At 62.8% G+C, this 53,734-nt stretch carries 50 protein-coding genes and 1 pseudogene (1 of these 51 running past the window's edge); 28 read left to right on the top strand and 23 right to left on the bottom strand.

Annotation, left to right across the window (positions count from 1 at the left end):
* Positions 1-789: 789 nt before the first annotated feature.
* Together AC57B6_RS06665 and AC57B6_RS06660 are read right to left on the bottom strand one after the other, a co-directional pair.
* Entirely contained in the window at positions 790-1,104 is a 315-nt protein-coding gene (locus AC57B6_RS06665; protein ID WP_028194943.1) for a DUF4148 domain-containing protein, read from the bottom strand.
* A gap of 224 nt (positions 1,105-1,328) precedes the next feature.
* Positions 1,329-2,333, bottom strand: a complete 1,005-nt coding sequence (locus AC57B6_RS06660) for a LysR family transcriptional regulator (protein WP_028194942.1) — start codon at positions 2,331-2,333, stop codon at positions 1,329-1,331.
* A gap of 174 nt (positions 2,334-2,507) precedes the next feature.
* Here AC57B6_RS06660 and AC57B6_RS06655 point away from each other — a divergent pair, with 174 nt between their 5' ends.
* From AC57B6_RS06655 to AC57B6_RS06610, 10 genes are all read left to right on the top strand, one after another.
* Positions 2,508-3,362: an alpha/beta hydrolase gene (locus AC57B6_RS06655; RefSeq protein ID WP_106352455.1), complete on the top strand. Its 855-nt coding sequence runs from the start codon at positions 2,508-2,510 to the stop codon at positions 3,360-3,362.
* A gap of 45 nt (positions 3,363-3,407) precedes the next feature.
* Positions 3,408-4,619, top strand: coding sequence for an efflux RND transporter periplasmic adaptor subunit (locus tag AC57B6_RS06650; protein WP_106352392.1), 1,212 nt, complete (start codon positions 3,408-3,410; stop codon positions 4,617-4,619).
* Positions 4,620-4,707: 88 nt separating this feature from the next.
* Positions 4,708-7,893, top strand: a complete 3,186-nt coding sequence (locus AC57B6_RS06645; RefSeq protein WP_028194939.1) for an efflux RND transporter permease subunit — start codon at positions 4,708-4,710, stop codon at positions 7,891-7,893.
* A 13-nt stretch (positions 7,894-7,906) separates the two neighbouring features.
* The gene (locus AC57B6_RS06640; protein WP_046572712.1) at positions 7,907-9,523 is read left to right on the top strand and encodes an efflux transporter outer membrane subunit; all 1,617 of its coding nucleotides are present in this window, start codon (positions 7,907-7,909) and stop codon (positions 9,521-9,523) included.
* 397 nt (positions 9,524-9,920) lie between these two features.
* Positions 9,921-10,769, top strand: coding sequence for a MetQ/NlpA family ABC transporter substrate-binding protein (locus AC57B6_RS06635; RefSeq protein ID WP_496420883.1), 849 nt, complete (start codon positions 9,921-9,923; stop codon positions 10,767-10,769).
* A gap of 83 nt (positions 10,770-10,852) precedes the next feature.
* A complete protein-coding gene (locus AC57B6_RS06630) occupies positions 10,853-12,259 on the top strand; it encodes an LLM class flavin-dependent oxidoreductase (protein ID WP_028194936.1) in 1,407 nt (468 codons plus the stop codon).
* Between the two features lie 13 nt (positions 12,260-12,272).
* Complete coding sequence (locus AC57B6_RS06625; protein ID WP_178371016.1) at positions 12,273-13,430, top strand: methionine ABC transporter ATP-binding protein; 1,158 nt, start codon at positions 12,273-12,275, stop codon at positions 13,428-13,430.
* Positions 13,423-14,079 carry a methionine ABC transporter permease gene (locus tag AC57B6_RS06620; RefSeq protein ID WP_030100242.1) on the top strand — a complete coding sequence of 219 codons (657 nt, stop codon included), beginning with the start codon at positions 13,423-13,425 and terminating at the stop codon, positions 14,077-14,079. The genes AC57B6_RS06625 and AC57B6_RS06620 overlap by 8 nt, the downstream gene beginning before the upstream one ends.
* A 96-nt stretch (positions 14,080-14,175) precedes the next feature.
* Complete coding sequence (locus tag AC57B6_RS06615; RefSeq protein WP_030100243.1) at positions 14,176-15,378, top strand: acyl-CoA dehydrogenase family protein; 1,203 nt, start codon at positions 14,176-14,178, stop codon at positions 15,376-15,378.
* Between the two features lie 61 nt (positions 15,379-15,439).
* The gene (locus AC57B6_RS06610; protein ID WP_028194932.1) at positions 15,440-16,768 is read left to right on the top strand and encodes an Nramp family divalent metal transporter; all 1,329 of its coding nucleotides are present in this window, start codon (positions 15,440-15,442) and stop codon (positions 16,766-16,768) included.
* A 209-nt stretch (positions 16,769-16,977) separates the two neighbouring features.
* Here AC57B6_RS06610 and flhC read toward each other — a convergent pair whose 3' ends face one another.
* The 7 genes from flhC to AC57B6_RS06575 all read right to left on the bottom strand — a co-directional run bounded on the left by flhC (position 16,978) and on the right by AC57B6_RS06575 (position 22,070).
* On the bottom strand, positions 16,978-17,547 hold the full coding sequence (gene flhC / locus AC57B6_RS06605; RefSeq protein ID WP_028194931.1) for a flagellar transcriptional regulator FlhC: 570 nt from the start codon (positions 17,545-17,547) through the stop codon (positions 16,978-16,980).
* A 14-nt stretch (positions 17,548-17,561) separates the two neighbouring features.
* Positions 17,562-17,882 carry a flagellar transcriptional regulator FlhD gene (gene flhD / locus AC57B6_RS06600; RefSeq protein WP_028194930.1) on the bottom strand — a complete coding sequence of 107 codons (321 nt, stop codon included), beginning with the start codon at positions 17,880-17,882 and terminating at the stop codon, positions 17,562-17,564.
* Between the two features lie 523 nt (positions 17,883-18,405).
* Positions 18,406-19,629: a YeeE/YedE family protein gene (locus AC57B6_RS06595; protein ID WP_496420882.1), complete on the bottom strand. Its 1,224-nt coding sequence runs from the start codon at positions 19,627-19,629 to the stop codon at positions 18,406-18,408.
* Positions 19,630-19,659: 30 nt separating this feature from the next.
* On the bottom strand, positions 19,660-20,235 hold the full coding sequence (locus tag AC57B6_RS06590; RefSeq protein ID WP_496420881.1) for a GNAT family N-acetyltransferase: 576 nt from the start codon (positions 20,233-20,235) through the stop codon (positions 19,660-19,662).
* Positions 20,236-20,321: 86 nt separating this feature from the next.
* Positions 20,322-21,200: a helix-turn-helix domain-containing protein gene (locus AC57B6_RS06585; RefSeq protein ID WP_030100247.1), complete on the bottom strand. Its 879-nt coding sequence runs from the start codon at positions 21,198-21,200 to the stop codon at positions 20,322-20,324.
* Positions 21,201-21,399: 199 nt separating this feature from the next.
* Entirely contained in the window at positions 21,400-21,702 is a 303-nt protein-coding gene (locus tag AC57B6_RS06580; RefSeq protein ID WP_028194927.1) for an addiction module antidote protein, read from the bottom strand.
* On the bottom strand, positions 21,699-22,070 hold the full coding sequence (locus AC57B6_RS06575) for a type II toxin-antitoxin system RelE/ParE family toxin (RefSeq protein ID WP_106352399.1): 372 nt from the start codon (positions 22,068-22,070) through the stop codon (positions 21,699-21,701). The genes AC57B6_RS06580 and AC57B6_RS06575 overlap by 4 nt, the downstream gene beginning before the upstream one ends.
* A 292-nt stretch (positions 22,071-22,362) precedes the next feature.
* On the opposite strand from AC57B6_RS06575, the gene AC57B6_RS06570 reads away from it, so the two are divergent.
* The 6 genes from AC57B6_RS06570 (at position 22,363) to AC57B6_RS06545 (ending at position 25,053) form a co-directional block, all read left to right on the top strand.
* Positions 22,363-22,731 (top strand): nuclear transport factor 2 family protein, encoded by a 369-nt coding sequence (locus AC57B6_RS06570; RefSeq protein ID WP_030100249.1) that lies wholly within the window; start codon positions 22,363-22,365, stop codon positions 22,729-22,731.
* 28 nt (positions 22,732-22,759) lie between these two features.
* The gene (locus AC57B6_RS06565; RefSeq protein WP_496420880.1) at positions 22,760-23,122 is read left to right on the top strand and encodes a hypothetical protein; all 363 of its coding nucleotides are present in this window, start codon (positions 22,760-22,762) and stop codon (positions 23,120-23,122) included.
* A 27-nt stretch (positions 23,123-23,149) separates the two neighbouring features.
* Positions 23,150-23,614, top strand: a complete 465-nt coding sequence (locus tag AC57B6_RS06560; RefSeq protein ID WP_030100251.1) for an RbsD/FucU family protein — start codon at positions 23,150-23,152, stop codon at positions 23,612-23,614.
* 24 nt (positions 23,615-23,638) lie between these two features.
* Positions 23,639-24,046 carry a VOC family protein gene (locus AC57B6_RS06555; protein ID WP_028194923.1) on the top strand — a complete coding sequence of 136 codons (408 nt, stop codon included), beginning with the start codon at positions 23,639-23,641 and terminating at the stop codon, positions 24,044-24,046.
* Between the two features lie 236 nt (positions 24,047-24,282).
* Positions 24,283-24,714, top strand: a complete 432-nt coding sequence (locus AC57B6_RS06550) for a DoxX family protein (protein ID WP_496420879.1) — start codon at positions 24,283-24,285, stop codon at positions 24,712-24,714.
* Positions 24,715-24,780: 66 nt separating this feature from the next.
* A complete protein-coding gene (locus AC57B6_RS06545; protein WP_028194921.1) occupies positions 24,781-25,053 on the top strand; it encodes a hypothetical protein in 273 nt (90 codons plus the stop codon).
* A gap of 33 nt (positions 25,054-25,086) precedes the next feature.
* Here the strand turns inward: AC57B6_RS06545 and AC57B6_RS06540 are convergent, their stop codons facing one another.
* Both AC57B6_RS06540 and AC57B6_RS06535 read right to left on the bottom strand, forming a co-directional pair.
* Positions 25,087-26,607 carry an MFS transporter gene (locus tag AC57B6_RS06540; RefSeq protein WP_496420878.1) on the bottom strand — a complete coding sequence of 507 codons (1,521 nt, stop codon included), beginning with the start codon at positions 26,605-26,607 and terminating at the stop codon, positions 25,087-25,089.
* A gap of 158 nt (positions 26,608-26,765) precedes the next feature.
* The gene (locus AC57B6_RS06535) at positions 26,766-28,067 is read right to left on the bottom strand and encodes an MFS transporter (RefSeq protein WP_046572722.1); all 1,302 of its coding nucleotides are present in this window, start codon (positions 28,065-28,067) and stop codon (positions 26,766-26,768) included.
* A 408-nt stretch (positions 28,068-28,475) separates the two neighbouring features.
* Between AC57B6_RS06535 and AC57B6_RS06530 the strand changes: the two genes are divergently transcribed.
* Complete coding sequence (locus AC57B6_RS06530; RefSeq protein WP_028194918.1) at positions 28,476-29,195, top strand: response regulator transcription factor; 720 nt, start codon at positions 28,476-28,478, stop codon at positions 29,193-29,195.
* Between the two features lie 12 nt (positions 29,196-29,207).
* Here AC57B6_RS06530 and AC57B6_RS06525 read toward each other — a convergent pair whose 3' ends face one another.
* The gene (locus AC57B6_RS06525) at positions 29,208-30,113 is read right to left on the bottom strand and encodes a dihydrodipicolinate synthase family protein (protein WP_046572723.1); all 906 of its coding nucleotides are present in this window, start codon (positions 30,111-30,113) and stop codon (positions 29,208-29,210) included.
* A 346-nt stretch (positions 30,114-30,459) separates the two neighbouring features.
* Here AC57B6_RS06525 and AC57B6_RS06520 point away from each other — a divergent pair, with 346 nt between their 5' ends.
* The 6 genes and pseudogenes from AC57B6_RS06520 to AC57B6_RS06495 all read left to right on the top strand — a co-directional run bounded on the left by AC57B6_RS06520 (position 30,460) and on the right by AC57B6_RS06495 (position 35,507).
* Positions 30,460-31,416 (top strand): 4-hydroxyproline epimerase, encoded by a 957-nt coding sequence (locus tag AC57B6_RS06520; RefSeq protein ID WP_474632243.1) that lies wholly within the window; start codon positions 30,460-30,462, stop codon positions 31,414-31,416.
* Positions 31,413-32,543, top strand: a complete 1,131-nt coding sequence (locus AC57B6_RS06515) for an NAD(P)/FAD-dependent oxidoreductase (protein WP_496420884.1) — start codon at positions 31,413-31,415, stop codon at positions 32,541-32,543. The genes AC57B6_RS06520 and AC57B6_RS06515 overlap by 4 nt, the downstream gene beginning before the upstream one ends.
* Positions 32,536-32,790 (top strand): annotated as a pseudogene (locus AC57B6_RS06510) ((2Fe-2S)-binding protein); the annotation flags it as partial. The gene AC57B6_RS06515 and the pseudogene AC57B6_RS06510, both read left to right, overlap by 8 nt.
* A gap of 167 nt (positions 32,791-32,957) precedes the next feature.
* Positions 32,958-34,277, top strand: coding sequence for an FAD-dependent oxidoreductase (locus AC57B6_RS06505; protein ID WP_496420877.1), 1,320 nt, complete (start codon positions 32,958-32,960; stop codon positions 34,275-34,277).
* A 120-nt stretch (positions 34,278-34,397) separates the two neighbouring features.
* Positions 34,398-35,165 carry an AraC family transcriptional regulator gene (locus AC57B6_RS06500; protein ID WP_028194913.1) on the top strand — a complete coding sequence of 256 codons (768 nt, stop codon included), beginning with the start codon at positions 34,398-34,400 and terminating at the stop codon, positions 35,163-35,165.
* Between the two features lie 12 nt (positions 35,166-35,177).
* The gene (locus AC57B6_RS06495) at positions 35,178-35,507 is read left to right on the top strand and encodes a hypothetical protein (protein ID WP_028194912.1); all 330 of its coding nucleotides are present in this window, start codon (positions 35,178-35,180) and stop codon (positions 35,505-35,507) included.
* Positions 35,508-35,525: 18 nt separating this feature from the next.
* Here the strand turns inward: AC57B6_RS06495 and AC57B6_RS06490 are convergent, their stop codons facing one another.
* The 3 genes from AC57B6_RS06490 to AC57B6_RS06480 all read right to left on the bottom strand — a co-directional run bounded on the left by AC57B6_RS06490 (position 35,526) and on the right by AC57B6_RS06480 (position 38,541).
* Positions 35,526-35,786, bottom strand: coding sequence for a hypothetical protein (locus AC57B6_RS06490; RefSeq protein WP_028194911.1), 261 nt, complete (start codon positions 35,784-35,786; stop codon positions 35,526-35,528).
* 157 nt (positions 35,787-35,943) lie between these two features.
* Positions 35,944-36,276 (bottom strand): hypothetical protein, encoded by a 333-nt coding sequence (locus AC57B6_RS06485; protein ID WP_028194910.1) that lies wholly within the window; start codon positions 36,274-36,276, stop codon positions 35,944-35,946.
* 381 nt (positions 36,277-36,657) lie between these two features.
* Positions 36,658-38,541 (bottom strand): bifunctional sugar phosphate isomerase/epimerase/4-hydroxyphenylpyruvate dioxygenase family protein, encoded by a 1,884-nt coding sequence (locus tag AC57B6_RS06480; protein WP_496420876.1) that lies wholly within the window; start codon positions 38,539-38,541, stop codon positions 36,658-36,660.
* 319 nt (positions 38,542-38,860) lie between these two features.
* Between AC57B6_RS06480 and aroQ the strand changes: the two genes are divergently transcribed.
* From aroQ to AC57B6_RS06465, 3 genes are read left to right on the top strand one after another with little or no spacing between them, the layout of a single operon-like run.
* On the top strand, positions 38,861-39,316 hold the full coding sequence (gene aroQ, locus AC57B6_RS06475) for a type II 3-dehydroquinate dehydratase (RefSeq protein ID WP_028194908.1): 456 nt from the start codon (positions 38,861-38,863) through the stop codon (positions 39,314-39,316).
* Positions 39,313-40,260: a shikimate dehydrogenase gene (locus AC57B6_RS06470; RefSeq protein ID WP_496420875.1), complete on the top strand. Its 948-nt coding sequence runs from the start codon at positions 39,313-39,315 to the stop codon at positions 40,258-40,260. The genes aroQ and AC57B6_RS06470 overlap by 4 nt, the downstream gene beginning before the upstream one ends.
* A gap of 50 nt (positions 40,261-40,310) precedes the next feature.
* Positions 40,311-41,684, top strand: coding sequence for an MFS transporter (locus AC57B6_RS06465; RefSeq protein ID WP_496420874.1), 1,374 nt, complete (start codon positions 40,311-40,313; stop codon positions 41,682-41,684).
* A gap of 86 nt (positions 41,685-41,770) precedes the next feature.
* On the opposite strand, the gene AC57B6_RS06460 is transcribed toward AC57B6_RS06465, so the two are convergent.
* The 5 genes from AC57B6_RS06460 to AC57B6_RS06440 form a co-directional block, all read right to left on the bottom strand.
* Positions 41,771-42,466: a TetR/AcrR family transcriptional regulator gene (locus AC57B6_RS06460; protein ID WP_028194905.1), complete on the bottom strand. Its 696-nt coding sequence runs from the start codon at positions 42,464-42,466 to the stop codon at positions 41,771-41,773.
* A gap of 130 nt (positions 42,467-42,596) precedes the next feature.
* Positions 42,597-43,931, bottom strand: coding sequence for an NAD(P)/FAD-dependent oxidoreductase (locus AC57B6_RS06455; protein ID WP_496420873.1), 1,335 nt, complete (start codon positions 43,929-43,931; stop codon positions 42,597-42,599).
* Between the two features lie 16 nt (positions 43,932-43,947).
* Positions 43,948-44,730 (bottom strand): anti-sigma factor, encoded by a 783-nt coding sequence (locus tag AC57B6_RS06450; protein WP_028194903.1) that lies wholly within the window; start codon positions 44,728-44,730, stop codon positions 43,948-43,950.
* Complete coding sequence (locus AC57B6_RS06445) at positions 44,730-45,299, bottom strand: RNA polymerase sigma factor (RefSeq protein WP_028194902.1); 570 nt, start codon at positions 45,297-45,299, stop codon at positions 44,730-44,732. Before AC57B6_RS06445 ends, AC57B6_RS06450 begins: the two co-directional genes overlap by 1 nt.
* 133 nt (positions 45,300-45,432) lie before the next feature.
* On the bottom strand, positions 45,433-46,365 hold the full coding sequence (locus tag AC57B6_RS06440; protein ID WP_046572733.1) for a dihydrodipicolinate synthase family protein: 933 nt from the start codon (positions 46,363-46,365) through the stop codon (positions 45,433-45,435).
* A 157-nt stretch (positions 46,366-46,522) separates the two neighbouring features.
* Between AC57B6_RS06440 and AC57B6_RS06435 the strand changes: the two genes are divergently transcribed.
* Both AC57B6_RS06435 and AC57B6_RS06430 read left to right on the top strand, forming a co-directional pair.
* On the top strand, positions 46,523-47,503 hold the full coding sequence (locus tag AC57B6_RS06435; protein WP_496420872.1) for a LysR family transcriptional regulator: 981 nt from the start codon (positions 46,523-46,525) through the stop codon (positions 47,501-47,503).
* A gap of 195 nt (positions 47,504-47,698) precedes the next feature.
* Entirely contained in the window at positions 47,699-50,791 is a 3,093-nt protein-coding gene (locus AC57B6_RS06430; protein WP_496420871.1) for a transglycosylase domain-containing protein, read from the top strand.
* Between the two features lie 10 nt (positions 50,792-50,801).
* Here the strand turns inward: AC57B6_RS06430 and AC57B6_RS06425 are convergent, their stop codons facing one another.
* The 3 genes in view from AC57B6_RS06425 to AC57B6_RS06415 are tightly spaced (at most 30 nt apart) and all read right to left on the bottom strand, a layout consistent with a single transcriptional unit that may run on beyond the window.
* A complete protein-coding gene (locus tag AC57B6_RS06425; protein WP_496420870.1) occupies positions 50,802-52,028 on the bottom strand; it encodes an ROK family transcriptional regulator in 1,227 nt (408 codons plus the stop codon).
* 30 nt (positions 52,029-52,058) lie between these two features.
* Positions 52,059-52,856 carry an ATP-binding cassette domain-containing protein gene (locus AC57B6_RS06420; RefSeq protein WP_028194897.1) on the bottom strand — a complete coding sequence of 266 codons (798 nt, stop codon included), beginning with the start codon at positions 52,854-52,856 and terminating at the stop codon, positions 52,059-52,061.
* Positions 52,857-52,873: 17 nt separating this feature from the next.
* A protein-coding gene (locus AC57B6_RS06415) for an ABC transporter permease (protein WP_028194896.1) crosses the window boundary here: on the bottom strand, positions 52,874-53,734 show its 3' portion. It continues 126 nt past the right edge of the window; only the last 861 of its 987 coding nucleotides appear in the window; its start codon lies beyond the right edge, outside the window; its stop codon occupies positions 52,874-52,876.

Below are 53,734 nucleotides of genomic sequence, written 5' to 3'. Positions count from 1 at the left end.
CAGGCAGCGGCCCTCGGGCCGCTGCCTGCGAGGCGACGGTACGTTTCTTCTTCATGATCGGCATATCCATGATTTCCATCCTTCATGATATGCCCCGCCCACGAAATTACGGATAGGTCCCAAAGAAAAGTAGGCAAAAGAAAGCGGCTCACACCGCCAGCTCATAAGTGGGTCCCCCGCGCAGCCACGGTAGTGGTGCATCTGGAATCTGTGTCCTCGCACACTCCGCGCCGTTGACAAAGCACTCATCAGCTCCCACTCCGCACTGCGTGCGTCGCGGACGGGTCTACCAGGGAAACCGGCGGAGCGCCTGGCATACCTGATGGTTTTTGGGGAATGGGTATCGGCGCGCGCAGCGCCGCCGGAGGTATGACTGCCTTGTCACTAGGGCTGAAGGTGCGAGGCGACAGATTCCAGATGCACCACTACCGTGGCTGTGCGGGGGACCCGCTTATGAGCTGGCGGTGTAAAGCCGCTTTCTTTTGCCTACTTTTCTTTGCGGCAGGCAAAGAAAAGTAGGTGCCGCCCCGCACAGGGGCAACGCTAATAGACCACAAACAAATCAAGGAAAGGCCAAAAGACCCAGATCAACAACAATACCGCCGAAACAGGCAAAAAAACCGCTATTGCTATGGCGCCCGATAAGGCGTCCAAACAGGCGCATCCACACCCCAATCATCGAGTTCAGACGGCGTCATAACGTACTCCTTGATAAAGAGCGAAACAAAAAAACGAAAAAACCGCAATGAAAATTTCTTATGGAAACCGAATCATCGCGGCGTAGCCGCTTTACTGCCCATCAGCAACACGCGTCACATTGCCATTTCTGCCTTCCTGCAAGGCAATGCGCGCAGCCTGCGTCTGCCCAATCAAACCTTTATTCGGGTACGACGTGCGATTCAACGCGGGCAGCGACCCATCCCGATACGCCGCAACCAGTTCAGCCTGAACCTCAGCGCGAGTCTTCCCACCCGTAGTCGGAGCAGGCTGCGTTTCATAGGTGCCCGCACGACCAATACCCCCGCCACCAGCACTGCCTTGCGCAAACACCGGCGCGCTGGCCAGCAGCGAAAGAGCGAGACCTGCCAAAAGATTGCGTTTCATGATTCACTCCTGTCGATTCATTTGCAGCGCAAGCAGCGCCGCGACAGGGTGAAATGTAGACTTCGAGCCAGTGCGGATAAATCGCACTTTCGCGAAATGAATTGTCGCGATTCCAGAACAATCGCGATAACGTGCTCGCCCCGCCGGTTACTGCAGGGCAACCGCGGCATTAGAGCCGCAGTTGGAATTCACTGTTCCAGATTCTGTACTTCAACTAGTGCGAATCAGGCAACCCATTCCGTCATCACCGGCGTATCGAGCGTCGGCGCGGATTCGCGTTCTTCAAAAGTACGCTTCGTACACATCGCGTCCAGACTGCCACGCCCGCTCAGCAACGGGCAACGATCGAACAGCTCGGCAATCCAGTCTACGAAAACACGGACTTTAGGCGACAGATGCCGACTGTGCGGATAGACTGCGGAAATCGGCATCGGTAAAGGCTTCAGCTCCGGCAGTACTTCAACCAGCTGGCCCGAACGCAGATGCGGCAGCACCATGAAGAGCGCCGGCTGAATCAGACCGAAACCCTCCAGTCCGCAAGTTACGTAGGCATCGGCGTCGTTCACCGACACAATGCCCTTCATTTTCACTTCGACTTCTTTGCCATCAACCATGAAGGCCCAATCGATCGTGCGCCCCGTGCGGCTCGAAAAATAATTGACTGCTTTGTGATTCTCGAGGTCCTCGAGCGACGTCGGCATGCCCGCGCGTTCGATGTAGTCGGGGGCAGCGCAGGTCACGCCCTCGAACAAACCGATACGCCGCGCCACCAGCGACGAATCCTGTAACGCACCCACACGTACAACGCAATCCACGCCTTCCTGCAACAGGTCGACGGGCCGGTCCGTCAATCCCAGCTGCAGGTCGATGTCCGGGTAGCGCGTGTGGAATTCACACAAAGAAGGGATCACCAGCAAGCGCCCGATCGATCCCGGCATGTCGATGCGCAGCTTGCCGTGCGGCTTCTTGTTGCCGCTCTGGAAGCTGGCTTCGGTCTCTTCGACGTCCGCCAGGATGCGCACGCAGCGTTCGTAATACGCAGCGCCGTCCGGCGTGAGCGACAAACGCCGTGTGGTCCGGTGCATCAGGCGCGTGCCGAGGAACGCTTCGAGATTCTGAATGATGGTGGTAACCGATGCGCGCGGCAGGTCGAGCGTTTCCGCCGCACGGGTAAAGCTGTTGGTGTCGACGACGCGCGTGAACACTTGCATGGCCTGAAGCCGGTCCATTGCAAACCTCCAGAAAGGGGCGGGCGCACTGAGCAGGAATCGAATCCGCAGAGCAATCGCATTCGATTGTTCAGGGGCGCCGAATTGTGTTGCCGGATTATAGGCATTTATTTACGAGTCTGCCGAACCCACAATTCGCACCATTGAAGTTCTATGCGCATTGCGCGGCTCGACATGGATGCATTTAAACCGCCGTACTCCTTTGTGCCCGCCGGCAGCGGCCCGGCACAAGCTGACAGCACGGCACTTGAGGTCACTGACGTGCAGATCGAAGGGCACGCCCAGGACATAACGTTGCGTTTGTACCGGCATTTACAGAAAACCGCACTGCCAGTACTGCTTTATTTTCACGGCGGCGGTTTCACCAAGGGATCGATCGATCAGGCCGACTACGCCGCACGTTATTTCGCAGAACACTTACCGGCACTGGTGGTTTCGGTCGGTTATTCGCTGGCGCCGCAGTTTCCGTTTCCGGCGGCGCCTGAAGATGCCCATCGCGCGGCGCTGTGGGTGCAGACAAGAGCGCGCGCGTTTGGCGGGAATAGCAAGAAGGTTGGCGTGGCGGGCCACGACGCGGGCGGGCAACTGGCCAACTGCCTTGCTTTTATCGCTCGCGATCGCGGCGACGTGCGCATTGCCGCGCAGGCGCTGTTCGGACCGATGCTAGACCCGAGCCTCACGCGTCTCGGCGACGAGAAGCGTCTGGGTTCGGACATCACGGCGAAGGAATGCGCGGCGTGTTATCGCGCGTACTTGCCGCAAGCGTCGCAACGCATGCATCCGTATGCCGCGCCGCTCGAGTCGTCACGTCTCGCGGGCCTGCCGGCCACGCTGATCGCGACGGCGCAAAACGATGTGCTGCATGTGGAGGCGGAGAAATACGCGAGCAGTCTGATCGACGCGGGTGTGCTGACCCAGGTGGTCCGCTATCCCAGCATCTCGCACGCCGCGTTGGCCGACCATCCGCCCGCCTTGCAGGAAGCGGTCAGGTTTTTTCAGTGGCGCTTCGATGCGCGCGCCCATCGCTGAGACAGAAATAAGCAGAACTTTAACCAACGATACCGGGAGCTTCACATGACTATCCTTCCTCTTTCCCGTCGCCGTGTGGCGATTGCAGCACTAGCCGTCATCGTGGTGGCCGGGCTGGGCACGTTTGGCGCGATACGCGTCGATGCAAGCTCGCCTGCCGCGCCGACCATCGTGCCGGAAGTCGATGTTGCCACCGTGGTGCAAAAGACCATCACCGACTGGCAAAGCTATTCGGGCCGCCTCGAAGCGGTCGAAAAAGTCGAGGTCCGTTCGCAGGTGCCGGGCACGATCGTGTCCGTCAACTTCAAGGATGGCGCGCTCGTGAAGAAGGGCGACACGTTGTTCGTGATCGATCCGCGTCCGTACGCAGCCGAAGTCGACCGCGCCGAAGCACAGCTCGCGGCCGCGCAGGCGCGCACGGGCTACACGCAAAGCGACTGGGAGCGTGCGCAACGCCTGATCGCCGACAACGCGATCGCCAAACGCGATTACGACGAGAAGCAGAACGCCGCGCGCGAAGCGAGTGCCAACCTGAAGGCCGCGCAGGCGGCCGTGGAAACGGCTCGCATCAATCTCGGCTACACGAAGATCGTCGCGCCGGTGTCGGGCCGCGTGTCGCGCGCGGAAATCACGGTGGGCAACGTGGTAGCGGCGGGGGCAGGCTCGGTGCCGCTCACCACGCTGGTGTCGGTTTCGCCGATCTACGCATCGTTCGACGTCGACGAACAAACCTACCTGCAGTACCTGAGCCGCGCGAAAGATGGCCGCAAGGTGCCGGTGGACCTGGGTCTGGCGGATGAAAGCGGCTACTCGCGCAGCGGCACGATCGAATCCGTCGACAACCGGCTGGACACGTCGTCCGGCACCATCCGGGTGCGCGCGCGTTTCGATAACCAGGATGGTGCATTGATTCCGGGTCTGTATGCACGCGTGAAGGTCGGCGGCAGCGAGCCGCATCCGGCACTGCTGATCGACGACGCCGCGGTGGGCACCGATCAGGACAAGAAGTTCGTGCTGGTGGTCGACCAGAACAATCACGTCGTCTACCGGGAAATCGCGGTCGGCAGCATGCAGGGCAATCTGCGCGTGGTCAAGAGCGGTCTGCAGCCGACCGACCGGATCGTCGTGAACGGTATCCAGCGCGTGCGTCCGGGCGATGCAGTGCGCGCCCATATGGTGCCGATGACGGCCGATCAGGATCCGAATAGCGCACCGCTTGCGCAGACGCGAGCGAAAAGCGCGGACAAGAACTCGTGAGCTTCATGCGCCGCGTTTATCCAGCTCGTCTGATCCAGCCGTATTTTCCGGCGATAGCGGGCGCGTGCTCCAACGTTAAGAGCTTCCAATGAACATATCCAAATTCTTCATCGATCGACCGATCTTTGCCGGTGTGCTATCGGTATTGATCCTGCTGGGGGGCATTATTTCGCTCTTCAAGCTGCCGATTTCGGAGTACCCGGAAGTGGTGCCGCCTTCGGTGGTGGTGCACGCGCAATATCCGGGCGCCAATCCGAAGGTGATCGCCGAGGCGGTCGCCGCGCCGCTCGAGGAGCAGATCAACGGCGTCGAGAACATGCTGTACATGCAGTCGCAAGCCAATAGCGACGGCAATCTCACGCTGACGGTGACCTTCAAGCTCGGCACCAATCCGGACCTTGCGACGCAACTGGTGCAGAACCGCGTCAACCAGGCGCTGCCGCGCCTGCCGGAAGACGTGCAACGGCTTGGCATCACGACCATCAAGAGTTCGCCTACGCTAACGATGGTGGTCCACCTGATCTCGCCGAACAATCGCTACGACATGACGTATCTGCGCAACTACGCGCTGCTCAACGTCAAGGACCGCCTGGCGCGAATTCAGGGCGTCGGCGAAGTGCAGTTGTGGGGTTCGGGCGACTACGCGATGCGTGTCTGGCTCGATCCGCAGAAAGTCGCACAGCGCGGTTTGACGGCGACCGAAGTGGTCAACGCGATCCGTGAGCAGAACATTCAGGTGGCAGCCGGTGTGATCGGCGCATCGCCTTCGGTACCGGGCACGCAATTGCAGTTGTCGGTGAATGCGCGTGGCCGTTTGAAGACTGAGGGCGAATTTGGCGACATCATCGTCAAAACCGCGCCGGATGGCGGCGTGACGTACCTGCGCGATATTGCGCGTATCGAACTGGCGGCGTCGGAATATGGCCTGCGTTCGCTGCTGGATAACAAACCGGCGGTGGCGCTCGCTATCAATCAGGCACCGGGTGCGAACTCGCTGGCGATTTCCGACCAGGTCCGCTCCGCGATGAAAGAGCTGGCGGAAGATATGCCGGCCGGCGTCGAGTACAAGATCGTCTATGACCCGACGCAATTCGTGCGTTCGAGTATCGAGGCGGTGATCCACACGCTGCTCGAAGCGATCGCGCTGGTGGTGATCGTGGTGATCGTGTTCCTGCAAACGTGGCGTGCGTCGATCATTCCGTTGATTGCGGTGCCGGTGTCGATCGTCGGTACGTTCTCGTTGCTGCTTGCATTCGGCTTCTCGATCAATGCCTTGTCATTGTTCGGGATGGTGCTGGCCATCGGGATCGTGGTGGACGATGCGATCGTGGTGGTGGAGAACGTCGAGCGGAACATCGAAAACGGGCTCAGTGCGCGTGATGCGACCTATAAGGCGATGCAGGAGGTGAGCGGGCCGATTATCGCTATCGCGCTGACGCTGGTCGCCGTGTTCGTGCCGCTCGCTTTCATGACCGGCTTGACCGGGCAGTTCTACAAGCAGTTCGCGATGACCATCGCGATCTCGACGGTGATCTCGGCGTTCAACTCGCTGACGTTGTCGCCGGCTTTGTCCGCGATGCTGTTGCGCGGTCACGGCGCCAAGGAAGACTTCCTGACGCGCCTGATGAATCGCGTGCTGGGCCGCTTCTTCAAGGGCTTCAACAAGGTCTTCCATCGCGGCTCGACGGAGTATGGCCGTGGCGTGAAGGGCGTGTTGCGCCGTAAGGGCGCGATGCTCGCGGTGTACGCGATCCTGCTGGGCGCAACGGTGCTGATCTCGCGCGTCGTGCCGGGCGGTTTCGTACCGGCGCAGGACAAGGAATACCTGATTGCCTTCGCGCAATTGCCGAACGGTGCGTCGCTGGATCGTACCGAAAAGGTGATCCGCGATATGAGCTCGATCGCCTTGAAGCAGCCGGGCGTGGAAAGCGCAGTGGCATTCCCGGGTCTGTCGGTGAACGGCTTTACCAATAGTTCGAGCGCGGGCATCGTGTTCGTCACGCTGAAGCCTTTCAAGGAGCGCGGCAACAAGAAGCTCTCGGCCGGTGCGATTGCCGGTGCATTGAATCAGCAGTACGGCGCGATCAAGGACTCGTTCGTGGCGGTGTTCCCGCCGCCTCCGGTGCTGGGTCTCGGTACGCTCGGCGGCTTCAAGATGCAACTGGAAGACCATGGTGCGGTGGGTTACGCGGAGCTGAACAAGGCCGCGGAGGCATTCGTGAAGAAGGCGGCGCAAACGCCCGAACTCGGACCGACCTTCTCCAGCTATCAGATCAACGTGCCGCAACTGAACGTCGACCTGGATCGCGTGAAGGCCAAGCAGCTCGGCGTGCCGGTGACAGACGTGTTCAATACGATGCAGATCTATCTGGGCTCGCTGTATGTGAACGACTTCAACCGCTTTGGCCGCGTGTATCAGGTGCGGGTCCAGGCCGATGCGCCGTTCCGTCAACGTGCCGACGACATCCTGCAACTGAAGACGCGTAATGCGGCTGGCGACATGGTGCCGTTGTCGTCGCTGGTGACGGTCACGCCTACGTACGGTCCGGAAATGGTGGTGCGTTACAACGGTTATACGGCTGCCGACATCAACGGCGGTCCCGCGCCAGGTTACTCGTCGGGCCAGGCGCAAGCCGCGGCGGAACGCGTGGCGGCGGAAACCTTGCCGCACGGTGTCAAGCTCGAATGGACCGATTTGACGTATCAGCAGATCATCGCCGGCAATGCGGGTTTGTGGGTGTTCCCGATCAGCGTGCTGCTCGTGTTCCTCGTGCTGGCCGCGTTGTACGAAAGCCTGACGCTGCCGCTCGCGGTGATCCTGATCGTGCCGATGAGCGTGCTGTCGGCGCTCACCGGAGTGTGGCTCACGGGTGGCGACAACAACATCTTCACGCAGATTGGCTTGATGGTGCTGGTGGGGCTGTCGGCGAAGAACGCGATTCTGATTGTGGAGTTTGCGCGCGAGCTGGAGCATGACGGGCGCACGCCGCTGGCGGCGGCGATCGAGGCGAGCCGGTTGCGTCTGCGGCCGATTCTGATGACGTCGATCGCTTTCATCATGGGTGTGGTGCCGCTGGTGCTTTCGAGTGGAGCGGGTTCGGAGATGCGTCACGCGATGGGTATCGCGGTGTTCTTCGGCATGCTCGGCGTGACGCTGTTCGGCCTGATGCTGACCCCTGTGTTCTATGTGGTGCTGCGTACGTTGGCGGGCGGGACGATTCACGTCGCGCAGAAAGACGCACCGCATCTTGGGGCGCCGTTGACGGACGCCTGAGGAGAAAATAAAAATGAATCGCTTTGAATCTTTAGGCGGGTGGGGCCGGGCGGCTGCCAGCGGTTTGCTGGTGGCGTTGCTCGCGGCCTGCTCCGTGGAGCCCACGTACAAGCGGCCGGAGGTGGATACGCCGGCTGCGTTCAAGGAAGCGCCGGTGGCTGCTTCGGGTACATCGGCTACGTCAGCCGCATCGCCGCAGGACACGGGTACCTGGAAACAGGCGCAGCCCGCCGACGACGCGCATCGCGGTGACTGGTGGACGATTTTCGGCGACCCGCAGCTCAACGCGCTGGAAGAGCAGGCGGCTGCCGCGAATCAGGATCTGAAGGCGGCTGCGGCCCGCGTGCAGCAGGCGCGCGCGGTGACCCAGGCGGCGAAATCGGACTGGTTCCCGAAGCTCGACGCGGGCTTTGGCCCGACGCGTGAACGAGCATCGGCTGCCTCGCAGTTCCAGCCGGATAGCGCGGGCGGCACGACCGGCACGATCTGGCGTGCCCAGGTGGGCGCGTCGTATGAGACCGATCTGTTCGGGCGGGTCGGTTCGAACGTGAATGCGTCGCGTGCCGACGAGCAGCAAACTGAAGCGCTATTCCGCTCAGTGCAGTTGTCGTTGCAGGCCGACGTCGCGCAGAACTACTTTCAGTTGCGCGAACTCGACACGGATCAGGATCTGTACCGCCGCACTGTGGCGTTGCGCGAAGACACACTGAAACTGATCGAGCGCCGTTTCAAGGAAGGCGATATCGGCGAACTGGATGTTTCGCGCGCTCGCAACGAACTGGCAAGTGCGCGTGCGGACGCCGTGGGCGTGGCGCGTCAGCGCGCGGCCTCCGAGCACAGTCTGGCGATTCTGCTCGGCAAGCCGCCGGCGGATTTCTCGTTCCCGGAAGCGCCGCTCGTGCCGGTGACGGCGCGCGTGCCGGCAGGTTTGCCTTCGGCACTGCTTGAGCGTCGGCCGGATATTTCGGCAGCGGAGCGGGCAATGATGGCGGCCAATGCGCGGGTCGGCCTCGCGAAATCGGCATTCTTCCCGAAGCTCGATATCACGGGTGGGGCTGGCTTTGAATCGGCGACGCTGGGCGATCTGTTCATGTGGTCGAGCCGTGCGTTCATTCTCGGGCCGTTCGCCGGTACCGCGCTCACGCTGCCTTTGTTCGACGGTGGCCGCCGCAAGGCAAACCTGGCGCAAGCGCGTTCGAAGTACGACGAGGATGTCGCGCAATATCGTCAGCAGGTGCTGGTGGCGTTCCGTGAGGTCGAAGACAATCTGGCCGATCTGCGCTTGCTCGACGATCAGATACGCGAGCAGAACAACGCGGTCGAGGCCTCGCAGCGTGCGGCACATCTGTCGCGCACGCAGTACACGGAAGGCGCGGTCAGCTATCTGGATGTGATTGACGGCGAGCGGCAGGTGCTGCTTACGCAATTGCAGGCGAGTCATTTGTCGGGTACGCAGGCGGTGGCGACCGTCAATCTGATTCGCGCGCTAGGCGGTGGCTGGGGCGATGCGAAGCCGGTGGGCGATACGGCGGTGGGCGCGGTTGCGCCGGCGTCGGGTGCGATTGCCGCATCGGGCAACTCGGTTTCTGGTTCTGCTTCGGCGCCGGTGGATCAGGTGGCGAAGCGCTAGGGTCGGCTTCCGGTTTGCTGGTCGATGAGGAACGCCGGGTCGCGCTTGCCAAAGCGCGGCCCGGCGTTTTTTGCTTACGGAGTGTGTCGATGTACGCGCGGGGTGCGCCGCTCCAAATCATTTTTCCCGCTTTCCTTCCCAAAATCCGTTCGTAGACCGCCGGTTTCGCGCCGTCTATCATGATTCGCACCTCATCTGGAGAGAGGCGATGACCTGTCCAACCTGCCGCTGTCCGCGCTGATCCACTCGCGCGCTCTATTGCCGCTGCGCGCCGGTTAAACCGCGCGTTGCGGATTTCCGTTATCCGTTTGCCTGGCCGATTCCGGCGCGCCTGCCCGCGTGCTGTGGGATCGGCTCGTCCCGAAACACGCCACGCCACAACGCTAAAGAGCTCACCATGCCCATTTCCCTCTCCGCCGTGCAGCGTTTTTTCCGCGCGCCCGCGCTGACGCTGAGCGGTGTATTCAGTGTATTCGGCGTCGCGCTGGCCTTGTTTGCCGCGCCGGCTTCCGCGGCAGATACCCCGACGCTGAAAATCGGCATCGCCACCAGCCCGCAAATCGAAGCGCTCAAAGTGGCCGCGCGCGAAGCGAAGGAACAGGGACTGGACGTGAAGATCATCGAGTTCACCGACTGGAATACGCCGAACGCGGCACTCGCCAACAAGGATATCGACGTCAACTATTTCCAGCACATCCCGTTTCTCGAGAACGCAAAGAAGCAGGGCGGCTATAACTTCGTCGCGATTGCGCCAGGCACGATCATGAAGATCGGTCTGTACTCGAAGAAGATCAAAAGCTTCGATCAACTGAAGGACGGCGCCACCGTCGCCATTGCCAACGATCCGGTCAACGGCGGCCGCGGTCTGTTGCTGCTGCAACGCGCCGGTCTTATCAAACTGACGCCGGGCATCGACTATCGCGCTACGACGCTTAACATCATCGACAACCCGAAGCACCTGAAAATCGTCCAGCTCGAAGCATCGCAGCTGGCGCGCTCGCTCGACGATGTCGATCTCGCCCAGGGCTATCCGAGCTTCATCAAGCTCGCGGGCACCACCGATCCGAATAGCGCGTTGCTGTTCGACGGCGTGGAAAACAAGAACTATGCGATTCAGTGGGTTGTGCGCCCGGAAAGCGCAAACGACCCGCGCATCCGCAAGTTCATCTCGATCTATCAGCATTCGCCCGCAGTGCGCGCGGCGCTCGATAAAGCCTTCGGCAATCTTTACGCCGTTGCCTGGTAAGGTGCGCGATTCAGTTGCGTAACAAGGCTGCGAAGGCTGCGGAGACCGCGCGGCCAGCGTCAAATAGAGCAAGGAGCCACCCGATGGCGAAGAAAAAGATTCTGCTGAACGCGTTCAACATGAATGCGGTCGGCCATATCAACCATGGTTTGTGGACGCACCCGCGAGACCGTTCCGCACAGTACACCGACCTCGATTACTGGACGAGCCTTGCGCAAACGCTCGAGCGCGGCAAGTTCGACGGAATCTTTCTGGCGGATATCGTTGGCGTATACGACGTTTATCAGGGCGGTCCGGACACGCCGCTGCGTGAATCGGTGCAGATTCCGATCAACGATCCCTCGCTGATCGTGCCGGCCATGGCGCATGTGACCCAACATATCGGCTTCGGCGTCACGTCGAATCTGACTTATGAGCCGCCGTACCTGTTCGCTCGCCGTATGTCGACGCTGGATCATCTGACCAAAGGGCGGGTGGGCTGGAACATCGTTACCGGCTATCTGGACAGCGCCGCGCGGGGCATGGGCCTCGCGCAGCAGATCGGTCACGACGATCGCTACGACCGCGCGGACGATTACATGGAGGTGGTCTACAAGCTGTGGGAACAAAGCTGGGAAGACGACGCCGTGGTGCGCGATCGCGCGGCGCGTATCTTTTCGCATCCCGGCAAGGTGCATCGGGTGAAACACGACGGTCCGTACTATTCGATCGACGCCATCCATCTGAGCGAGCCGTCGCCGCAACGCACGCCTGTTCTCTATCAGGCGGGTTCGTCGAGCCGGGGCGTCGATTTCGCGGCGCGTCACGCGGAATGTGTGTTTGTCGGCGGGCAGAACAAGCAGCTTACGCGCTCCATTGTCGACGACATCCGGGCGCGGGCGGTGCGCTTCGGCCGTGCGCCTGACGATATCAAGATCTTTGCCGGCATTACCGTTGTAGTCGGCGAAACAGAACGCGCCGCACAGGAGAAGTTCGAGGAGTACCGGCGCTATGCGAGTGCCGAAGGTGGCATCGCGCACTTCTCCAGCTCGACCGGCATCGACTTCTCGCAATACGCGCTGGATGAACCGATTTCATATGTGAAGACCGAATCGATGCAATCGGCCGTTGAAGCAATTTCGAAGAAGAGCGTGAGCGGCGTGTGGACCAAACGCAAGGTGCTCGAACAGATGACGCTCGGCGGCCGCGCGAAGCCCGTGGTCGGTTCGCCTCAGCAGATCGCGGATGAGTTGATCTCGTGGATAGAAGAGGCAGGCGTGGACGGATTCAATCTGACGCGTACTGTCATGCCCGAATCGTTTGAAGACTTCGTGGATCTGGTGGTGCCGGAGTTGCAGAATCGCGGCGTGTACAAGGAAGACTACGACCCGGCGCCCACGCTGCGCGAAAAGCTGTTCGGCGGCGGCCGCGCGCGCTTGCCCGACGTGCATGCCGGCGCGCAGCATCGGCGTCGTGCGCAAACCGATGCACCGTCCACCGTGGACGCCTGAGAGGAACGCAGTCATGGCTAATCTTTTCGACGTGCCGCAGTTCATTGAAGACGCCCCGTCCCGCGATTTGAATCGTGTTGCGCCCGAAACCGCGCAGCACGCTGTCGTTTTCGACAATGTGGGCAAGCTGTTCGCCAACACGCGCGGTGTGTCGACCGCGGCGCTTTCGAACGTCACGCTGAAGGTGGCGCGCGGCGAGGTGTTCGGCATTATCGGGCGCAGCGGCGCAGGCAAATCGACGCTGCTGCGGCTCGTCAACGGTCTGGAAAAACCGAGTTCCGGCGCGGTTCGCGTGAATGGCGTGAGTGTCGGCGAGCTCGACGAACGCGGGCTGGTTACGTTGCGCCGGCGCATCGGCATGGTGTTCCAGCATTTCAATCTGCTCTCCGCGAAAACGGTGCGCGAGAACATTGCGTTGCCGCTAAAGATCGCCGGCGCGCCGAAAGCCGCGATCGACAAAAAGGTCGATGGGTTGCTCGATCTGGTCGGTCTTTCCAGCAAGCGCGACGCTTATCCGGCGAGTTTGTCCGGTGGGCAGAAACAGCGCGTTGGAATCGCGCGCGCGCTCGTGACCGACCCGGACATCCTGCTATGCGACGAAGCGACGTCCGCACTCGATCCCGAAACGACACAGGCCATTCTCGCGTTGCTGCGCGATATCAATCAGCGGCTCAAACTGACCATTGTGCTGATCACGCACGAAATGCAGGTGATTCGCGAGGTCTGCGATACGGTGGCGGTGATCGAGCGCGGCGAAGTGGTGGAGACCGGTTCCGTGTGGCGCGTGTTTGGCGACCCGCAGCATGACGCAACGCGCGCGTTGCTGCGTACGCTGGTGCACGATCTGCCTGCGGATCTGGCCGCGCGCGTCAAACCGTTGCACGAAATTGCGCAAGCGGATGCACGGATTCTGCTGGACGTGCGTTTCACCGGCAGCGATGCAAGCGAGCCCGACCTCGGCGGATTGACCTCCGCATTGAGCCTGGAAGGAGGGCGGGTGAGCTTCGTGCATGGTGGCATCGACCGGATTCAGGGCCATGCGCAAGGACGTCTGGTGGTGTCGGCGCAAGTGCGCGCGAATGCGGACGGCACGGTGCAAACGCAGATTGCGAACTTGCTGGAACGCGCACGTCGCTATGCCAATCATGTCGAGGTGCTCGGCTATGTCTGATCTCTGGCTTTCGGAGCTCGCCGATGCGATCCGCGACACCATCGTCATGGTTGGTGTATCTGCCTTCGTCGCGGCACTGGTCGGCATTCCACTCGCCCTGGTGCTGGTCACCACGACACGAGGCGGGATCTTTGAAAAACGCGTAGTGAACAGCACGCTCGGCGCGCTCGTCAATGCGTTTCGCTCCACGCCGTTTATCATTTTGCTGGTTGCGCTGCTACCGCTCACGCGTTTGCTGATCGGCACGACGATCGGCGTGTGGGCCGCGATTGTGCCGCTCAGTATCGCGGCCATTCCATTTTTTGCACGTGTGGCCGAAGTGAGCCTGCGTGAAGTGGACCGCGGCCTGATCGAAGCCGCGCAGGCAATGGGCGCGCAGCGCCGGCATATCATCTGGCATGTACTGTTGCCTGAGGCGCTGCCAGGCATTCTCGGCGGCTTCACGATTACGGTGGTGGCGATGATCGGCTCCTCCGCAATGGCGGGCGCGGTGGGCGCCGGAGGTCTCGGCGACCTGGCGATCCGCTACGGTTATCAGCGTTTCGATACCACGGTGATGGTGACCGTAATCGTGTTGCTGATCGCGATCGTGACCGCGGTGCAATTTCTGGGCGACCGCTTTGTCCGGCGGCTTGCGCAGCGCGCATGATGGCGGCGTGAAGATTCTCGCGAATCCGATCGAGCTCGAGTTGGTCGCACGGATAAGCCATGCGCTGCTCGCCAAACTTTTTCACGTGGACATTCAATGAACGAACCTCGTTATCCCGAGGCGCCGCAAAAGCCGCCCACCGACGCTGCGCCCGTGCTGCGCGATCTCGCCGGCTTGCTCAAGGCGTTGCGCGCCAGTGCGGCCCAGCGCGACCGCGACGGCGGCCACGCCGCGCAGGAAAAACAATGGATCGCCGACGCCGGTCTGCTGACGCTCGCCGTGCCGCGTGAATTCGGCGGCCTCGGTGCGCGCTGGCCGGAGATCTACGAGACGATCCGGCAGATCGCGCGAGTCGACAGCGCGCTCGCGCATCTGCTGGGCTTCACGTGCCTGCAGGTGGTCAGCGTCAATGTCTGGGGCAACGCGGAACAACGTGCCCGCTACCTGAGCGGCACGGTGGAGGGGCGCTGGTGGTGGGGCAATGCGGTCAACCCGCTCGACACGCGACTCGTTGCTGGCGCGACCCGCGACGGCGGCTATCGCCTCGACGGGCAGAAAGGATTCTGCTCGGGCACACGCGGCTCGCACATGATGACGGTTTCCGCGCTCGATCCGACTACCGGCAAAGCAGTATTCGCCGTGGTGCCGACCACCCGCGAGGGCATTACGGTTCACGAAGACTGGAATCCGATCGGCCAGCGGCAAACGGATAGCGGCAGCGTCTCCTTTGCATCCGTGCGGGTCGAGCCGCATGAGGTGCTGGCGCGGGCCGACACGCCCTACGCGAGTTTGCGCACGCTGATCTCGCAGCAGGTGCTGACCAATCTGTTCGTCGGCATCGCGCAGGGTGCGCTCGAGGAAGCTCGCGAGTACGTCGCGCAATACGGCAAGCCGTGGATCTCTTCCGGCGTCGACCAGGCCACCGACGATCCTTACCTGATACAACGTTTCGGCGAGATGCGTCTGCAGGCGGTAAGCGCAGAAGCGCTGGCAACGCGCGCGGCCTACGCACTCGAAGACGCATGGCAACAGGGTCCGGCTTTGGATGCCGAAACGCGCGCCCGCGTGGCGCTCGCCACCTCGGAGGCAAAAATCGTCGCGCATCGCGCCGCGCTCGACGTCAGCGAGAAACTGTTCGACGCCTGTGGCGCGCGCGCCACGCACGCACCGCTCGCACTCGACCGTTTCTGGCGCAACGCCCGGGTGCATACGCTGCATGATCCGCTCGACTACCGCGTGCGCGACGTCGGCCGCTACGCATTGAGCGGGACATTGCCGGAGGTTTCTTTGTACACTTGAAGCGGTTCGCGGCGGCCGGTATGAGGCGTCGCGTTTTATTCCTCTTCAAGAGACCACCGGATTGCAGTTCAAATTACCGACTACCGCCACGGCGCCGTTCTGCCCGTCTGAAGTACAAGGCACGGTTGCCGTTTCGCAAGGCGCGCCGTTCTGGAAAAAAATCCTGCAATTCGCCGGCCCCGGTCTGCTGATTTCGATCGGCTACATGGACCCGGGCAATTGGGCCACGGATATCGAAGCGGGTTCGCGCTACGGCTACAGCCTGCTGTTCGTCGTAATGCTGTCGAGTCTTGCGGCGATGGCGCTGCAATGCCTGAGCATGCGTCTGGGCATCGCCACCGGGCGCGACCTCGCCGAGTTGTCGAGACTGCGCTATTCGCCTGGCGTCGCCCGTTTTCAGTGGCTGCTCGCGGAACTCTCGATCGTGGCCTGCGATCTGGCCGAAGTGCTCGGTGGCGCATTGGCCTTTCACTTGCTCTTTAAATGCTCGCTGACCACCGGCGTGTTGCTGACCGCGTTCGACACGCTGATCGTGCTCGGCCTGAAGGGCAAGAATTTTCGTGACCTCGAAGCGATCATGCTCGGCTTGATCGCGACGATCGGCGTGGGCTATATCATCGAACTGGCGCTGGTGCAGCCGCATTGGCCGTCGGTTGCGCAAGGGTTGATTCCTTCGTGGCAAGCGCTCAGCAACCGCGAGCCGATGTATCTGGCGATCGGCATTCTCGGTGCGACTGTGATGCCGCACAACCTGTACCTGCATTCGTCGATCGTGCAGACCCGTGCGGTCAAGCGCGATCCGGCCAGCATCAGGTCGGCGATCGGCATGTCGCGCATCGACACGATCGTCTCGCTGGTGATCGCGCTGCTGATCAACATGGCGATCCTGATTCTCGCGGCCGCTGCGTTCCACGCGACCGGCCACAATCAGGTTACCGAAATCGAAGACGCTTACAAGCTGCTGGCGCCGATCGTCGGTACCGGCTTTGCCGCGGTATTGTTCGCGATCACGCTGCTGGCGTCGGGTCAAAGTTCGACCTTTACCGGCACGGTGGCGGGGCAGGTCATCATGGAAGGCTTCCTGAAGCTGAAAATTCCGTGCTGGCAACGGCGCTTCATCACGCGGGCGCTGGCCTTGATTCCGGCGCTGATCGGCGTGCAGATGATGGGCAACGGCGCTGTCGGCAAACTGCTGGTCGCAAGCCAGGTGGTGTTGAGTCTGCAACTGCCGTTCGCACTTTATCCGTTGATTCGCATGACCAACGATCGCTCTCTGATGGGCGAATTCGCCAACAGACTGCCGACGCGGCTGCTCGCCTGGTCGCTGTTCGTAGTGATCAGTGCGGCGAACCTGTGGCTGGTGGTGCAGACGGTCGGTCTGGTGGGTTGAGGCGGCCGCCAAGAAGGCGGCTGCGGCGAAACCTGAGGCTGCGACTTGATGCGGCAAATCAGGAGGCAATAAGTGGCGGCCGGGCGGAGCCTGGCGGCCGCCGTCGGGCGAAAGCCAAATAAAAAAGGTCCGCGTGTTGGTGGCGGACCTTTTTCCTGAGGGCTTCCGTTCGAATCAGGCTGGACCGGCCCTCATCGATTCAATCCGATTCAGGCGGCTTGCGCGATCTGCGCTGCTTCGAGCGCTTCCTGGCGAGCGGCCGCGGCCTTCTTGGTCTTGCCGGCGCGCGACGGCGGCTGGCAGGCACCACACACCACGTTGTGCTGCAGATCGTGCTTGTGCGCGACAAACTTGCCGGTGCAACGGCAGCATTTGGTCAACTGCAGGATGTTGGCGTCGAAGAAACGCACCAACGTCCACGCACGCGTCAGATCCAGCACGGGTTCGGTTTCGCTGTGCTGGCAATGTTCCAGATACAGTCGATACCCTTTGGTCAGCGCGTCCAGATGTGAGCACCGTGCTTCGTTCTTCAGGAACAGGTACGTGTTGTAAAACAACGACGCGTGGATGTTCGCCAGCCACGTCATGTACCAGTCCGCCGAGAACGGCAGCATGCCCTTGGGCGGCGATACACCTTTGACCTCGCGGTACAGGCGGATCATGCGGTCGCGCGAAAGCGTCAACTCGCTTTCGAGTACCTGCATGCGTGCGCCGAGTTCAATCAGCGCGATGGCGCGAAATACTTCTTGCGCGTCTTCCGTCAGGCTACGCTTGAGCATCGCGGTCACCTCGATTAAGCAAACTGCTCAGCAGGCTGGCCTGCAAGCAGAATCGCCGCGTGAGTCGGTGCAACTGCTGCGTGCTTCGTCGTTTGCGTCAACGCCGACAACATCGAGTGGTCGTTGAAGCGGAAGAAGCATAAAAGCTGATCGGAAGCGGCCAGCTTGACGATCTGCGCTAGCGACAGCCCAGCAAGCAAATCAGCCAGTTCCGACGACAGTCCCAGCCGGAACATCCCGACCGGTTTGTCCTCACGCAACATACGTTGCGCGAGCATGATGTAAGACAAGTTGATCTCGCGGATTGAATCCAGCGTCTCGCTGCTACGGTCCATTTTCTGTGTTTCCGAAGCCCCGAATTACTATGTCGGCCTTTTTTTTGCCGTTATGTCTTTTGTGCCTCACCGGAAACGTTGTCCTCCGGCTACGTGTCACCACCTGATACAGATGGCGACCTTTTGATACATCGCGTTACATTTCGTAACAGCTTGGGACGAATTGTATGAAGGGTAAAACGAGAAATCAATCCCCTCTCAAAAAAATATCTCAAAAAAATGCATCAAATTTCGGTAACTCTTTCACGGCGCTGTAATAGAGGATGCATAGCAGATTTTTTGCCGCCTGAGAATTTCGTCTAATCCATGGAAACCCTTGTGTGCCGGGCTTCAGACTTATTCATCTGAGTAATGGCGCGCGGCTGGCAGGGCGCCGCAAAAATCTGGACGAATCAGAAAGGAAATAGAAAGCGAGATCAATTAAAAGTAATAAATACCGTTCGTCGACGCCGCTATGGGGACAAATCAGAGATGTAACAGGTTGGTGCGGCCCCAGTTACAAACGAGGCCGCATTTGTAACTTCTAGCAACCGTTTGCGCGCATCCGCTCGACTTCGAGGCCGAACACCGGGCGCAGGCGGGTGCCGAGCACGTTGCCGGCGAAGGCGGCGACCAGCCATAGCCAGCCATGCAAGCTGCCTGACACAATGCCGCTGAAATAGGCGCCGATGTTACAACCATAGGCCAGACGGGCTCCATAGCCGAGCAACAGGCCGCCGACTACCGCCGCGATCAGCGAGCGGGCCGGGACTTTCCAGACCGGTGCGTAACGGCCGGCAAGCGCCGCAGCCGTCATGGCGCCGAGGATGATCCCGATGTCCATGACTGTGGTGACGTCACGTGTAACAGGCGCAGCCAGCGCACCGGCGTTGGCATGAGCGGCCCAATACGGCCAGTTGGCCACGTCGATACCCAGTGCGGCGAATAGCTTGGCGCCCCACAGCGCGAACGCCGACGTCACTCCCCAGGGACGACCGGACAACGCGAGGGTTGCGAAGTTGAGCAGCACCAGAGCGATTGCGCCGACAAACAGCGGCCACGGGCCGTGCAACCAGCGCGACGCATGGGGCGCGCGTGGCGGCTCGTTGATCAGCCGGCCATGACGGCGCCTTTCGACCACAACCGTGAGCGCCGCAATCGCGGCGAAAACGACCAGATTCAGCACGATGGCCCAGCCCGCGCCGAGCGCGCTGACCAACGAAAGCGGTTTGAGCGATGGCAGCGCGGTCCAGAACGGCATGTGCGCGGTCGCGACAACCGAGCCGATGACAAACGCGGCCAGCGTGACGATCATGCGTGTACTGCCGCCACCCACGGTGTACAGCGTGCCGGACGCGCAGCCACCGCCCAGCTGCATGCCGACGCCGAACATGAAGGCCCCGACCAGCACCGACGTGCCGGCTGGCGCGACCAGGCCGACTACCGGCCGGCCGAACAGCGTGCCTGCGGCGAGCACCGGAAAGAACAGCAATACGCCGAGCGCCAGCATCAGCATTTGTGCGCGCAGACCGGTGCCGCGGCCGTCGGCGATAAAGACCCGCCATGCGGAGGTAAAGCCGAACGCCGCGTGGTAAAGCGACATACCCAGCAGCGCGCCGACGATATAGAGCGCCGCCTGGCGCCCGCTCACGGTTTGCGCCAGATAGACAGCGCCCAGCGCGATTAGCACGAGCGCGGCGCCAAGCGGCCTTGGATTGATGTCGAAGCGACGCGGTACGCGTGGAAGCGAAGTGGAGAAATCGGACATGATGGTTGAATGACGAACGGCAGATAATTGTTACATGAAGCGCGCCATCAGATCGGCATCATGAAACACCCCGTTGACGTTCAGCGCGTCGATCTCGCAGCCATACTTGCGAAAGCCGAGCGACTCATAGAGTTTGCGTGCCGCCTCATTCTGGCTATTCACGATCAACTGAATTTGCCTCAGGCCTTCTACCTGCGCCGCCCGTTCCAGCAACGCATTGAGCAAAGCACGCCCGACGCCGCGACCTGTCGCTTCCGGCGCGACATACATGCCGATGACAGCGGCCTTGTGCTGTTCCTTGTCGCGCTGGCTGCGCAGCAAGCCGACCACGCCGATCAATGGCGCATTGGCCGGTGCCGCATTGACTGCCGCGTTGACTGCCGCGTTGACTGCCGCATTGACTGAATAAGCGCCGAGCAGAAAATCGCCTTTGGCCGCGCGTGCGCCTTGCAACATCGTGTCATGCTGCGAAGGGCCCTTGGCCAGCGCTTCTTCATAGCCTTGGCCGAACGACTCCGGATGGGCTTTCAGACCGCGCAGGCGAAGCTGGAAATAAGCGTCGCGGTCGGCCGGACCAAGTTGGCGGATCAGTACGGCGCTGTTCATCGAATGCGTCTCTCCATGTGATCTGAATGGCGCCGCAAGCGCTAACAACGCCGTGTTCGATGAGGCGCCGCTGTCCGCGGTGCCTGCTAGGACTTCCCGGCTTCAGCCTTTTGCGTCTCGGCGCGCTGACTTTCGGCAAACTCGCGCAGGGCCGCCGCGGTTTGCTGGTCGGCGGGAAAGAACGCTTCAATGGCAAGTTCCGATAGCGTTACATCGACCGGCGTGCCGAATACCGTGGTTGTGCTAAAGAACGACAACTCGCCGATTGGCGTGCGCAAACGCAGCGGCACGGCGACCTGGTGACTCGCGGTCTCGTCGTGGCCGGCTGCTTGCGCGCCGGGCGGAGCAGGGTAGGCGGCGAGCTCGTCACGCAGCGCGCTCAACGTTTCGTCACCGCTCACGTCAATTTGCCGCTGCAGTCGGGACAGCGCATGTGCGCGCCAGGCATGCCAATTGACGATCGACGCTGCGATGCCTTGCGGATGCAAGCTCAGCCGCATTGCGTTGACTGGCGGCTTCAGCAGTTCCGGGCTTGCGCCTGCAAGCAGTGGCGCAAGCGCATTGTTCGCGGCCACGATGGTCCAGTGACGGTCGATCGCGAGGGCCGGATACGGCTCATGACCTTTGAGCACCAACTCGACTGCCTCGCGCGCCGCGGCCAGTTGTGGGTCCGTAAGAGGACGTTCGCGGAACAGCGGCGCATAACCCGCCGCGACCAGCAGCGCGTTGCGCGCACGGAGCGGCACGTCGAGCCGCTCGGCGAGGTGCATGACCATTTCCCGGCTGGGCACCGCGCGGCCTGACTCGACGAAGCTCAGATGCCGCGTTGAAATTTCGGCTTCGGCGGCGAGCAGCAACTGGCTCATTCTTCGCCGCTGCCGCCATTCGCGCAGCAGATCGCCGACCGTGCGGCTTGCCGTCGGAGCGTTCGACGGGATGGTTTGCGCAAGAGAGAGTGTGTTCATGCTACCGATGATAGCCAAAGCGCGTTAGCAATCCATTACCTGGCAGGTAATGGAATACCACGGATTATCGGGGAATACACGGGAATATCCGGGAAAGCGTAGGCGCATCCGCGCGCTCACACACATCCACGCACCCACGCACCCACGAATCGCAGCCCATTCAGCGCGTTGCCCCAGTCAAGGACACGGCGGGTGCGAATCAGGCGTGCGCCACACCTTCCGGTACGGCATTAAGTTTGACGCCCAGTGCGCGCAGCAGTTTGAACACAGTATCCATGCGCGGTTTGGAGCCCGGTGCGAGCGTTTTATAGAGGCTTTCGCGCCCGAGCCCGGCGTCGGCCGCGACCTTTGCGATGCCGCGCGCTTTTGCGATATCGGCGATCGCGGCGAGCAGGACGTCGGCGTCGCTTTCTTCCAGGGCTGCGTTGAGATATTCAGCGATCATCTCTTCGCTATCGAGGTAGTGCGATGCATCGAACCGTGCGGTTTTGACTTTGCTCATGACAGTTCCTTTCTGATTGCTGCCCACATTGCTTTGGCGTGTTTGATGTCGGCCGCCTGCGTGGACTTGTCGCCTCCGCAGAGCAGCAGGTACACCATTCGCCCTTCGCGCGCGAAGTAGACCCGGTAGCCGGGACCGCTATCAACGCGCATTTCGGATACACCGTCCTCTAGCAGCTTTACGTCGCCGAAATGACCTCGCTCCGCACGCCGGACCCGCACCAGGATCTTTGCCCTCGCTCTCAAATTTGCGAGGCCCGCAAGCCAGCTGTCGAATTCCTCGGTGCGATTGACCGTGTACACAGGAGGTGAACCGATCTGTTGAGGAGTGTATCCCCGTGGATACGGTTTTGCAAGAGTAAAAACCATATTGAAAAAGCGGCTCGTGTCCGCACCCGTTCAGTTCGTCACATGCCGTGCGTCCACGCCGCGCGGCCCCCCATTTGCTTCACGAGGTTAGCGGCTGACGCCGCTCCTGACGATTCGGCCGGATGGCCAATCCGGCAGGAAAAAACACGGTTCTTCCCCTCCGTGCATCCGGATGCTTACCTCTCACGTAATCGACGCGCCGCGCCCGAGGCGCCAATCTGTGTTCCGAGCCCGCCGCATACAACGTGTCTGCCTGGCGTAGTGCTCAGTCATGCCAACCAAGGAGTCTGAGATGAATGCGCATACCGATCTGATCGACCGTTATTTCGACGCATGGAATGAAACGGATGCAGTGCGCCGCCGCGAGTTGATCGCCGCGACGTGGGCCGTCGATGCCGACTATCGCGATCCGCTGCTGGCGGGCGCGGGTCACGACGGCATCGACGCGATGATCCGTGCGGTGCATGAACGCTTCCCGCATCACACGTTTCGCCGCACGACCGAGGTCGACGGTTTCGCGAACCGCCTGCGGTTTTCGTGGGCACTGACCACGCCTGCGGGCGAAGCGATCGTCAAGGGCTCCGACTTCGGCCTGCTCGATACCCATGGCCGGCTGCAGGCGGTGACCGGTTTCCTCGATCAGGTACCGGCCGCTACCTGACAACACGCAGTTTTTCACGGAGACGATCATGCACGAGTCCGCTGCCGCCACGGTTCCTAGTACGGTCCTCACGTTCGCGCGCCTGTCGGGCGCGGTCAACGCGCTTTCCAGCGCGATCGCAGGCTTCGCTCTGCTGGCCGGCACGCGCGCCTTCACCTTCACTGCGTTGCTGGCCTGGCGCGAGCCGGTGTTGGGCGGCGCGGGTCTCGTGCTGCTCGCCCTGGTCGGATGGCTGCGCTGGAGCGTGTCAACGGAACGCCGCTCACCGCATCGCGCGGCAAGGCTGATTGACCATAAGCCAACGGCCACGGACCGTGCGCCGCGGTCTTGCTACAATCGATCGCAACGTGCTACAGGGACACTACCGGGACAACCCGTTCGGCCTGGCTAGCCACCAATCAGACCTCAAGGAGACACCGTGCTGAAGAATCTGGACCCGCTGCTGAATGCCGACGTGCTGCATGCGCTCCGCTCAATGGGACATGGCGACGAACTGGTTGTTTGCGACGCCAATTTTCCGGCCGCTTCGGTCGCAGAGGAGACGGTATTGGGCAAGCTGCTTCGCCTCGATGGCGTGAATGCACCGCGTGCGATCCGCGCGATTCTGTCGGTGATGCCGCTGGATACATTCATCGATCGTCCTGCCTCGCGGATGGAAGTCGTGGGCGAGCCCGATACGATCCCGGCTGTTCAGCGCGAAGCGCAGATCGAGATCAATGCGGCGGAAGGGCGCGAGGTGCCGTTCGCTTCGGTCGAACGTTTCGCATTTTATGAACGGGCGCGCAAAGCCTATTGCGTGATCGCGACCGGTGAAGAGCGCGGTTACGGCTGCTTCGTTTTCACAAAAGGTGTTTTGCTCGCGCCGGATGCGCCGCAGCAATAACACTTCGTCACGGCGGTGGGACCCATGAGCTTCTCGATAGACAGTCTCGATCATCTCGTTCTGAATGTCGCTGACGTGGAAGCCAGCGCGGCCTGGTACGCCCGAATGCTCGGCATGCGGCGCACCGAGTTCGAGTCGCGCACCGGCACGCGGGTGGCAATGACCTACGGCAATCAGAAGATCAATCTGCGTCCGGCGGATGCGGACACGGTCGCGTGGTTCACCGGGCGTGAGGCGGTGCCGGGCAGTGCCGACCTGTGCTTCGTCACTAGCGCGAGTCCCGCCGAGGTCAAAGCCCATTGGCTCGCCGAGGGTGTTGAGATCGAGGCAGGCCCGGTTGAACGCGACGGCGCGCGCGGCAAGATGACGTCGGTGTATTGCCGCGATCCGGACGGCAATCTGATCGAAGTCGCGACGTATCCTCGAGCGTAGATAAGCATCGAGGCCGTGCGGGCCACTGCCGCCCGCCATGCCGGGAAAAATCCGCTGCGCGCCGGGTGCCCGCGGACCTTCATCTGCCTGGATTCTCCCTCGGGACGGTGCGAATTGCGCCGTTCACGCCGGCCCGCGCTTGGAAAAGGCGGGCAATGCACATGTTACCGGATGCAAAATAGGGAACTGCGGCCGCCTGGCCGGGTCTGCTGCTTATTCATTTACAGGAGCCCCTCATGACGCGTCCCGTCGATTCCGGCGTGATCCTCATCGCGCGCATCGCCCTTGCTGTGCTGTTTTTGTGGGGCGGCGTGATGAAATTGCTGGGCTACGCGGGCTTTGTCAGCTATCTGCATTCGAAGGGGGTGCCGTTCGTTCAGGTCGCCGCGCCGATTGCCACCGCTGTCGAGGCGCTCGGTGGTTTGCTGCTGATCGTCGGCTTCAATGTGCGCCCACTCGCGCTCGTCATGGCCGTCTACACTGTGGCAACCGCCGTGCTGGGCCACGATTTCTGGAACGTCACGGATCCCGCGTTGCAACGCGATATGGTGATTCACTTCTGGAAGAACATTGGCATCGCCGGCGGTTTCCTGCTGCTTTTCGTGACTGGAGCGGGCGGTATCAGTATCGACGGCGCGCGATCGCCACGCCGGGGACTGAATCTCTAGTCACGCGGTCGGCGTAGTCTGTGCCCGTCGCTTTCGATTCTGGCTGTGTAATCAAGGGAGCAAATAATGATTCAAAGTTTTGAGCAAACCATTGGCGGCAAGGTTACCCAGTTGTGCGCAAGTCTCGGCGAAGGGCCTACGCCGCATCGCGTCATCATCAGCCTTGCCGATTCGGCGAAAACCTTGGTGGTTCTGGATGCATCGGGTCTGATTGGCACGATCAAGGCCGAAATCGAACAGCCGGAAAAGCTGATCGCGGACGCGATCGCGAAGGCGCAAAACGAAGGGCTGATCGAGCGTGCGATCGACACCGGCGCGATTCAGGAAGCGTCGCTGTAAGAGTCGCACAGTCGCGCAGTCGCGCTGATCTGATCAGCGCGAGTCAGGCACTTGCCCTCGGCCGGCCTTGTGAGGCATGGAGGCCGGCGCGTGCGGTTCCGGATGGACAAGGCAGGCCATGATGCCGGCCATCGCCAGCAGGCCGACCGAGATCGCTGTCGCGGCCTGTATCCCCGTGACGATCTGTGCGGCGGCCGCGCCGCTCGCCAACGCGCCGAAGGCGGCTACGCCCACAGCGCCGCCTGCTTGCCGGGCAGTATTGAGCACGGCGGACGCCGTGCCCGCGCGTCTGGCTTCAACGGAAGCCAGCACGGCGGTGGTCATGGCCGGCACCGCAAGCCCCATTCCCGACGGAATAAGCAGGAACGGCAGCAGCAAGCCGGCCAGAGGCGTGGACGCTCCGACGAAATGCAGCAGGCCATAGCCAAGCCCCGCCGTAATCGCGCCGGCAATCATCGGCACGCGTACGCCAAACCGTCCGACCACCCAGCCGCTCGCCACATTCGAAATCAGGAAGCCGCCGGTCAACGGCAGGAAGGCGAGGCCCGCCTGCAGCGGGGTGTAGCCGCGCACGCGCTGCAAATACAGGCTCAGCACGAACACCATGCCGTAGTACGTCAGGTTCACGCAGATGCCGAACAGCACCGCCGCATTGAAGGTGCGCTTGCTGAATAGCGAGAGCGGCAACATCGGCGCCGCGACGCGCGATTCCACCGCGATAAAGGCAGCCGTGGCGATTAGCGCAAGGATGAAACCGCCGGCTACCAGCGGATGGCCCAGCCCCAATGGCCGCCATTCGATCACCGCGGCGACGAAGGCGGTGAGCGCGACGATCGCCAAGGCCTGACCGCTCAGGTCGATACCGCGCGGGCTCGCTGCGCGTGCTGTTCCTGCCTCGGTCGCCGCATGAATTCCGGACGATGCAGCAGCGTTGGCCGCCGCCGTTTGCCGTGTTTCGTTTCGCGCGGGCTCAGAGCGGGGCACCCAGAGCAAAGTCGCCAGCCAACCGGCTGCGCAAATCGGCAGATTGACGAGAAAGATGCTGCGCCAACCGAATGCCGCAATCAGCAGACCGCCGACCACCGGCCCGGCCGCGATCGCAATCGCACCCGCGGCAGTCCACAGGCCGACTGCGCGCGCCCGGAGTTTCGGATCGTGACCGTATGAGCGGTTGAGCAGCGCCAGCGAGTTCGGCAACATGGCGGCCGCGCCGATGCCCTGCACCGCCCGCGCGGCCACCAGCATGGGCGCGCCGAGCGCCAGGCCGCAGGCGAGCGACGCGAGCGCGAACAGCACGATACCGGCCGCGTACATGCGCCGGATGCCGAGCCGGTCGCCGAGCGCGCCCGCCGACAGCATCAGCACGGCGAACGCGAGCGTGTACGCGTCGACGACCCATTGCAGCCCCGCGACATTCGCATGCAGGTCCGCACCGATTTTCGGCAGTGCGATGTTGACGATCGTGACGTCGAGTTGGGTGACGACGAAGCCGACGCTGACCGTCGCAAGGATGCGGCCGAGAGCGGGTGAGGGGGGCGTGTGGGAAGAGTTCATGACTGAATCGTAGGCCGATGCAGCACGCGATGTTTCGGTCCGGCGTGAAGTGTGGATGTCGCCGGAACCGCCCAAACCGCCGAAGCCGCGGTAAAGGCGCGGCGTGGAGACGATAGAACAACGGCGCGCTAGCTGCGCGCCGTTGTGGAGTTTCTCGATTAGCGCGCTGGCGGCGCGTCTTTGATAAACAGCGTAGTCACCGCCCCGAGAATGCAGATCGCGCCGACATAGAGCGGCGCGGCCATCGGGTTCGACTTCATCATCAGCGAAACAGCGATCGGCGTCAGGCCGCCGAACACCGCATAGGCGACGTTGTACGAGAACGAGATGCCCGAGAATCGCACGACGGGCGGAAACGCCTTGACCAGCACGAACGGGATCGCGCCGATCACGCCGACAAAAAGACCGGCCACGGCGTACAGCGGCACCAGCGCCGCGCTATCGACGGCAAGTTGCTGGAACATCGCGTAGTACGTCACCGCCAGCGCGAGGCCGCCGATGAAAATCGTGCGCCCCGCGCCGATCCGGCCGGCGATGGAACCGGCCATCACGCAACCGATCGTCAGGCACAGCGTTGCCACGCAGTTCGCCAGCAGCGCGGTGGCCGGCGCGATATGAAACTGCTTTTGCAGCAGGGTCGGCGTCATCAGAATGACCACGACGATCGCCGCCGACAGCATCCACGTGAGCAGCATCGACACGATCACGGCGCGGCCATGGTCGCGCAATACGGCCTTGAGCGGCACTTCCGCGGCGATTGCCTTGCGTTGCTTGAGTTCGGCGAATACCGGCGTCTCATGCAGCCAGCGGCGCAGATAAACCGAGAACATGCCGAATACCCCGCCCACCAGGAACGGAATGCGCCATGCGTAGGCGGAGATTTCCGCCGGTGCGAAGTTGCGATTCACCGCCGCGGCGATCAGCGAGCCGAGCAGGATACCCGCCGTGAGACCGGCGGTCAGCGTGCCGCACGCGTAGCCCACGTGCCGTTGCGGTACGTGCTCGGAAACGAATACCCATGCGCCCGGCACTTCGCCGCCGACCGCCGCGCCCTGCATCACGCGGAACAGCAGCAGCAAGACCGGCGCCATCACGCCGATACTGGCGTAGGTGGGCAGCAGGCCCATCATCAGCGTCGGCACCGACATCAGCAGCACGCTCAGCGTGAACATGCGCTTGCGGCCGAACAGGTCGCCGAAGTGCGCCATGATGATGCCGCCAAGCGGCCGGGCCAGATAGCCCGCTGCGAAGATCCCGAAAGTCTGCACCTGACGCAGCCAGTCCGGCATCGCGGCAGGGAAGAACAACTGGCCGATCGCCGGCGCGAAGAATACGAAGATGATGAAGTCGTAAAACTCGAGCGCCCCGCCGAGCGCGGCGAGGCCGAGTGTCTTGTAGTCGCTTCGCCCAAGAGGGCGTGGGGTGACAGCCTGCGCTCCACCCAGATTTGTCGCTTGCATTGCTTGTGTTTTGTCTTGAATTGGGAGCCACACGTAGCGCGTGGAAAATCGGCGGTCGTCGGGCGAGAAGTGTGGCAAGCGCTGGGTAGAGCACGGGACACCGGCGCGCCGCCCGGATAGGGCTAGCGCGATGACGACTGGGGCCAGGCTGGGGATTTTACAGGATGACCGCGGTTCGCTTAGGGAAGTGCTTAATTAGATTGGAAAAAGTTCCCTGAAACCCGCCTTCCTGGGGATGGGCTGTATCGCGAGCAGTGCGCGCCGTGCGAGCGGGAGCCTTCGCGTGTAGGAATGCGGCGGGCATCTGTCGGAAGGGGGCGATCGGCGCGTAAATTAGGATTGCTCCTATGGGATGACTGGGGCGTCCCTCTGAGAATCGCGTCCGAGCTATCAGTGAAGAGTTATCCCATGCGCATTGCCATCCTTCAGCGTGACCCCGTCATGCGTCAGTCGATCGAAAAGGTCCTCATGAGTGCCAGCCATACCTGTATGGCCTACGACGACGGTCTGTCCATGTCGAAGGCGCTCGCCCGTTCCACCGTGGATTTGCTGGTGCTGGACTGGCACGGCACGCGCCTGTCCGGCGCCGAGGTTCTGCGCTCGGTGCGCGCGGTCGGCGGCGACCGCCTGCCGGTGCTGTTCGCTTCGGCGGAGACGTCGGAGGAGAGCGTGGTGCGCGCCTTTGCCAGCGGGGCGGACGACTACGTCGCGCTGCCGTTGCGGCCGGGCGAGTTCCGCGAGCGCGTGGCGGCGTTGCTGCGCCGCGCCTATCCGGACCGTTTCAGCGCCGCGAGCTTCGACGTTGGGCCTTACCACTTCGACACGCATCGCCAGCTCGTCATGCTGCGCGGCCAGCCGGTCGCGCTATCCGGCACGCAATACCGGCTGGCCTCGCTGTTCTTTTCCAATATCGGCCGCGTGCTGTCGCGCGACCATATTTTCGCGATGGTATGGGGCCGTGAGTTCCGCGAGTTCACCCGCACCATCGACAGCCACGTGTCGCGCCTTCGCCTGCTGCTCGAGATCGAGCCGCAGAACGACTTCCGGCTGCAACCCGTTTACAAGAGCGGCTATCGGCTGCTGCATCTGCGGCAGGGTGAAGCGGGTGCGGAGAAGCAGGCGGCTTGAGCCTGCTGCAACTCAAACTTGCGGCAGCACCGGCCGGGTTTCGATCGCCCGGCGGATCAACGCATCGACGGCCTTGCGTTCGTCGCCGGCCAACGGCAGGCGCGGCGGGCGGACCGGCTCCGTGCCCAGCCCGACAATCGTCTCGGCCAGCTTGATGTTTTGCACCAGTTTCGCCGAGACGTCGAGTGCAAGCAGGGGCGCGAACCAACGGTAGATCGCGCGCGCCTCTTCGAGCCGGCCCGCCTTCAGCAACTTGTAGATCACAACCGTCTCGCGCGGAAACGCGCACACGAGACCGGCCACCCAGCCATGCGCGCCCATCAGGATCGCTTCCATGGCGAGATTGTCGACCCCGCACAGAATCGCGAAGCGGTCACCGACCACGTTGATCAGATCGGTCACGCGTCGCACGTCGCCGCACGATTCCTTGATCGCGACGATCTTCTTTTCGTCGGCGATTTCCGCGAACATCTCGGGCGTCATGTCGACGCCGTAGGCTAGCGGATTGTTATAGATCATCAGGGGTAGCGCGCTCGCATCGGCGACGCTGCGAAAGTGATGCAGGGTTTCGCGCCGGTCCGACAGATAGCGCAGCCCAGGCAGCACCATGAAACCCGCGGCGCCATGACCGCTGCCGGCTTCGGCCTGGCGGCAGGCGTCGAGCGTGCTGTTCTCGGCGATCGTCAGCAGCACCGGCACCCGGCCGCGTGAGGCCTCGACGGCAATATCTAGCACCTCCAGTTTCTCGTCCAGCGAAAGGGTCGATGCTTCACCGAGCGATCCGCACACGATGATGCCGTCCACGCCAGCGTCGATCTGCGCCTCGATATTCTTGCCGGTCCATTTGCGGTCTATGCTGAAATCCGCGTTGAATTTGGTGGTTACCGCCGGCCATACGCCTTCCCAGATATGCGCCACGACTGCTCTCCCGAGTGAGTTGAATTGAAGCGCAGTGTAAGCAGGGAAAATGCCGCCGTCTTGCGTGATTCATGCGTGGCTGATGACGATTTCGGCATAGTTGTCATGCCTGGAGGCCCAGCAAGATCGGCTAAGCCCGCTATTTCAGGACGACGCGCGGGATGCGTCTGGGTCGCGCCGGCAAGGGCTTGCATGCGTTTCCCATTCCTCTTGAGGGGCGCTGCCAGCCGTGGACTCAGTCAGTGATCAAAGATCGGGGCATGCGGCAGCGAGCGCAATGACTATGCTGAAATCGTCATAATCCGCGCTTAAGCACACCAAGACTCCGGCGGCCGGTATTCCTACCATGTGCATCATGAAAACCCTCGATATCATCGACTCGCACACCGGCGGTGAACCGACCCGCCTGGTGGTGTCGGGTGGCCCGGCGCTTCGCGGCGGCACGCTGGCGCAGCGTCTGGACGTGTTTCGCACGCATTTCGACGACTGGCGCGCCGGCGTCGTCACCGAACCGCGCGGCTCGGACGTGGTGGTCGGCGCGCTGCTGTGCGAGCCGGACGACCCGGGCTGCGCGGCCGGCGTGATCTTCTTCAACAACGTCGGCTATCTCGGCATGTGCGGACACGGCACCATCGGCCTTATCGTCTCGCTCGCGCATATGGGCCGCATCGGTCCGGGGCGTCATCGGATCGAGACGCCGGTCGGCGTTGTCGAGGCGACGCTCAACGAGGACGGCAGCGTGGCCGTGCGCAATGTGCCGGCGTATCGTTACCGGCAAGGCGTGCAGGTGGACGTGCCGGGCTACGGCAAATTGACTGGCGACATCGGCTGGGGCGGCAACTGGTTCTTTCTGGTTGCCGACCACGGGCACGCGCTGGAGGCGACGCACATCGGCGAATTGACCGTGTTCAGCGCGGCAATCCGCGACGCGCTGATCGCGCAGCGCATCACCGGCGCAGAAGGCGCGTTGATCGATCACGTCGAACTTTTTGGAGCCGGCTCGCGCGACGGCATCGACAGCCGCAGCTTCGTCCTCTGTCCCGGCAACGCATACGATCGCTCGCCATGCGGTACCGGCACGAGCGCGAAAATCGCTTGCCTCGCCGCCGACGGCAAGCTTGCCGAAGGCGCGGTGTGGCGTCAGGAGAGCATTATCGGCAGCGTATTCGAAGCGAGCTATCGCCATACCGGCGATGGCGTCTCGGTGACCCCGACGATCACCGGCCACGCTCACATCATGGCCGAAGGGCGCTTGTGTTTCGACGAACGCGACCCGTTCGCGTGGGGCATTCGCACCGCATGATGGCGGACGCGTTGATCGTCGGGGCCGGCATTGTCGGTGCGGCTTGTGCCGCGGAGCTGGCCGCGCTCGGCATGCGAGTCGAGGTACTCGACGCAGAGGGCATCGGCGGCGGCGCGACGGCAGCGGGCATGGGCCATATTGTCGTGATGAACGACTCGCCCGCGGAATTCGCGTTGAGCCGCTACTCGCGCGATTTGTGGCTGGCGCTTGCACCGCAACTGCGCAAGCGCGATGCGTTCGCGCGCTGCGGCACATTGTGGGTCGCAGCCGATGACGAGGAATGGCAGGCCGCCCGCACCATGCATGCCGCGTTCGTCGCGCAGGGTGTTTCGGCGCAGATGCTCGACACTGTCGAGTTGCGGGCGTGCGAACCGGCGCTCGCGCAGTCGATGGCGGGCGGCTTGCGGATCGAGCACGACAGTATCGTCTATGCGCCCACGGTTGCCGAGTGGCTGCTGACACAATCCTCAGGAGTGGAGAATATTCGCGTGCGGCTCGGCGCGCGGATCATCGCCGTCAGTGCCGACGGCGTGACGCTGGCCGATGGCGAGCGCATTGGCGCCGCGCATGTGATCGTGGCCAATGGCCTGGGCGCTCAGCAACTGCTGCGATCGCTGCCGTTGCAGCCGAAGAAAGGTCATCTGCTGATCACGGACCGTTACCCCGAGCTCATTCGTCATCAATTGCTCGAACTCGGCTACATCAAGAGCGCGCATCATGCGGCCGGCACCTCGGTGGCATTCAATGCGCAGCCGCGGCCCACGGGCCAGTTATTGATCGGATCGTCGCGCCAGTTCGATACGACCGATTCTGCGGTCGATATGCCGGTGCTCGCCCAGATGTTGCAGCGTGCCGCGCGTTATCTGCCGGTTCTGCCGACACTCCACGGCATTCGCGCGTGGACCGGCTTTCGCGCGGCGGCGCCCGACGGTTTGCCGTTGATCGGCCCCGCCGGGGATTTTTCACCCGGCGTGTGGCTGGCGATCGGACACGAGGGTCTTGGCGTGACGACCTCGCTCGCGAGCGCAAAGTTACTGGCTGCGCAAATCACGGGGGACGTCGCACCGATTCCTGTCGAGCCTTACTTGCCGCGCCGTTTTGCACAACAGATGGTGACTCATGACTAATGCCCATGCAGCGCGCCTCCACTTGACGATCGACGGCCGTCACGTCGCGGTCGAAGCGGGTACGACCGTGGCCGCGGCGCTTGCGATCGCGGGCGTGGGAGGGGGTACGCGGACGTCGGTTCGCGGTGAGGCGCGCGCGGCGCTGTGCGGTATGGGTGTGTGCCAGGAGTGCCGCGTCACGATCGATGGGCGTGCGCATGTGCTGGCGTGTCAGACGCTTTGCCGAGAGGGGCAAGTGGTTCGCACGACCGTCGCGGCGGGCGCGATGAATGCCAACGCGAGCGCCAACGCCAACGCCAATGCCAATGCCAATGCCAATGCCAATGCCAATGCCAATGCCAATGCCAATGCGAGCACGGTCATCGCCACAGCCACTGCCGCCATCAAGGGCACGGGCATCACCACAGGCAAACGATGAACCAACACTTCGATATCGTCGTGGTAGGCGCCGGTCCGGCCGGGCTGAACGCCGCGCAAGCCGCGGGGCGCGCGGGCGCCACGGTGGCAGTCCTCGACGACAATCCGCGCGCCGGTGGTCAAATCTGGCGGCAAGGTCCCGGCCATCCGCCGCAAGTGCCGCTGCAAGGTCTCCTGGCCACCTTGAAGATGCAAACCAACGTCACCCTTATGCCGTCGACTCGCGTGATCGCGCCTTTGCCCCGGCGCGGTCTGCTGCTCGAATCGGCGGAACCCGGCGGTGTATCTATCAGCTACGGGCAGTTGATTCTCGCAACCGGTGCGCGTGAGCGGCTCTTGCCCTTCGCCGGCTGGACGCTACCTGGCGTGACCGGTGCGGGCGCGCTACAGGCGCTCATTAAAGGCGGCATGCCGGTGCGCGGCGAGCGGATCGTGATTGCCGGCAGCGGTCCGCTGCTGATTGCCGCGCTCGCCACCGCGCGTGCCGCCGGTGCGCAAGTCGTGGCGGTCGTGGAGCAGGCACCAGCTTTCGAGGTTGCCCGCTTTGGAATTTCTTTATTGGCCGAGCCGGCGAAGTTGCGGCAAGCCGTGACCATGACGCGCGGTTTCGCGGGGGTGCGTTACTGGACCGGCAGCATCGTCCGGCAAGCGCTTGGCGATGGTCGCGTCGAGCGCGTGACCATCCAGCGCGGACGCCGGCAACTGACACTCGCTTGCGACCGTATCGCATGCGGCTATGGCCTGGTGCCGAATACCACGCTTGCGCAAGCACTCGGCTGTGCGATCAACGAAGCAGGGCAGATCGTGGTCGACAGCGAGCAGCGGACTTCAGTCGACGGCGTGCTGGCGGCAGGTGAATGCACGGGCATTGGCGGTGCGGAACTGGCGGGTGTGGAAGGTGAGATCGCCGGACTCTGCGCGAGCGGCACCTTGGGCACCTTGGTAAGCGAAGTCGCCACAAATCGCAGCTCGGCAAACCCCGTCGCGCTACATACCCAACGCGCGCGATGGCAGCGTTTCGCAACGCGCGTCGAAACAGCCTTCGCGTTACAGGCCGCCGCGCGCACGCCACCCGACGATGCGACGCTGCTCTGCCGTTGCGAAGACGTCAGCGTTGGCGAAGTGCGCGCCTGGCCGGATTGGCGCGAAGCCAAGCTGCATACCCGCTGCGGAATGGGTGCATGCCAGGGGCGAATCTGCGGCGCCGCCGCTGGACTGTACTTCGGCTGGCAAGCCGCCGCGCCGCGCCCGCCATTCAGTCCGGCGCAAATCGGCACCTTGATGGGAGCGGGCGCGGAGGCGCCGCCGACCGAATGACCCCGGCATCCACGCGGCTGCCGCATATTGTCGGCAGCCGCGTGGTCCTATAATCGAGCGCAAGCGCGCGCCGGCAACGCACGACCGACACCAAACCGCACCGACCACGGAATCCGCCTGATGAACACGCTGGCTCATCCGCTCGAACCGGACGACGCAACGCTGTCCGGCATGCTGTCGCATTTCACTTTGCTCGAACCGGTATTCGACGCGATGCCGGACGTCGTGTTCTTCGTCAAGGACGCGCACGCGCGCTATGCGCTCGTCAACCGTACGCTGGCTTCGCGCTGCGGCTTCAAGGAAAAGGCCGCGCTGCTCGGCAAGACCGCCGAGGACGTGTTCCCGCGCCGCTTTGGCCGCATCTACACGGCCCAGGACAAAGCGATCATCAACGTCGGCAACCAGATGATCGATCAACTGGAGCTGCACCTGTACCCGGGCCGCCAGCCCGGTTGGTGCCTGACCTGCAAGCAGCCGTTGCGCGATCCCGCGGGCAAGGTGGTCGGCCTCGCCGGCATTTCCCGCGATCTGAAAGCCGACGAAAGCAGTCATCCCGCTTACAGCCGGCTGGCCGCGGTGGTGCAATCCATCCAGGAAAACTACGTGCAGCCGTTGAATCTGAAACAGCTTGCTGCGATGGCGGATATGTCGGTGGCGCAACTGGAGCGCTACTTTCACAAAGTGTTTCATCTGACGCCGCGTCAGGTGTTGCTGAAAACGCGGCTGGACGCCGCCACCGCGCTGCTGGTCTCGCACGACAAGGTCACCGACGTCGCCGCGCTCTGCGGCTACACCGACCACAGCGCCTTTACGCGGCAATTCAAGGCGACCGTCGGCATTACGCCGACCGAGTACCGGATGCTGCTGCACGGAACCTCGCGAAGCTGAACTCCGGCACCTATGGTTCGTCGCAAGCATCATTACTATGTCTACGTCGTCGCGCTGGACGATACCGTCTGGAACGAGGCGCGCTTTCGCCGCGCGAATCCGGATTACCGGTTCGACAAGCCTTGCGTGTATGTGGGAATGACGGGACTGGACCCGGATCTGCGATTCGACCGGCACAAAGCCGGCATTCAGGCAAATCGCTATGTGCGCGATTACGGCCTGCGCCTCTTGCCCGAGTTGTATGAAGTGTTCAACCCTATGCCTTACCGCGGCGCACAGGATATGGAAGTGGAGTTGGCGATTGGACTACGCGAGGCGGGGTACGGCGTGTGGCAGGCATAAACCACGCTTGCTACTGTCTTACTTCACACCCAGCCCGCGCAGCACTGCATTGCCTTCAGACGTCAGACGGATTTGCGAAGCACCAGCGTCGCTGGAGACCGTTTCGATCAGGCCGGCTTCGTGGAGCTGCGGAATCTCGGGTTTCGCGGATGCGTCGATCGGCGCGTGCAGCAACAGCAGAAGCGTCGCCAGTTCGTGATGGCTCAGCAGGCGGCGCAAAATCGTGGGCCGCTTCGCTGGCGCCGTCGTTTCGTTCGTGTTGTGATCGGGCTGGTTCATGGAGCGCACCTTGTGCGGGATAGTGTCGGGTGGATCATGCGGATGAAGTCTTAAACGATTCTTAAGACACCATTGTGATGTAACACCGTGACACTATCATTGCGTCGGCACAAGTTACCGATGGTTACACATGGGTGGATTATTACCCGGACTTTCCTCACGGCGCGCAGGTTTTACTCGCCGATTCGATCCACATGTTGTTCACATGGCGCTTGCCCGGGTAGAAGCGATAAGTGGTCGCCCCGTTGTCGCTGCGTACCTTGACGATATTCGAATCGCCGAAGTCGAGCATCTGGCCTTGCGGGATACCCGTCGACTTGAACGCGGCATTGTGGCTGGTCGCCACTTGCGTGAGGCAGGCGACCACATCGTTGACTGAGCGCTGCGTGACGGTGTCGATGACGGGTTCGCCGGCATCCGGATTCTTCTGGAAGTAAGCGCAAGCGCTGAGAAGCAGGGGAACTGAAAGGACTACGGCGAACTTCTTCATATCTCTCCTGGCGTTTCATTCGGCCTACGGCGCGCGCGACGCCCGGATGGGCTGAGGGCATGGCGCCGGGCGGCGGATCAGACGGCATTATATCGGCGCGGCTGGTTCGCTTGAGCCGAATGAGCAGGAGGCGTGCCCGATTTCCCTGCGCGCGCGTGGGTTCGCGCGAATTCCCGTGGATCCGCGTGGATTCACGGGAGAGGACGAAAGGTCGGAGGCAGAACGTCGCCCCGAGCCTACGCTGCAGCCACACACACAGCCACAGCCACAGCCACAGCCACAGCCACAGCCACAGCCACAGCCACAGCCACAGCCACAGCCACAGCCACAGCCACAGCCACAGCCACAGCCACAGCCACAGGCGTCGTCGTGCGCGAACGCCTATTTGCGGCGCTGAGCTTGCGCCGCAAGCCGCACGGCCGCGTTGACCGCGCCGTAGCCGTCGTAGCCGCCGCGCCGTTCGACCACTTCCAGGAAAAAGCGCTGATCGAGCTGTTCGGTGTAAGCGTGGAAAAACTCGCCCCCGCGCTCGTCCCGGTCATACAGGATGTTGTGTGCGCGCAGCGCTTCGAGCGTCTCGTCCGGCAGCGCATAGCGGGCGGCGAGGTCGTCGTAGTAATTGCGCGGGATGCGCAGCACCGGCAGACCGTCGGCGATGAACTCGGGAATCGCGCTGAAAATGTCGCTGGTGCCGAACGCCACATGGTTCAGCCCCGAGCCGTGGTAAGTGTGGACGGCTTCGGCCACCGCCGTGTGGTGGTCCACCGACGCGTTCAGGATGATGCGCACCGAACCGTCACGACTGCGCAGCGCGCGGCTGCGCACGAGGCCATATGGATCGGGCACCAGCACGCCCGGCTCGGCCTGGAAGCCGAATGCGGTCCGCAGAAACAGAACCCATGTATCCAGCGCGGGAGCCGGCACGGACAGGCACACATGGTCGATGCGCGTGAGCGGTCCCACTTCGGCCGGACCGTTGATGTCGGTGAGGACGAAATCGGCTTCGAACAGGGTGGGCTGATCCGGCGTTTCGTCGACGAAATAGTTCAGGCTGCCGTCGGGCCCCTGCACGGCGGGCAGCACGCGTTCGTTCGGACCGATCTGACCCGAGAACGGCGCGTAGCCGAACCCGGCGGCGCGCTCGAATGCCTGATTGGCGTCGTCTACCCGAAAGGCCGACGCGCACAGCGACAGGCCGTGCCGCTGGAAGAAGGCGTTGGCGAATGAATCCGGTTCGGCGTTCAGCACGATCGACGCCGCGCCATGCTGAAACAGGCTCACATCTTTCGAACGATGCTGGCCGGCCTGGCGAAAGCGCAGCTTGCCGAGCCAGTCGACGAGATGAGCGCGGGTGGTGTGGTCGACCGCGAATTCGAGAAATTGATAGCCAACGTGAGCAGGCGCGGCGGGCGATCGATAGAGGTCGCCGGGCGGCTGCCGGGCGGCCTCAAGCAGCGCGCGAGTCTGTTCCTCGAGGAATAACAGCGAGCGGTGGCCGTCCGCCGCGGTAATAGCGGTTGGCGCGGCGCGAAAACCGTCGTTGAAGATTTCGAGCGAAAGCGGCCCGCTGTAGCCGGTTTTCACGACCTGCGCGGTGAACCCCGCCAGATCGAAGTCGCCCTGACCCGGAAAGCAGCGGTAATGGCGGCTCCATTCGAGCACGTCCATAGCGAGCTTCGGCGCGTCCGCGATTTGTACGAAGGCGATGCGATCGCCAGGAATATCGGCGATCGCGTCCACCGCATCGTTGAGCGACAGCGTGTGAAAGCTGTCGAGCACCAGCCCGAGATTCGGATGATTCACCGCATTGACGAGCTTCCATGCGTGACGGTACGTCTTCACATGTTTGCCCCATGCAAGCGCTTCATAACCGGCGATTACGCCGGCCGCTTCGGCCGCACGAGCCAGCGCGCCGAGCTGGTCGGTCATCAGCGAATCGTCGCCGATGGTGTCGGGCGAGACGTTGCTGCACACCAGGATCCGATCCGTACCCAGTTCATGCATCACGTCGAACTTGCGCTTCGCCCGATCCAGATTGCGCGCGAGCCGTTCCGGGCTGACCCCGTCGAAATCGCGGAACGGCTGAAACAGCATGATTTTCAGCCCAAGGTCCTCGGCGATGCGCCGCACGTCGGCAGGTGAGCCGTCGAAATACAGCAGGTCGTTCTCGAAGATTTCGACGCCTTCGAAGCCCGCCGCCTGAATGGCGGTCAGCTTTTCGACGAGAGTCCCGCTGATCGACACGGTGGCAATCGAACGTTGCATGAACGGCTCCTGCAAAAACAATAAAACAACGGTTGGGACGGTGCCGGACGGCCGCTGTGCCGCGCCCTCATGTCCTGCGGGCCGTCATGTTGCAATGCGAAAAATGGTCTAGCCAGTTACCGGAAAGCCGGTTCTCTCAGGTCGCAAGCACCCACGATACTGCAATTTTCCGACAGTTTATACAAACTAACTAGATGGTACAAATTCGTATAAACCCCGAATGACGGCGGCGGCCAATGCGCGCACACTGCGCTCACGTTGTACAGCTGCGGCGTGTGCCGTGGCCCGCTTTATGCCTTACTTCGCAGGAGTACCCGTCATGAGTTTTGCATCAGTGCTGGTCCTCAACGGACCGAATCTCAACCTGCTCGGCACGCGTGAGCCGGCCATCTACGGCTCGGAAACGCTCGACGACGTAGCCAGACTTTGCCGAGACGCCGGCGAACGGCTGGATCTGTCGATCGACTTCTGCCAATCGAATGCGGAACACCAACTCATTGACTGGCTGCATGCGGCACGTACCAAGGTCGACGGCATCGTCATCAATCCTGCCGCTTATACGCATACCTCGGTGGCGATTGCCGATGCACTCAGCGCGATCGAAAAACCCGTCATCGAAGTGCATATTTCAAACGTGCATCGCCGCGAAGCATTCCGGCATCACTCGTATGTGTCGGCGCTGGCCGAGGCGATCATCGTCGGCTGCGGTACGCAGGGGTACGTGCTCGCACTGGAGCGGATGGCAGTTATCCTGAAGAATCGGGCGGCCAAATGAGCACTCAGGTGAACCCACAAGCGAGCGCACAAGCGAATGCTCAGGCAAGCGACAAATCGTTTCTCGTCGGTCTGATCGGATCGGGTATTGGTGGCTCGCTCAGTCCCGCGATGCATGAAGAAGAGGGCAGCAAGCTCGGCCTGCACTATGTGTACCGCCGCATCGATCTGGAAGCCTTGCAGTTGGACATCGCGGCGCTTCCCGATCTGCTCACCGCGGCGCAACGCATGGGCTACAACGGCCTGAACATTACCTACCCGTGCAAGCAGGCGGTTATCCCTCTGCTCGACGAACTGTCCGACGACGCGCGCGCGCTCGGCGCGGTCAACACGGTTCTGTTCAAGGACGGCAAACGGATCGGGCATAACACCGATTGGTCCGGTTTCGCCCGTGCGTTTCAGCGTGGTTTGCCGGACGTGTCGCTTGCCCGCGTCGTGCAACTCGGCGCGGGCGGCGCGGGCGCGGCAGTCGCGCACGCCGCGTTGACGATGGGCGCGCAAACGCTCACGTTATTCGATGTGGACGCCGCGCGCGCCGCGTCGCTCGCCGAGGACTTGCAGAAGCGCTTCCCAACGGCCACCGTCAGAGCCGGCAATTCGCGCACAGAGTCGCCGCATGAGTCGCTGCAAGAGTCACTCGCGGCCGCCAACGGTCTGATTCACGCCACGCCCACCGGCATGGCGAAATTGCCGGGCCTGCCTTTGCCGGTCGAATTGCTGCATCGCGATTTGTGGGTCGCGGACATCGTCTATTTCCCGATCCGCACTGCGTTGTTACAGGCGGCGGAAGCGCTTGGCTGCCGCACGCTCAGCGGCGGCGGCATGGCGGTGTATCAGGCGGTCGACGCGATGCGCATCTTTACGGGTCTGGAGCCCGATGCCGAGCGCGTGTACACCCACTTCCAGTCCTTGTTGCAACGCCAGGCCAGCAGAAGCAGCACATAAACAAACCATATATGTCCGGTACGTAATCACACCGAGGAGACAGACACACCATGCCACAACCGCTTCCATCCACGCCCGCCGACGCGGCACACCAGACGAATGCCGCAACTGGCACCGTGCGCCGCTCGAAAGCGCGCTACCAGATTCTCTCGTTGCTGGCGATCGGCACGATGATCAACTATCTGGACCGCACGGTGCTCGGCATCGCGGCGCCGCAATTGACGAAGGAGCTCGGCATCAATGCCGCGGTCATGGGGGTGCTGTTCTCCGTGTTCTCGTGGAGCTATGTGGCTTCGCAGATTCCGGGCGGCCTCTTTCTCGACCGCTTCGGCAGCAAGCTCACGTATTTCCTCTCGATGACGTTCTGGTCGCTGTGCACGCTGGCGCAGGGGCTCGTGCACGGCATCGGCGCGTTGTTTGCGCTCCGGCTCGGCCTCGGCGTGTCGGAAGCGCCATGCTTTCCGACCAATAGCCGGGTGGTGGCCACCTGGTTTCCGCAAAGCGAACGGGCGATGGCGACCGGCACCTACACCGTCGGCGAATATATCGGCCTGGCGTTTTTCAGTCCGTTCCTGTTCATGCTGATGGGGGCGTTCGGCTGGCGCTCGCTGTTCTACGTGGTCGGCGTTGTCGGCATTGTGTTCGGCCTCGTCTGGTGGAAGTTCTATCGCGAGCCGCATGAGCATCCGTGGATCAATCAGGCGGAGCTCGACTATATCGAAGCAGGCGGCGGTCTGACCCACGCAAAGAAGGACACCGCTCCTTCCGGCGCACCCGCTGCGGCGGCAGGAAAGAGCGGCTTCGAATGGCGCACCATCGGCCGCCTGCTCAAGCATCGGCAGTTGGCCGGCATCTGCCTCGGCCAGTTCGCCGGCAACTCGACGCTGGTGTTCTTCCTCACCTGGTTCCCGACATATCTCGCCACCGAACGTCATATGGGATGGCTGAAGATCGGCTTCTTCGCGATCATGCCGTTCATTGCCGCATCGATCGGCGTGATGTTCGGCGGTATTTTCTCCGACTGGCTGCTGCGGCGCGGCACGTCGGCGAACGTGGCGCGCAAGCTGCCGATCATTGCCGGCCTGCTGCTCGCATCGACGATCATTCTCGCCAACTATGTCGAGAGCAACGTGGCGGTGATCGCGATTCTATCGGTGGCGTTTTTCGCGCAGGGGATGGCGGCGCTCGGCTGGACGCTGGTGTCGGATATCGCGCCCGAAGGCTTGCTCGGCGTGACGGGCGGCATCTTTAACTTTGCCGCCAACCTGGCGGGGATCATCACGCCGCTGGTGGTGGGTTTCATCGTCGCGGCAACCGGCTCGTTTGTCGGCGCGCTGGTGTTCATCGGCGCGGTCGCGTTGATCGGCGCGCTGTCGTACATCTTTATCGTCGGCGATATCAAGCGGATCGTGCTAGTGGATTGAGCCTCAGGCTCGATCGAATCGGCTGATGGAGTAGACAAGGGGGACGCGGCGAGGCCGCGTCCCCCTTGTTTCGTTTCAGTTGTGCTTCAGTCTTCCTTGCGTACGAAACGCAGCACGGCGTCGACGATCATTGCGCGATGACGCGCGCGCAGGCGCGGGTGCGATGGATCGCGGCCGAACGCCGTACCGAAGGTATGGCGATTGCCGACGCGGTGAAAACACAGCGAGCTGATCATCAGATGCAGGTCGATGGCGTCGACGTCGCTGCGGAACAGTCCCGCCGCGATACCGCGCGAGAGCAGATCTTCGATCGTATGGATGACGGTGACGTTGCGGCCTTTGAAGCTTTTCACCTGCTCGACGTACTTCGCGCCGTGAATGTTTTCGATCGTCACGAGGCGTACGAAGTCGCGCTGGCGGTCGTGATAGTCGAACGTAAACTCGACCAGCGCACGCATACCCTCGATCGGATCGAGTTCGCTGACGTGCAGATCCTGTTCGAGCGCGCGAATGTCGCCGTACACTTTTTCCAGCACCGCCTGGTACAACCCTTCCTTGCTGCCGAAGTAGTAGTACAGCATGCGCTTGGTGGTGTTCGTGCGCTCCGCGATCGCGTCGACGCGCGCGCCGGTCAATCCCATCGCGGAGAACTCCTGGGTCGCGACGTCGAGAATGTTGCGCTTCGTCTGTTCGGGATCGTACTTGCGCCTGGCGTCGGCGCGCGCAGCGCCGGGCGCAATGCCGTTGGTATCAGGCTCGGCGGCCTTGCTTCCCTTTTTCATTGTGTATTCGAGCGGCAGTGACGGCGCATTCTAGCATGGCGAAATCCGCCCCCGGAGCGGGTCCCGGGCATAAGCGGCGGCGTATTGAGTTGCCGCCGGCGTCGCGCCGTGGCATGACAGTATCGCGGCATTACGGTGTCGAACGGGGCGAACGGGTCGAACGTGTCGAGGCTCGCCGGGCCGCGAGCGCGTCGCGTGTCTGCATGGCGGTATAGGTGAGTTGGGCCGCCGCGAGACCGAGCGCGCCGTAGGCGGGCGTCAGGCCGAACGCGGCGAACGCATCGGGCACCGGCCGTTCGCCGGAAATGGCCGCCGCCAGCAATTCGCCGGACACGGTGGTCGGCGCCATGCCGTGGCCGCCGAAGCCGACCGCGTGCCAGACGCCGTCCGCGCTGCGGCCGATTTGCGGCATCTTGTGCCGCGCGTAGCTCATCAGGCCGCCCCAGGCGTACTCGATACGCACGTCGTGCAACTGCGGATAGACCTTCAGCAGATCGCCCCGCAGCAGGCGCGCGATGCTGTCGGGGTCGCGCTCGCGCACCGAGATGCGGCCACCCCACAGGATGCGGGTGTCGGGCAGCGGGCGGTAATAGTCGAAGGCGAAGCGGGTGTCGTAGACGGCGGCGCGCGTGTCCATCGCCTCTTTCAGGCGCGCGCCGAGTGGTTCGGTCGCCATCACGTAGGTGGCGATCGGCAGCACGGCACGCTCGACCCGTGCATAGACGTTGCGCGCATAGCCGCCGCCGGCCATCACCACGTGACGCGCTTCGAGCACGCCGTGCGGCGTATGCACGACGAAGCCGGCGCCGTCACCTTGGGCGCCGCTGCGTGCGAGGCGCACCACCGGCGACTTCTCGTGAATCTGCACGCCCGCCTGGGCTGCGGCGTCAGCGACGCCAAGCACATACTTAAGCGGATGAAAGTGGAACGCGTTGCGCTCGAACAGGCCACCGTGATAACGGCTCGTCTTCAGTTGCGAAGCGAGCGTCGCGGCTGTCACGGGTTCCCATTCGACGCCGAATGAATCCCGCATCAGGCGCCGCTGCGCATCGAGTCTTGCCGGTTCGTCGAACCAGTTGGCGAGGATCACGCCGGCATCGGTCACGTCGCAATCGATGCGGTAGCGCTGGATACGGCTTCTCATCAGATCGACGGCGTCGGTGGTCAGCGCATAGAGTTCGCGCGCGCGGGCCGGCCCGAGGGTTTTCAGCAGATCCGCGCAATCGAGACTGTAGCCGCCGAATACGAAGCCGCCATTGCGGCCGGAGGCGCCGAAACCCACCTGCTCGGCTTCGAGTACGGCGACGTCGGTGATGCCCCGCTCGGCGAGCCCCAGCGCGGTGGACAAACCCGCGAGGCCGCCGCCCATGATGCAGACGTCGACGCTGCGCCGGCCGGCGAGCGGCGCGTAAGCTGTCGTGCGCCCCGCAGGGCCGGCGACACTGGCTTCATAAAAGCTTTGCATGGAGTCGACAGACGGCTCAGGACACCGGCAGCAGCTTGCCGCTGAACACCACCGGACCGCTCGGCGCATTGTGATCCGGCGAGCCGCCCGGCGCTTCGATCGAGACCGCCAGCGCCGCGTAGCTTTCGGGTTTCTGCCGGCCGGCCGTGACCTTGCCGTTGGCGCTATCCGGCAGCACGCCGAGCGACACCGCATGGCCGCTGGCCGGAATACCCCACAGCTCCATCACCCGGCCGGCCGGCAAGTCGACCTTGCCGAGCGGATGCAGCGTCATGGTGTCATGGGTTTCGTCCCACGCCACCAGCATGACCGGATGCGTGTTCTTGTCGTTGAGCACCGCGACATGCGAAACGGCGGCCTCCGGTTGTTGCGCGACGGTTGGCGTCGTGGGGGTGGGTGCGGCGCCCGGCAGCAGCGAGCGCACGGCGACCACGGCGGCGATCACGGCGAAGCCTGTCACGCCGATTGCCCAGCCACGCCAGAACGCGAGGTTTTCGAAGATGCTGCGGGACGGACGCGCGGGCTTCTCGGCCACGGTGCGCGGGCGTGCCGCTTCGCGTGCCAGGTTCAGGTCGAGACGCCGTTCAATGGCTTGCCACACGGTGGCCGGCGGCATGCGCGGCGCGGCGAGTTCGGCCAGCGGCGAGATGCGGCGCAGCCATTCGTCGATGACCTTACGAATCACCGCGTCGTGGTCCGCGTAGTACTGGAAGCGGCGCCGGGCGCCGCCGCGCAGCGTGCCGAGCACATACTCGGCGGCCAGCAGATCGACCAGTTGGGGGTAGCGATGCAGATTCATCACTGACCTCCCAGACACGTTTTCAGCTTGGCAAGGCCACGCCGGATCCAGGATTTGACCGTGCCGAGCGGCACCGTCAGCACGTCGGCGATCTCGCTATGGCTCTGGTCGCGCAGGTAGGCGAGGGCGACCGCCTGACGCTGCGCCGGCTCCAATTGCTGCATGCAGCCGGCCAGCAGGCGTGCCTGCAGGCTGACCGCACTCAGCGCTTCGGGATCCGGATCACCACTCGCCACCAGGTCGTCCAACGCATCGCTCCATTCCGTTTCCTGCGTATTGACTCGCCGCAGGTGATCGAGAGCACGGTTCCGGACGATCGCCGACATCCACGTCATTGGCGCGGACAGTGCCCGGCGGTAGTCGCCGGCAAAGCGCCAGATATTGACGAAGCTGTCCTGCAAGACTTCTTCGGCCCACTCGTGTCTGCTCAATATACGGAGCGCGAGGCCAAACAGTTTCGGGGCGGCGAGATCATATAGCTCGCGCAGTGCCACGGCGTCCTGTTTAGCCACGCGTTCGAGCAACTCGGCGAGGGTTTCCGGCGTCAGTTCTCGAGGATCGGCGGTCATGGAAAGTGGAGTGGTGGGCTTGCGGGCCTATGTTACTCAATTTCCAGCCGATCTTATAGGCGGTTTTTTCTCGACGGGCTGCATCCGCCAGGCCGGCGGCAGCGTATATGGGCGTCCCGGGGACCGGCCGAGCTTATGCGCCCCAGCGCAACACCAGCGGATCGAGCCGCCGGGCGACCTTCAGCAAGCCTGCCCGCGTGGCGGGATGCATCGGCGGCAAAGGATGGCGCACCGCGTCCGAGCGGATCACGCCGCCTTCCTTCATCAGCGCCTTGCACGACGCGAGGCCGCCCTGGCGGTTTTCGTAGTTGATGAGCGGCAGCCACTGCTGGTAGTGCGCGGCTGCGGCTTCGGTGTCGCCGGCCGCATAGGCGTCGATAATCAAGCGGATGCCGTCCGGATAGCCGCCGCCGGTCATCGAACCGGTTGCGCCCGCATCGAGATCGGCCATCAGCGTGATCGCTTCTTCGCCATCCCATGGGCCCACTACGGCGTCGCCGCCCAATTCGATCAGCTCGCGCAGTTTGTTCGCTGCCTGCGGCACTTCGATCTTGAAGTACGACACGTTCTGAATCTCACGCGCCATGCGCGCGAGGAACGGCGCGGACAACGGCGTGCCGCTGACCGGCGCGTCCTGGATCATGATCGGAATCCCGATTGCATCGGACACCGTGCGATAGAACTCATAGATACCGCGCTCGCCAATGCGGATCGTTGCACCGTGATACGGCGGCATGATCATCACCATCGCGGCGCCCGCGGCCTGCGCGCTGCGGCTGCGTTCGGCGCATAGATGGGAGCTGAAATGCGTGGTCGTGACGATTACCGGCACGCGGCCGGCGACGTGCTCGAGCACCGCGTGCATCAGCGTGTTGCGCTCGTCGTCGGAGAGTGCGAACTGCTCGGAGAAGTTCGCCAGAATGCACAGGCCGTTGGAACCCGCGTCGATCATGAAATCGATGCAGCGTTTCTGGCCTTCCAGGTCGAGCCGGCCGGCGTCGTCGAAGATGGTCGGCGCGACGGGGAACACACCGCGCAAAGGAGCTGGGTTGAGTGTCTGGGTCATGGCGGTAGAGGTCGGGTCGAGGTGCTGACGTAGTCAGGCGTGGCGGTTTGAATGTCTCCAGCGCCGACTATACGGCGCCGCACGCGACGGGTATATTGAATAGTTTCCATCCTGTGATCGCTTTTACGACTCACCCTCGGCAGAATCCAGACACGCCATGAAAGACACCCTGAACGTTCTTCTGTCGAGACTGCGCATGAAGCAGTTGCAATTGCTGATCGCGCTCGACGATCACAAGTCGCTGCACAAAGCGGCCAGTGCGATGTCGATGACGCAATCGGCCGCCAGCAAGGCATTACAGGAACTGGAGTCGATGCTGGCGGCGCCGCTCTTCGAGCGCTCGAAGAGCGGCATGATTCCGAATCAGCTCGGCCACTGCGTGATCCGCTACGCGCGGCTTCTCGCGACGGACCTGAGCGCGCTGTGCCAGGACGTTGCGGATATCCGGTCGGGGCGTGGCGGCCGGCTCGCGATCGGCGCGATCATGGGCGCGATTCCCGGGTGCGTCGTGCCAGCGCTAAACGATCTGCATGCCGGCCAGCCGGGCCTGTCGATCGAAGTGGTGGAAGACACGAGCGCGCGTATGCTGCTGCAACTCGACGAAGGGCGGCTTGACCTGGTGATCGGGCGCGCAGCGGTTGCGGCCGATCCGTCGAAATATCACTATCGACCGCTGGCGGACGAACCCTTATCGGTCGTAGTAGGTTACGGCCACCCGCCGCTGCCCAGGAAGGAAGTGAAACTGCGTGACCTGGCCGGCCACCGCTGGGTCATGTATCCGTCGCACATGCCGTTGCACGCTCTGCTCGAACGGGAGATGGATCTGGCTGGGCTCGATATGCCGGACAACCCGATCTCGACCGCTTCCACTTTCGTGACAGTCGCATTACTGCAAAGCTGTGCCGATCTGGTTTCACTCCTGCCCACCGCGATCGCGACGTTATTCGTGCAGCAGAAAATGTTGCGCTTCGTGCCGGTCAAGCTTAAATCGCCTTCGCAGACGTTCGGGATCGTGACGCGCAAGGGCGGCGTGCTGTCGCCGCCGGCTGAGCGATTCATCGAATTATTGCGTGAACAGGCGGTGGGGCAGGTGGCGCAGGTTGAGAATCAGCCGGTGCAGAAGCAGAAAACCGCCTGATACGGCGGTTTTTCAAGTCGGGAAAGACTTTCAATATCTCACGCCCGGCGGCGCTCCGCCATGCCTTGCGGTGGGGTGTTGCGGCGGCGACACTGTCGGGTAAATCCGAACCGATTGCACGCTCATTTTCCGAGCTACACTTGATCGAAGGTGCGCCAGAATCGACAGCACGGCGCACGCTCGGGGAGAGCAGCCATGAATCGGCCACTGGTTCGGTTACCGCTTCGCGCGACAGGCACGACGTCTGTCCGGAAGTGGCTCAAATGGGGGCTGGCGGCGGCGTTTTTGCTCGCGCTGGCTTTGGCGGCCCGCTTTATCCAGGTCGAGATCGAAACGTCCCGGCTGCAGGCGCGCTATCTCTCCGAACTCACGCGCGACGTGGGTTTTTCCGTCGACAACGGTCCAAGCCATTCCATCCGTTTTCCTCAGGCAGACAAAGGTCCGTACGACACGCGTCTCGGCTACGCGCTGCTGCCGTCGTTCCAGCAGCGCTTGCTGCAACGCGGGTTTGAAATCAGCGCGCAGGCGCGCGATTCCGAACGGATGCTGTCGCTGGCGGATGATGGTCTGTTTATTCCCTACGCCGAAAAAGATCAGGCGGGGCTGCAACTCTTCGACGGCACCGGCGCGCCGCTCTTTGGCGCACAGTTTCCGGGCCGCGTGTATGGCAGCTTCGATTCGATCCCGCCGCTTGTCGTCAATTCGCTGCTTTTTATCGAAGACCGCTACCTGCTCGATCCGGATCAGCCGAACCGCAATCCGGCGATCGACTGGGGGCGCTTTAGCCGCGCGCTAGTCGATCAGGGCGCACGGGTGTTCAACCGGCATCAGGCGACGCCGGGCGGCAGCACGCTGGCCACGCAGATAGAGAAGTTCCGTCACTCGGCGGGCGGCCGTACGGCAACGCCGCCGGAGAAATTGCGGCAAATCGCGTCGGCCTCGGTGCGTGCCTACCTGAACGGCCCGCAGACCATGCCCGCGCGTCAGCAGATCGTTGTCCACTATCTCAACTCGGTGCCGCTTGCCGCGCAACCGGGCATAGGCGAAATCAACGGCATTGGCGACGGTTTGGCCGCCTGGTACGGCCGCGACTTCGACGAGGTCAACCGCATCCTGAAAGCGCCGTCGACCGAGGCCAACCTGGCCGGGCAGGGCATCGCGTTTCGCCAGGTACTGTCGCTGATGATCGCGCAGCGTGCGCCGTCGTATTTCCTGCGTCACGGCTATAGCGACCTCGAACATCGGACGGATAGTTATATCCGCCTGCTGGCGAACGGCGGTGTCATTACGCCCGCACTGCGTGATGCCGCGCTGTCCGCGCAAGTCGCGCTGCGTCACGCGCCGGGCACGCAGCAGAACGCGGACTCGTTCATATCGCGCAAGGCCGTGACGTCGATGCGTTCGCATCTGCTGGCGGCGCTCGGCATACGGAGTTTCTACGAACTCGACCGGCTCGACTTGCAGGCAACGGGTACGCTCAACAACGCCGTGCAGCAAGCGGTGAGTGATCGTCTCGCTGCCGCCGCGACGCGCGACGGTGCGAAAGCCGCCGGGATTGTCGGCTTTGAAATGCTGCGCGCCTCCGACGATCCGTCGAAGATCGCCTACAGTTTCACGCTATTCGAACGGCGCGGCGGTGCGAACCTCGTGCGGGTACAAACCGACAGCGTCAACCAGCCATTCGATATCAACTCGGGTGCGCGGCTGAATCTCGGCTCAACCGCGAAAATGCGCACCGTGGTGACATATTTGCAGATCGTCTCCGACCTGCATGCGCGTTATGCCCCGCTAAGCATAGCGGAGCTCAAGGCGGTGAAACCCGATCCGAACGATCAGCTTACGCGCTGGGCGCTCGACTATCTGATGCATACCCCGGACCGCTCGCTGCAAGCCATGCTCGATGCGGCCGTGGAGCGCAAGTACTCGGCAAGTCCGGGCGAAACGTTCTATACGGGTGGCGGGGCGCAGACCTTCAACAACTTCGACTCCGACGACAACAGCCGCATTCTCACCGTGCACCGGGCCTTCCAGCATTCGGTGAATCTGGTGTTCGTGCGGTTGATGCGCGATATCGTCCACTATGAGATGGTGCAGACTACCGGGCCGTCGTCGCAATGGCTGGGCGATCCGGCGATCCGCAAGATGTATCTCACGCGTTTCGCCGACCAGGAAAGCCGCGTGTACATGAGTCGTTTCTACACCAAGTACCACGGCAAAACGCCGGATCAGCAACTGGCGCTGCTGCTGCTCGGCGTGCGCAAATCGCCGCCCAAAGTGGCGACGGTCTTGCGCAGTGTGGCGCCGGACGAATCTAACGCGTGGTTCAACGCGAAGATGCGGGCCGCGTTGAAGAACACACCGGCCGCTTCCATACTGGACGATGAGGATGTGGGGAACCTGTACGAAAAGTATGCGATCGACCGCTTCAATCTGAACGATCGAGGCTACATTTCGAGTGTGCATCCGCTGGAATTGTGGACCCTCAACTATCTGCGCGCCCATCCCGATGCAACGCTCGATCAGATGGAAAACGCGAGTCGGGACGTGCGCCTGTCGACCTATTCGTGGCTCTTCAAGACCCGCTATCACGCCACCCAGGACCGCCGCATCAAGCGCATGGTCGAACTGCGCGCATACGATGCAATCGGCAAATCGTGGCAGGCGCTCGGCTATCCGTTCGCGACGCTCACGCCGTCCTATGCAGCGGCGATTGGCGCATCCGGCGACCGTCCGGCTGCGCTTGCGCAACTGATTGGCGTGATTGCGAACGACGGCAGCAAGGTGCCGACCGAAACCCTCACGCAACTCGATTTCGCGAAAAACACGCCATACGAAACGCATTTCCAGCGCGCGGCGGTAGCGCCGCAGCAGCAGTTGTCGCCGGAGATTGCCGGGGTGGTCAGAGGGCTGTTGCGTGACGTCGTATTGGGCGGCACGGCGAAGCGTCTCGCCCAGGGAATGACGTTCCCCGACGGCCAGACACTGGAGATTTACGGCAAGACCGGCACCGGCGATCAGCGCTTCAATGTGTGGGCCAAAGGCGCGCGCCTGATCGAGTCGCGCAAGGTGAACCGCAGCGCAACCTTCGTGTTCGTGATGGGGGACCGCTTCTACGGCACATTGACGGCTTGGGTGCACGAACCGTACGCGGCCCGGTACGACTTCACGAGTGCGCTCTCGGTGCAATTGCTGAAGTCGCTTGCGCCGGTGTTGCAACCGTTGCTCGACAATGACAATCCGCCTGCCGGAACCGCGTCGATCACGAAGGTGGCCGTGCAAGCGCAATGAGCAGCACTGTCTAGTAGCCCGCCTGGGTCGCCGGCTTGAGAAAAAGCTCGTGAACGGGGGCGAAATGCGCGTACAGCGGCAGAATCGCGCCGCCCATCGCGCGTGCGTCGGCGCCGATGGTGCCTTCCAGCAGTTGCGGACGCACCATTCCTTCCCATTCAAAGCGATCGAGTACACGCTCGGTCCGGCGGATGACTTCGCGGACCAGTTGACGGTCGAGTTCGCCGTCGATCACGACCGCTTCCAGGTCGAGCAAGGCGGCCGCATTGGTCAGCGCATTGGCGATGGCCGGGCATGCGGTGTCGAGCCACTGCTCGGTCAATCGCCACAGGTCCGGCGACAGCGCGCGATGGTCATGCGCGGCGGCGGGGGGCGCGCCGGTGTCGCTCAACAGCTGTTCCAGAACGAAGCCCGAGGCAGCGTGCAATAGTTGCCGCGCGGGTTTGCGCGGGCTGCCGTCCCGCAGCGGTATCGAGCCGACGGCACCCGCATTGTCGTGTGGTCCGGCATGCAAACGGCCGTCGATCACCAGTCCGCCGCCGATAAACGTGCCGACGAACAGGTATAGAAAATTGTGAATGCCGCGGCCCTGGCCCATCACGAGTTCGGCCGCGCAGGCGGCGGTGGTGTCTTTGGCGAACTCGACAGGCAGGCCCGTCATGGTCGCGATGCGGCTGCGCAGGTCGATTTCATGCCACGCTTCGAGAGCATCTGGCGGCGCGCCGAGAAAATCGCGCCAGCCGCCTAGCCACAATGGCGCGGCTACACCCACGCCAACCACTTTGTCCCCCTTCGCGCCGAGCGTCTGAGTCACGCGTGCCAGCCGGCTTTCGAGCGCGGGGAAGAGTGTGCGTGGATCGGGATAGGCATAGTCGAAGACATCGCGGCACACCACCTGGCCCGCGAAATCCATCGCCAGCACGTCGAGACTGCGGCGTCCCACCTTGATGCCGATGGTGTACGCGCCGTCGGCACGCAACGCGATCGGTACCGACGGTTGACCGATACGGCCGCGCACCCGCGCCTGCTTCTCGAGCAGCCCATCGTCGATCAGACGGTCGACGATCATCGACACCGTCTGCATCGACAGGCGCGTGAGACGGCCTACGTCGGCTTTCGGCAGTGGGCCGTGCAAACGGATCGCCTGCAACACGATTCGCTCGTTGAACTGCCGCATGCCGACCTGATTCGAGCCGACCGTGCGCTCAAGAGGCGAGCGGGAACTGGTGGTTTCCATCGTCGCGTGCCCCTCAGCGGGATGCAAACATCATGCAATCGCCTTGACGTCCGCTTCCTTCGCGCCCGTCATGATCGCCACCGCCTCCGACATATGGATGTCTTTGGTATTCACGAGCGCCGCGCGCCGGCCGAGCCGCTGAATATGAATGCGGTCCGCGACTTCGAACACGTGCGGCATGTTGTGGCTGATCAGGATCACCGGCAGGCCGCGCTCACGTACGCGGCGGATCAACTCGAGCACCATGTTGCCTTCCTTCACGCCGAGCGCGGCCGTGGGTTCGTCGAGAATCACCACGTGCCGCGCGAACGCCGCGCTGCGCGCGACGGCTACGCCCTGGCGCTGGCCGCCGGACAAGGTTTCGACCGCCTGGCGCATCGAACGGATGCCGATCTGCAGGCCCTTCATGTGCGCGGTGGCTTCTTCGAGCATGCGGCGCTTGTCGATCATCTTGAAGATCGAACCGCGCCAGCCCGGCTTGACGAGCTCACGGGCGAGAAACAGGTTTTCGGCAATGCTCATGGCGGGCGCCACCGCGAGTTCCTGGTACACGGTTTCGATGCCTTGAGCGCGGGCATCCAGCGGACTGCGGAATCTGACCGGCTTGCCGTCGAGCAGGATTTCGCCTTCGTCGGGCACGGTGGCGCCCGAGAGCGCCTTGATCAACGACGACTTGCCCGCGCCGTTATCGCCGATCACGGCGAGAATCTCGCCGGGCAGCACTTCGAAATCGCAACCGTCGAGCGCGGTGACGTTGCCATAGCGTTTGACTAGTCCGCGCGCCTGCAAAACGGGCATCGCGGTGGAAGCGGAAGTAGGTGTCGACATGACGGGCTCCTGAATGCTCAACCGCGACGATGGGAAAGTTTGTCCGCGGCAACCGCGAGAATCACCAGCATGCCGGTGATCAACACCTGGTACACCGAAGAGACGCCGATCAAGGTCAGACCGTTGCGAAATACGCCCACAATCAGCGCGCCTAACAGTGTGCCGGCAATCGAGCCTCGTCCGCCGAACAGACTCGTGCCGCCCAGCACCACAGCGGTAATGCTGTCGAGATTCTCCGTTTGTCCGGCCTGCGGATCGCCTACGCCGGTGCGCGACACCGACAGCAGCGCGGCGATACCATAGATCGCGCCGGCCAGCGAATACACGGTGAGCAGAATCTTTTGCGACGAGAGGCCCATCAGACGCGCGGCTTCGGGGTTATTGCCCAGCGCATACAGGTGCCGGCCCGGCACCGTATCGCGCAACACGAACCACGTCGCCAGATACATCAATAGCGTCAGTACCGTGCCGTAGGTCACTTCGGCGGGCCCGAGCTTGAACGTGTTGCCGAGGAACATGATCGCGTCGGGCAGGTTCGAGACGCTCTCCGCGTTCGAATAAATCTGCGTGAGTGCGAAGGCGATGTTCAGCGTACCCAGCGTGACAATGAAGGCGGGTAACTTGATCCGCGTGATCAGCACGCCGTTGAGCGCGCCGAATAGCGTGCTCGCGGCGATACCGCATAGAATCGCGAGAACGGGCGGCACGCCGAGCGTGACCGCGAATTTGGTCATGATGATCGAGCCGAACGCCATCACCATCCCGCACGACAGATCGATGCCGCCTGTCAGCACGATCAGGGTCTGGCCGATCGCGATGACGGCGACCACCATCGTTTGCTGCAGGATCAGCGAAAGGTTCTGGAACGACAGGAACCG

It is taken from the genome of Paraburkholderia sp. BGA-UO-ETr-F12 (assembly GCF_059567945.1).
Note: the sequence above shows the minus strand (reverse complement) of the source record. Positions and strands in the feature narration are given on the sequence as shown.

Excerpts from the sequence above, each read along its gene's own strand:
- AC57B6_RS06495 (WP_028194912.1), top strand. The coding sequence starts at position 35,178 with ATGGTTCGTCGCAAGCATCATTACTATGTCTACGTCGTCGCGCTGGAC.
- AC57B6_RS06420 (WP_028194897.1), bottom strand. The coding sequence starts at position 52,856 with ATGTCGACACCTACTTCCGCTTCCACCGCGATGCCCGTTTTGCAGGCG.
- AC57B6_RS06615 (WP_030100243.1), top strand. The coding sequence starts at position 14,176 with ATGAACGAACCTCGTTATCCCGAGGCGCCGCAAAAGCCGCCCACCGAC.
- AC57B6_RS06595 (WP_496420882.1), bottom strand. The coding sequence starts at position 19,629 with ATGTCCGATTTCTCCACTTCGCTTCCACGCGTACCGCGTCGCTTCGAC.
- AC57B6_RS06590 (WP_496420881.1), bottom strand. The coding sequence starts at position 20,235 with ATGAACAGCGCCGTACTGATCCGCCAACTTGGTCCGGCCGACCGCGAC.
- AC57B6_RS06480 (WP_496420876.1), bottom strand. The coding sequence starts at position 38,541 with ATGCAACGTTCGATTGCCACCGTGTCGATCAGCGGGACTCTCGTCGAA.
- AC57B6_RS06470 (WP_496420875.1), top strand. The coding sequence starts at position 39,313 with ATGAGCACTCAGGTGAACCCACAAGCGAGCGCACAAGCGAATGCTCAG.
- AC57B6_RS06505 (WP_496420877.1), top strand. The coding sequence starts at position 32,958 with ATGAACCAACACTTCGATATCGTCGTGGTAGGCGCCGGTCCGGCCGGG.
- flhD (WP_028194930.1), bottom strand. The coding sequence starts at position 17,882 with ATGGACCGTAGCAGCGAGACGCTGGATTCAATCCGCGAGATCAACTTG.
- AC57B6_RS06650 (WP_106352392.1), top strand. The coding sequence starts at position 3,408 with ATGACTATCCTTCCTCTTTCCCGTCGCCGTGTGGCGATTGCAGCACTA.
- AC57B6_RS06465 (WP_496420874.1), top strand. The coding sequence starts at position 40,311 with ATGCCACAACCGCTTCCATCCACGCCCGCCGACGCGGCACACCAGACG.
- AC57B6_RS06575 (WP_106352399.1), bottom strand. The coding sequence starts at position 22,070 with ATGGTTTTTACTCTTGCAAAACCGTATCCACGGGGATACACTCCTCAA.
- AC57B6_RS06425 (WP_496420870.1), bottom strand. The coding sequence starts at position 52,028 with ATGGAAACCACCAGTTCCCGCTCGCCTCTTGAGCGCACGGTCGGCTCG.
- AC57B6_RS06570 (WP_030100249.1), top strand. The coding sequence starts at position 22,363 with ATGAATGCGCATACCGATCTGATCGACCGTTATTTCGACGCATGGAAT.
- AC57B6_RS06635 (WP_496420883.1), top strand. The coding sequence starts at position 9,921 with ATGCCCATTTCCCTCTCCGCCGTGCAGCGTTTTTTCCGCGCGCCCGCG.
- AC57B6_RS06580 (WP_028194927.1), bottom strand. The coding sequence starts at position 21,702 with ATGAGCAAAGTCAAAACCGCACGGTTCGATGCATCGCACTACCTCGAT.
- AC57B6_RS06550 (WP_496420879.1), top strand. The coding sequence starts at position 24,283 with ATGACGCGTCCCGTCGATTCCGGCGTGATCCTCATCGCGCGCATCGCC.
- AC57B6_RS06665 (WP_028194943.1), bottom strand. The coding sequence starts at position 1,104 with ATGAAACGCAATCTTTTGGCAGGTCTCGCTCTTTCGCTGCTGGCCAGC.
- AC57B6_RS06630 (WP_028194936.1), top strand. The coding sequence starts at position 10,853 with ATGGCGAAGAAAAAGATTCTGCTGAACGCGTTCAACATGAATGCGGTC.
- AC57B6_RS06445 (WP_028194902.1), bottom strand. The coding sequence starts at position 45,299 with ATGACCGCCGATCCTCGAGAACTGACGCCGGAAACCCTCGCCGAGTTG.
- AC57B6_RS06485 (WP_028194910.1), bottom strand. The coding sequence starts at position 36,276 with ATGAAGAAGTTCGCCGTAGTCCTTTCAGTTCCCCTGCTTCTCAGCGCT.
- AC57B6_RS06625 (WP_178371016.1), top strand. The coding sequence starts at position 12,273 with ATGGCTAATCTTTTCGACGTGCCGCAGTTCATTGAAGACGCCCCGTCC.
- AC57B6_RS06565 (WP_496420880.1), top strand. The coding sequence starts at position 22,760 with ATGCACGAGTCCGCTGCCGCCACGGTTCCTAGTACGGTCCTCACGTTC.
- AC57B6_RS06535 (WP_046572722.1), bottom strand. The coding sequence starts at position 28,067 with ATGCAAGCGACAAATCTGGGTGGAGCGCAGGCTGTCACCCCACGCCCT.
- AC57B6_RS06450 (WP_028194903.1), bottom strand. The coding sequence starts at position 44,730 with ATGAATCTGCATCGCTACCCCCAACTGGTCGATCTGCTGGCCGCCGAG.
- AC57B6_RS06540 (WP_496420878.1), bottom strand. The coding sequence starts at position 26,607 with ATGAACTCTTCCCACACGCCCCCCTCACCCGCTCTCGGCCGCATCCTT.
- AC57B6_RS06440 (WP_046572733.1), bottom strand. The coding sequence starts at position 46,365 with ATGACCCAGACACTCAACCCAGCTCCTTTGCGCGGTGTGTTCCCCGTC.
- AC57B6_RS06520 (WP_474632243.1), top strand. The coding sequence starts at position 30,460 with ATGTGCATCATGAAAACCCTCGATATCATCGACTCGCACACCGGCGGT.
- AC57B6_RS06655 (WP_106352455.1), top strand. The coding sequence starts at position 2,508 with ATGGATGCATTTAAACCGCCGTACTCCTTTGTGCCCGCCGGCAGCGGC.
- AC57B6_RS06640 (WP_046572712.1), top strand. The coding sequence starts at position 7,907 with ATGAATCGCTTTGAATCTTTAGGCGGGTGGGGCCGGGCGGCTGCCAGC.
- AC57B6_RS06530 (WP_028194918.1), top strand. The coding sequence starts at position 28,476 with ATGCGCATTGCCATCCTTCAGCGTGACCCCGTCATGCGTCAGTCGATC.
- AC57B6_RS06460 (WP_028194905.1), bottom strand. The coding sequence starts at position 42,466 with ATGAAAAAGGGAAGCAAGGCCGCCGAGCCTGATACCAACGGCATTGCG.
- AC57B6_RS06455 (WP_496420873.1), bottom strand. The coding sequence starts at position 43,931 with ATGCAAAGCTTTTATGAAGCCAGTGTCGCCGGCCCTGCGGGGCGCACG.
- flhC (WP_028194931.1), bottom strand. The coding sequence starts at position 17,547 with ATGCTCAAGCGTAGCCTGACGGAAGACGCGCAAGAAGTATTTCGCGCC.
- AC57B6_RS06585 (WP_030100247.1), bottom strand. The coding sequence starts at position 21,200 with ATGAACACACTCTCTCTTGCGCAAACCATCCCGTCGAACGCTCCGACG.
- AC57B6_RS06660 (WP_028194942.1), bottom strand. The coding sequence starts at position 2,333 with ATGGACCGGCTTCAGGCCATGCAAGTGTTCACGCGCGTCGTCGACACC.
- AC57B6_RS06490 (WP_028194911.1), bottom strand. The coding sequence starts at position 35,786 with ATGAACCAGCCCGATCACAACACGAACGAAACGACGGCGCCAGCGAAG.
- AC57B6_RS06500 (WP_028194913.1), top strand. The coding sequence starts at position 34,398 with ATGAACACGCTGGCTCATCCGCTCGAACCGGACGACGCAACGCTGTCC.
- AC57B6_RS06430 (WP_496420871.1), top strand. The coding sequence starts at position 47,699 with ATGAATCGGCCACTGGTTCGGTTACCGCTTCGCGCGACAGGCACGACG.
- AC57B6_RS06435 (WP_496420872.1), top strand. The coding sequence starts at position 46,523 with ATGAAAGACACCCTGAACGTTCTTCTGTCGAGACTGCGCATGAAGCAG.
- AC57B6_RS06515 (WP_496420884.1), top strand. The coding sequence starts at position 31,413 with ATGATGGCGGACGCGTTGATCGTCGGGGCCGGCATTGTCGGTGCGGCT.
- AC57B6_RS06620 (WP_030100242.1), top strand. The coding sequence starts at position 13,423 with ATGTCTGATCTCTGGCTTTCGGAGCTCGCCGATGCGATCCGCGACACC.
- AC57B6_RS06645 (WP_028194939.1), top strand. The coding sequence starts at position 4,708 with ATGAACATATCCAAATTCTTCATCGATCGACCGATCTTTGCCGGTGTG.
- AC57B6_RS06555 (WP_028194923.1), top strand. The coding sequence starts at position 23,639 with ATGAGCTTCTCGATAGACAGTCTCGATCATCTCGTTCTGAATGTCGCT.
- aroQ (WP_028194908.1), top strand. The coding sequence starts at position 38,861 with ATGAGTTTTGCATCAGTGCTGGTCCTCAACGGACCGAATCTCAACCTG.
- AC57B6_RS06545 (WP_028194921.1), top strand. The coding sequence starts at position 24,781 with ATGATTCAAAGTTTTGAGCAAACCATTGGCGGCAAGGTTACCCAGTTG.